Annotated in this window: 60 protein-coding genes (2 of these 60 only partly in view); 23 read left to right on the forward strand and 37 right to left on the reverse strand. The window is 51.6% G+C overall.

Features of this window, described 5'->3' with window-relative positions:
- Both BOC67_RS11860 and BOC67_RS11865 read left to right on the forward strand, forming a co-directional pair.
- Positions 1–68: the final stretch of a hypothetical protein gene (locus BOC67_RS11860; RefSeq protein WP_291910520.1), read on the forward strand. Its footprint begins 1,009 nt before the window's first position; 68 of the gene's 1,077 nt are visible here — the last part of the coding sequence; its start codon lies off the left edge, out of view; the stop codon is at positions 66–68.
- Between the two features lie 148 nt (positions 69–216).
- On the forward strand, positions 217–1,449 hold the full coding sequence (locus BOC67_RS11865; protein WP_291910522.1) for a gliding motility-associated C-terminal domain-containing protein: 1,233 nt from the start codon (positions 217–219) through the stop codon (positions 1,447–1,449).
- A gap of 84 nt (positions 1,450–1,533) precedes the next feature.
- Here the strand turns inward: BOC67_RS11865 and BOC67_RS11870 are convergent, their stop codons facing one another.
- Positions 1,534–1,977: a hypothetical protein gene (locus BOC67_RS11870; protein WP_291910524.1), complete on the reverse strand. Its 444-nt coding sequence runs from the start codon at positions 1,975–1,977 to the stop codon at positions 1,534–1,536.
- Between the two features lie 156 nt (positions 1,978–2,133).
- On the opposite strand from BOC67_RS11870, the gene BOC67_RS11875 reads away from it, so the two are divergent.
- Positions 2,134–2,892, forward strand: a complete 759-nt coding sequence (locus tag BOC67_RS11875; protein ID WP_291910526.1) for a ThuA domain-containing protein — start codon at positions 2,134–2,136, stop codon at positions 2,890–2,892.
- Between the two features lie 77 nt (positions 2,893–2,969).
- On the opposite strand, the gene BOC67_RS11880 is transcribed toward BOC67_RS11875, so the two are convergent.
- Positions 2,970–3,422 carry an SRPBCC domain-containing protein gene (locus BOC67_RS11880; RefSeq protein ID WP_291910527.1) on the reverse strand — a complete coding sequence of 151 codons (453 nt, stop codon included), beginning with the start codon at positions 3,420–3,422 and terminating at the stop codon, positions 2,970–2,972.
- 149 nt (positions 3,423–3,571) lie between these two features.
- Between BOC67_RS11880 and BOC67_RS11885 the strand changes: the two genes are divergently transcribed.
- Entirely contained in the window at positions 3,572–4,273 is a 702-nt protein-coding gene (locus BOC67_RS11885) for a DUF6348 family protein (protein WP_291910529.1), read from the forward strand.
- Positions 4,274–4,312: 39 nt separating this feature from the next.
- Positions 4,313–5,050 (forward strand): DUF72 domain-containing protein, encoded by a 738-nt coding sequence (locus BOC67_RS11890; protein WP_291910531.1) that lies wholly within the window; start codon positions 4,313–4,315, stop codon positions 5,048–5,050.
- 2 nt (positions 5,051–5,052) lie between these two features.
- On the opposite strand, the gene BOC67_RS11895 is transcribed toward BOC67_RS11890, so the two are convergent.
- From BOC67_RS11895 to BOC67_RS11915, 5 genes are all read right to left on the reverse strand, one after another.
- Entirely contained in the window at positions 5,053–5,634 is a 582-nt protein-coding gene (locus BOC67_RS11895; RefSeq protein ID WP_291910533.1) for a hypothetical protein, read from the reverse strand.
- Positions 5,635–5,802: 168 nt separating this feature from the next.
- Positions 5,803–6,093 carry a putative quinol monooxygenase gene (locus tag BOC67_RS11900; protein ID WP_291910535.1) on the reverse strand — a complete coding sequence of 97 codons (291 nt, stop codon included), beginning with the start codon at positions 6,091–6,093 and terminating at the stop codon, positions 5,803–5,805.
- 17 nt (positions 6,094–6,110) lie between these two features.
- The gene (locus BOC67_RS11905) at positions 6,111–6,731 is read right to left on the reverse strand and encodes an NAD(P)H-dependent oxidoreductase (RefSeq protein WP_291910537.1); all 621 of its coding nucleotides are present in this window, start codon (positions 6,729–6,731) and stop codon (positions 6,111–6,113) included.
- A 105-nt stretch (positions 6,732–6,836) separates the two neighbouring features.
- Positions 6,837–7,541 carry a hypothetical protein gene (locus BOC67_RS11910; protein ID WP_291910538.1) on the reverse strand — a complete coding sequence of 235 codons (705 nt, stop codon included), beginning with the start codon at positions 7,539–7,541 and terminating at the stop codon, positions 6,837–6,839.
- A gap of 185 nt (positions 7,542–7,726) precedes the next feature.
- Positions 7,727–8,833, reverse strand: a complete 1,107-nt coding sequence (locus tag BOC67_RS11915; protein ID WP_291910539.1) for an alkene reductase — start codon at positions 8,831–8,833, stop codon at positions 7,727–7,729.
- Between the two features lie 91 nt (positions 8,834–8,924).
- Between BOC67_RS11915 and BOC67_RS11920 the strand changes: the two genes are divergently transcribed.
- The 5 genes from BOC67_RS11920 to BOC67_RS11940 all read left to right on the forward strand — a co-directional run bounded on the left by BOC67_RS11920 (position 8,925) and on the right by BOC67_RS11940 (position 15,514).
- On the forward strand, positions 8,925–9,788 hold the full coding sequence (locus BOC67_RS11920) for an AraC family transcriptional regulator (RefSeq protein WP_291910541.1): 864 nt from the start codon (positions 8,925–8,927) through the stop codon (positions 9,786–9,788).
- A 343-nt stretch (positions 9,789–10,131) separates the two neighbouring features.
- Complete coding sequence (locus BOC67_RS11925) at positions 10,132–10,668, forward strand: hypothetical protein (RefSeq protein ID WP_291910542.1); 537 nt, start codon at positions 10,132–10,134, stop codon at positions 10,666–10,668.
- Between the two features lie 113 nt (positions 10,669–10,781).
- Positions 10,782–13,535 carry a hypothetical protein gene (locus tag BOC67_RS11930; protein WP_291910543.1) on the forward strand — a complete coding sequence of 918 codons (2,754 nt, stop codon included), beginning with the start codon at positions 10,782–10,784 and terminating at the stop codon, positions 13,533–13,535.
- 192 nt (positions 13,536–13,727) lie between these two features.
- Entirely contained in the window at positions 13,728–14,438 is a 711-nt protein-coding gene (locus BOC67_RS11935) for a Crp/Fnr family transcriptional regulator (RefSeq protein ID WP_291910545.1), read from the forward strand.
- Positions 14,439–14,449: 11 nt separating this feature from the next.
- Entirely contained in the window at positions 14,450–15,514 is a 1,065-nt protein-coding gene (locus BOC67_RS11940; RefSeq protein ID WP_291910547.1) for a hypothetical protein, read from the forward strand.
- 13 nt (positions 15,515–15,527) lie between these two features.
- Here the strand turns inward: BOC67_RS11940 and BOC67_RS11945 are convergent, their stop codons facing one another.
- The 3 genes from BOC67_RS11945 to BOC67_RS11955 all read right to left on the reverse strand — a co-directional run bounded on the left by BOC67_RS11945 (position 15,528) and on the right by BOC67_RS11955 (position 19,695).
- Complete coding sequence (locus BOC67_RS11945) at positions 15,528–16,313, reverse strand: alpha/beta hydrolase (protein WP_291910549.1); 786 nt, start codon at positions 16,311–16,313, stop codon at positions 15,528–15,530.
- Between the two features lie 98 nt (positions 16,314–16,411).
- Entirely contained in the window at positions 16,412–17,152 is a 741-nt protein-coding gene (locus BOC67_RS11950) for a hypothetical protein (protein ID WP_291910551.1), read from the reverse strand.
- Positions 17,153–17,325: 173 nt separating this feature from the next.
- Positions 17,326–19,695 (reverse strand): ABC transporter permease, encoded by a 2,370-nt coding sequence (locus BOC67_RS11955; RefSeq protein ID WP_291910553.1) that lies wholly within the window; start codon positions 19,693–19,695, stop codon positions 17,326–17,328.
- 326 nt (positions 19,696–20,021) lie between these two features.
- Here BOC67_RS11955 and BOC67_RS11960 point away from each other — a divergent pair, with 326 nt between their 5' ends.
- The gene (locus BOC67_RS11960) at positions 20,022–21,695 is read left to right on the forward strand and encodes a hybrid sensor histidine kinase/response regulator (protein ID WP_291910555.1); all 1,674 of its coding nucleotides are present in this window, start codon (positions 20,022–20,024) and stop codon (positions 21,693–21,695) included.
- A gap of 88 nt (positions 21,696–21,783) precedes the next feature.
- Positions 21,784–22,650 carry a UbiA family prenyltransferase gene (locus BOC67_RS11965; protein WP_291910557.1) on the forward strand — a complete coding sequence of 289 codons (867 nt, stop codon included), beginning with the start codon at positions 21,784–21,786 and terminating at the stop codon, positions 22,648–22,650.
- A gap of 116 nt (positions 22,651–22,766) precedes the next feature.
- Here the strand turns inward: BOC67_RS11965 and BOC67_RS11970 are convergent, their stop codons facing one another.
- From BOC67_RS11970 to BOC67_RS11980, 3 genes are read right to left on the reverse strand one after another with little or no spacing between them, the layout of a single operon-like run.
- Positions 22,767–23,492: an ATP-binding protein gene (locus tag BOC67_RS11970; protein ID WP_291910559.1), complete on the reverse strand. Its 726-nt coding sequence runs from the start codon at positions 23,490–23,492 to the stop codon at positions 22,767–22,769.
- A gap of 9 nt (positions 23,493–23,501) precedes the next feature.
- The gene (locus BOC67_RS11975; protein ID WP_291910561.1) at positions 23,502–24,029 is read right to left on the reverse strand and encodes a GNAT family N-acetyltransferase; all 528 of its coding nucleotides are present in this window, start codon (positions 24,027–24,029) and stop codon (positions 23,502–23,504) included.
- A gap of 49 nt (positions 24,030–24,078) precedes the next feature.
- A complete protein-coding gene (locus BOC67_RS11980; RefSeq protein ID WP_291910562.1) occupies positions 24,079–24,459 on the reverse strand; it encodes a PH domain-containing protein in 381 nt (126 codons plus the stop codon).
- 72 nt (positions 24,460–24,531) lie between these two features.
- Here BOC67_RS11980 and BOC67_RS11985 point away from each other — a divergent pair, with 72 nt between their 5' ends.
- The 5 genes from BOC67_RS11985 (at position 24,532) to BOC67_RS12005 (ending at position 29,550) form a co-directional block, all read left to right on the forward strand.
- A complete protein-coding gene (locus BOC67_RS11985) occupies positions 24,532–25,656 on the forward strand; it encodes an alpha/beta hydrolase (protein WP_291910563.1) in 1,125 nt (374 codons plus the stop codon).
- A gap of 76 nt (positions 25,657–25,732) precedes the next feature.
- Positions 25,733–27,037, forward strand: coding sequence for an O-acetylhomoserine aminocarboxypropyltransferase/cysteine synthase family protein (locus BOC67_RS11990; protein ID WP_291910564.1), 1,305 nt, complete (start codon positions 25,733–25,735; stop codon positions 27,035–27,037).
- Positions 27,038–27,164: 127 nt separating this feature from the next.
- On the forward strand, positions 27,165–27,932 hold the full coding sequence (locus BOC67_RS11995) for a nucleotidyltransferase (RefSeq protein ID WP_291910565.1): 768 nt from the start codon (positions 27,165–27,167) through the stop codon (positions 27,930–27,932).
- A 2-nt stretch (positions 27,933–27,934) separates the two neighbouring features.
- Positions 27,935–28,669, forward strand: coding sequence for a metallophosphoesterase (locus tag BOC67_RS12000; protein ID WP_291910566.1), 735 nt, complete (start codon positions 27,935–27,937; stop codon positions 28,667–28,669).
- Between the two features lie 56 nt (positions 28,670–28,725).
- Positions 28,726–29,550 (forward strand): mechanosensitive ion channel family protein, encoded by an 825-nt coding sequence (locus tag BOC67_RS12005; RefSeq protein ID WP_291910567.1) that lies wholly within the window; start codon positions 28,726–28,728, stop codon positions 29,548–29,550.
- Here the strand turns inward: BOC67_RS12005 and BOC67_RS12010 are convergent.
- A complete protein-coding gene (locus BOC67_RS12010; RefSeq protein ID WP_291910568.1) occupies positions 29,527–29,910 on the reverse strand; it encodes a DUF4260 domain-containing protein in 384 nt (127 codons plus the stop codon). The two genes, BOC67_RS12005 and BOC67_RS12010, sit on opposite strands and share 24 nt — an antisense overlap.
- A gap of 69 nt (positions 29,911–29,979) precedes the next feature.
- Complete coding sequence (locus tag BOC67_RS12015; protein WP_291910569.1) at positions 29,980–30,570, reverse strand: Crp/Fnr family transcriptional regulator; 591 nt, start codon at positions 30,568–30,570, stop codon at positions 29,980–29,982.
- 82 nt (positions 30,571–30,652) lie between these two features.
- Between BOC67_RS12015 and BOC67_RS12020 the strand changes: the two genes are divergently transcribed.
- Positions 30,653–31,069 carry a nuclear transport factor 2 family protein gene (locus BOC67_RS12020; RefSeq protein WP_291910570.1) on the forward strand — a complete coding sequence of 139 codons (417 nt, stop codon included), beginning with the start codon at positions 30,653–30,655 and terminating at the stop codon, positions 31,067–31,069.
- On the opposite strand, the gene BOC67_RS12025 is transcribed toward BOC67_RS12020, so the two are convergent.
- The 8 genes from BOC67_RS12025 to BOC67_RS12060 all read right to left on the reverse strand — a co-directional run bounded on the left by BOC67_RS12025 (position 31,070) and on the right by BOC67_RS12060 (position 36,051).
- Entirely contained in the window at positions 31,070–31,945 is an 876-nt protein-coding gene (locus BOC67_RS12025; protein WP_291910571.1) for a DUF72 domain-containing protein, read from the reverse strand. It lies immediately after the preceding gene.
- A 1-nt stretch (position 31,946) separates the two neighbouring features.
- Positions 31,947–32,537 (reverse strand): hypothetical protein, encoded by a 591-nt coding sequence (locus BOC67_RS12030; RefSeq protein WP_291910572.1) that lies wholly within the window; start codon positions 32,535–32,537, stop codon positions 31,947–31,949.
- A 77-nt stretch (positions 32,538–32,614) separates the two neighbouring features.
- Entirely contained in the window at positions 32,615–33,433 is an 819-nt protein-coding gene (locus tag BOC67_RS12035; protein ID WP_291910573.1) for an SUMF1/EgtB/PvdO family nonheme iron enzyme, read from the reverse strand.
- Positions 33,433–34,158 (reverse strand): hypothetical protein, encoded by a 726-nt coding sequence (locus BOC67_RS12040; RefSeq protein ID WP_291910574.1) that lies wholly within the window; start codon positions 34,156–34,158, stop codon positions 33,433–33,435. The genes BOC67_RS12035 and BOC67_RS12040 overlap by 1 nt, the downstream gene beginning before the upstream one ends.
- 70 nt (positions 34,159–34,228) lie before the next feature.
- Complete coding sequence (locus tag BOC67_RS12045) at positions 34,229–34,669, reverse strand: SRPBCC family protein (RefSeq protein ID WP_291910575.1); 441 nt, start codon at positions 34,667–34,669, stop codon at positions 34,229–34,231.
- A gap of 117 nt (positions 34,670–34,786) precedes the next feature.
- Entirely contained in the window at positions 34,787–35,167 is a 381-nt protein-coding gene (locus BOC67_RS12050; RefSeq protein WP_291910576.1) for a DoxX family membrane protein, read from the reverse strand.
- 64 nt (positions 35,168–35,231) lie between these two features.
- The gene (locus tag BOC67_RS12055) at positions 35,232–35,735 is read right to left on the reverse strand and encodes an SRPBCC domain-containing protein (RefSeq protein ID WP_291910577.1); all 504 of its coding nucleotides are present in this window, start codon (positions 35,733–35,735) and stop codon (positions 35,232–35,234) included.
- Positions 35,725–36,051: a helix-turn-helix transcriptional regulator gene (locus BOC67_RS12060; RefSeq protein WP_291910578.1), complete on the reverse strand. Its 327-nt coding sequence runs from the start codon at positions 36,049–36,051 to the stop codon at positions 35,725–35,727. The genes BOC67_RS12055 and BOC67_RS12060 overlap by 11 nt, the downstream gene beginning before the upstream one ends.
- A gap of 190 nt (positions 36,052–36,241) precedes the next feature.
- Here BOC67_RS12060 and BOC67_RS12065 point away from each other — a divergent pair, with 190 nt between their 5' ends.
- Positions 36,242–37,243: a glycoside hydrolase family 43 protein gene (locus BOC67_RS12065; RefSeq protein ID WP_291910579.1), complete on the forward strand. Its 1,002-nt coding sequence runs from the start codon at positions 36,242–36,244 to the stop codon at positions 37,241–37,243.
- A gap of 60 nt (positions 37,244–37,303) precedes the next feature.
- On the opposite strand, the gene BOC67_RS12070 is transcribed toward BOC67_RS12065, so the two are convergent.
- The 10 genes from BOC67_RS12070 to BOC67_RS12115 all read right to left on the reverse strand — a co-directional run bounded on the left by BOC67_RS12070 (position 37,304) and on the right by BOC67_RS12115 (position 49,267).
- Positions 37,304–37,780, reverse strand: a complete 477-nt coding sequence (locus BOC67_RS12070) for a DUF1572 domain-containing protein (RefSeq protein WP_291910580.1) — start codon at positions 37,778–37,780, stop codon at positions 37,304–37,306.
- Between the two features lie 77 nt (positions 37,781–37,857).
- Positions 37,858–40,461 carry a polynucleotide kinase-phosphatase gene (locus BOC67_RS12075; protein WP_291910581.1) on the reverse strand — a complete coding sequence of 868 codons (2,604 nt, stop codon included), beginning with the start codon at positions 40,459–40,461 and terminating at the stop codon, positions 37,858–37,860.
- A 14-nt stretch (positions 40,462–40,475) separates the two neighbouring features.
- A complete protein-coding gene (locus BOC67_RS12080; protein ID WP_291910582.1) occupies positions 40,476–41,855 on the reverse strand; it encodes a 3' terminal RNA ribose 2'-O-methyltransferase Hen1 in 1,380 nt (459 codons plus the stop codon).
- 159 nt (positions 41,856–42,014) lie between these two features.
- Positions 42,015–42,269: a hypothetical protein gene (locus BOC67_RS12085; RefSeq protein ID WP_291910583.1), complete on the reverse strand. Its 255-nt coding sequence runs from the start codon at positions 42,267–42,269 to the stop codon at positions 42,015–42,017.
- 45 nt (positions 42,270–42,314) lie between these two features.
- Entirely contained in the window at positions 42,315–43,868 is a 1,554-nt protein-coding gene (locus BOC67_RS12090) for a glycoside hydrolase family 28 protein (protein WP_291910584.1), read from the reverse strand.
- Between the two features lie 87 nt (positions 43,869–43,955).
- Positions 43,956–44,795 (reverse strand): SDR family oxidoreductase, encoded by an 840-nt coding sequence (locus BOC67_RS12095; protein ID WP_291910585.1) that lies wholly within the window; start codon positions 44,793–44,795, stop codon positions 43,956–43,958.
- Positions 44,796–44,862: 67 nt separating this feature from the next.
- Positions 44,863–45,066, reverse strand: a complete 204-nt coding sequence (locus BOC67_RS12100; protein WP_291910586.1) for a CsbD family protein — start codon at positions 45,064–45,066, stop codon at positions 44,863–44,865.
- Positions 45,067–45,252: 186 nt separating this feature from the next.
- Positions 45,253–46,845 (reverse strand): MFS transporter, encoded by a 1,593-nt coding sequence (locus BOC67_RS12105; protein WP_291910587.1) that lies wholly within the window; start codon positions 46,843–46,845, stop codon positions 45,253–45,255.
- A gap of 3 nt (positions 46,846–46,848) precedes the next feature.
- Complete coding sequence (locus BOC67_RS12110) at positions 46,849–47,925, reverse strand: HlyD family secretion protein (protein ID WP_291910588.1); 1,077 nt, start codon at positions 47,923–47,925, stop codon at positions 46,849–46,851.
- Positions 47,926–47,929: 4 nt separating this feature from the next.
- Positions 47,930–49,267, reverse strand: a complete 1,338-nt coding sequence (locus BOC67_RS12115; RefSeq protein ID WP_291910589.1) for a TolC family protein — start codon at positions 49,265–49,267, stop codon at positions 47,930–47,932.
- Positions 49,268–49,353: 86 nt separating this feature from the next.
- On the opposite strand from BOC67_RS12115, the gene BOC67_RS12120 reads away from it, so the two are divergent.
- Together BOC67_RS12120 and BOC67_RS12125 are read left to right on the forward strand one after the other, a co-directional pair.
- Positions 49,354–50,175 (forward strand): AraC family transcriptional regulator, encoded by an 822-nt coding sequence (locus BOC67_RS12120; protein WP_291910590.1) that lies wholly within the window; start codon positions 49,354–49,356, stop codon positions 50,173–50,175.
- Positions 50,176–50,297: 122 nt separating this feature from the next.
- Entirely contained in the window at positions 50,298–51,824 is a 1,527-nt protein-coding gene (locus BOC67_RS12125; RefSeq protein ID WP_291910591.1) for a carboxypeptidase, read from the forward strand.
- Positions 51,825–51,884: 60 nt separating this feature from the next.
- Here BOC67_RS12125 and BOC67_RS12130 read toward each other — a convergent pair whose 3' ends face one another.
- Together BOC67_RS12130 and BOC67_RS12135 are read right to left on the reverse strand one after the other, a co-directional pair.
- Complete coding sequence (locus BOC67_RS12130; RefSeq protein ID WP_291910592.1) at positions 51,885–52,649, reverse strand: outer membrane beta-barrel protein; 765 nt, start codon at positions 52,647–52,649, stop codon at positions 51,885–51,887.
- Between the two features lie 14 nt (positions 52,650–52,663).
- The gene (locus tag BOC67_RS12135; RefSeq protein ID WP_291910593.1) at positions 52,664–53,737 is read right to left on the reverse strand and encodes a PCMD domain-containing protein; all 1,074 of its coding nucleotides are present in this window, start codon (positions 53,735–53,737) and stop codon (positions 52,664–52,666) included.
- Positions 53,738–53,778: 41 nt separating this feature from the next.
- Here BOC67_RS12135 and BOC67_RS12140 point away from each other — a divergent pair, with 41 nt between their 5' ends.
- Together BOC67_RS12140 and BOC67_RS12145 are read left to right on the forward strand one after the other, a co-directional pair.
- Positions 53,779–54,285, forward strand: coding sequence for an FUSC family protein (locus tag BOC67_RS12140; protein ID WP_291910594.1), 507 nt, complete (start codon positions 53,779–53,781; stop codon positions 54,283–54,285).
- 53 nt (positions 54,286–54,338) lie between these two features.
- A complete protein-coding gene (locus tag BOC67_RS12145; RefSeq protein WP_291910595.1) occupies positions 54,339–55,196 on the forward strand; it encodes a phosphatase PAP2 family protein in 858 nt (285 codons plus the stop codon).
- A gap of 492 nt (positions 55,197–55,688) precedes the next feature.
- Here the strand turns inward: BOC67_RS12145 and BOC67_RS12150 are convergent, their stop codons facing one another.
- Both BOC67_RS12150 and BOC67_RS12155 read right to left on the reverse strand, forming a co-directional pair.
- Positions 55,689–56,081: a hypothetical protein gene (locus BOC67_RS12150; RefSeq protein ID WP_291910596.1), complete on the reverse strand. Its 393-nt coding sequence runs from the start codon at positions 56,079–56,081 to the stop codon at positions 55,689–55,691.
- A 28-nt stretch (positions 56,082–56,109) separates the two neighbouring features.
- A protein-coding gene (locus BOC67_RS12155) for a phosphatase PAP2 family protein (protein ID WP_291910597.1) crosses the window boundary here: on the reverse strand, positions 56,110–56,683 show its 3' portion. The gene runs 86 nt beyond the window's last position; 574 of the gene's 660 nt are visible here — the last part of the coding sequence; its start codon lies off the right edge, out of view; the stop codon is at positions 56,110–56,112.

Raw genomic sequence — 56,683 nt, forward strand, 5'->3', positions numbered from 1 at the left:
GCCACCAGGTAAACCATCCCCGCGCGCTGGAGGTGAAGGAGTGTTTGCGGGGATGGGAATCCAAATGAAACCACCCCTTTGCAGGGGATATTTCCTTCAAATTAAATGAAATTTCTTCATATATTATAAATTTTATTTCTATAACAGAAAAAGGTATTTATCTTTACAAATATGAATTATTACTTCAGTGATGAAGTAACCCTGTACCGAAAGCCTATGAAGAAAATCTACTTTCTAAAAGTAAGTTCCCTGCTGCTGTTAACGGCCGGCCTGTTAGCGGCTTCCCCGAAACTGACGGCAGGTAGCGCCAGCCATTTCGCTGCCAGGGCGGCGACTCCCCCCGTGGTGAATATGGAATCCTTCACCGTCCGCGACGATGCTGCCGCCGGCAGTTTCGTTGGCCAGCTGACCGCCTCGGGCAGCAACCTCCAATGGCAACTGGCAGACGATGAAACGAAAGGCGCCTTCCGCCTGGATGCCAGCGGCCGGATTTATGTGAACAATACCACCCTGCTGCAATCCAACCGGGGAAAGCTGATCAGTCTTTTTGTATCTGCCAGCGATGGTGTGGAAACGAGCAACCTTGCGGAAATTACCATTGCCATACAGGATACCTACATCAATATTCCTCCCACGCTGGACCCGATTGCCGACAGGGCTGTCTGCGCGGGCCGGGGGGCGGATACGATTCAACTCACGGGGATGTCCGCCGTGGAACCGGACCAAACATACAGCCTCGTGGCCATTGCGGACCTGCCCATGCTCGAAACCCTGCAGGTGACCAATGACGGGCAGCTGACCTTCCGGGTGAAAACAGGCATTAACGCAGGCGCCTGTATGGTGACCGTCATGATCAAGGATAACGGCGGGGTAAGGAACGGCGGGCAGGATACCCGTACCCGTAGTTTTAATATTACGGTGAACGGTATTCCGAATGTGGGCATCGTTTCCGATAAAGGCACGGTAGTACCTAAGGGGGAACTGCTGACGCTGACCGCCAGCGGCGCGGATCATTACAGCTGGACGCCTGCGCCGGGGCTGGAAGGCGAAACCGGCGCCGCCACGGTGACGGTGAAGCCGGTAAAAACTACCCGCTACGAAGTAGTAGCCACCAACAACAGCGGCTGCCAGGATACCGCGCATATCGATATCCGTGTGGTAGCGGATTTCATCATCCGCGCGAACAACGTGCTGACGCCGAATAACGACGGCCGTAATGACCGCTGGATCATTCAAAGCCTGGAGGACTACCCGGAAAACGAGGTGATCATCACCGACCGCGCCGGCAGGGTGATCTTCAAACAGCGGAACTACAGCAATACCTGGGATGGTAAGCTGAACGGGCAACGCCTGGCCGAAGGAACGTATTTTTATACCTTCAGCGTATTCAATACCGTTACGAAGACGACAGATGTGGCAAGAGGATATATCACGATCCTGGGCGACTAACGCCTACCCCTACACGCGCACAACACCTACAGCAAATACCGATGAAAACCGCGTGGTCGTCCATGCGGTTTTCTATTTGTAGCATTAACGCCCCCGCATCCGTGCGTGCAGGATAGAGAGGGCTTTCTGCATCTCCGCGTTCCAACCGGGTTCTATCGTACAACGCTGCGGCAGGTAGCGCATCATGGCCTGCGCATACTCCTGCACGAGCTGGTTGAACAAGGCCTGCTCTACCAGGATAGCCCCGGATTGTTCTTTGCTGATAAAAATTTCTGAGGGGCGCATTTCTCTTCCTTCAAAGCTGCGCACAGCGGCGCGTTGCTCAGGGTCCATAGCTTCATAAAAACGGAAATTGGCATCGGAAAAGCCCCAGTTTTCCGATTGACTGATTACCGTGATAAACTCAGGAAACAGCTCGTAGTCGATGGTGTAGATAGCGGCAACAAGCGGGTCAAACTCTGGCTTCATCTTCAGTTCCACTGCATGCGGGTTATCGGTACCGTTACTTTTTTTCAGCACCCATTTCATTTGTCAAAAACAATTTTGCACTCCGTTGAAAATATTATACCAAAATAATGTTACAACGGTTAATACGGGTAGTTATTGCCGGTTATTTTTGGGTTTCTTTTCTTGTGCGGGATATTTTTATTTTATTATTTTTCGGAAACGATCAACTGATACTGCATGAAAGCCTTTTCTATTACTATACTGGCATGCCTGCTGGGCAGCCTGCTGTTTGCACAATCCCCGGCGAAGAAAGTCCTGGTACTCTATGAAAACGGTGGCCATCATTTGGCCTTTTCCAAACGCGCCATGCCCTGGCTGGACAGCCTGGCCCGGCAGCGCCACTGGCAGCTGGACTACCGCACCACAGCCGCCGGCATCAACGACAGCAGCCTGCAACATTACCAGCTGGTCTTACAACTGGACTACCCGCCTTATGCCTGGCCGGATGCCGCGGTAAAAGCTTTTGAAAGCTATATACAGGAAGGGAAAGGCGGATGGGTAGGCCTGCACCATGCGACCCTGCTGGGCGAGTTTGACGGCTACCCGATGTGGAACTGGTTCTCGGCTTTCATGGGAGATATCCGTTTCAAGGACTACATCGCCAACTTTGCCACCGGCACGGTGGAAGTGGAAGATGCCCAACACCCGGTTATGAAGGGCATACCGGCTACTTTCCGTGTCAGCAACGAGGAATGGTACACCTACAATAAAAGCCCCCGGCCGAAGGTGCATGTACTTGCCACGGTAAACGAGCGTACCTATACGCCGGCATCAGATAAGCAAATGGGCGATCATCCGGTGGTGTGGACCAACCGGCAAATGAAAGCCCGGAATGTGTATATTTTTATGGGACACTCTCCTACCCATTTTGACAATCCTGTTTATAGGAAGTTGCTGGCGAATGCAATGGAGTGGGCGATTGGAGAAACGCGTTAAACAGGTTCCGGCCTGGTGGTCAGGGTCTGACGCGGGATACCCCGGAACAACGGAATATTCGTTTGCAACCACCCCTATCATGCAGGTTTCATATGGTCAAACGCACCTTTACGCAGGTGTACGCCATATTCCAGCCAGGCCTTCAGGCAGGCGAGGAAATTGGCCCATCCCTCGGAATTACCGCGCATCCAGTTTAAACCGGCCTCTGTGTTAGGCATACTGCCTTCCGTAATTTTTACGACGGTATTGGCTCCCCTTTCTTCCAGGCGCATTTCCACTGTCAGCTGGTTGCCGGGGGCGCCCTCCCATTGGAACACAATGTCAGTAGGCGCTTTAATGTCCAATACTTTTACGGGGAAGCGGTCGTCGAATTCAGGGAATTTCCAGGTTACCTCCGTGCCGGCTACCAGCGGACCGGTACTTTCGGAAATAAAATAGTTTTTCATTTGTTCAGGATCGACAATGGCGTTAAACACCTCCCGGATGGGCTTTAACACCTGGATGCCGGCCTTTGCCTGCAGTTCATTCATAACTAAGGATTTTGAGCCAGGTAAGTTAAACAATCTCCCGGACATGAAAAATTTCAAAACGGCAGCATGTAAACTGCGTGTACCCGTGATGGTTATTTGAAATCTGCTATTTATCCTTACCTTGCCTGCACAAATAACTAACCAGGCTTATGACAGCAGCGCAGCAATCATCACCGGTTTATCTTCAGATACTGGAAGCACTTAAAGTAAAATTACTGGAACAGCATTACCACGTTACCTGGCTGCAGGAGGAAGAAATGCTGCTTGTGGACGAGGTGCTGGAAATAGCGGCCGACTATGAACCCACCCCGGACGCGCACCCGCATGTGATGAAAATGATTTACGTGGTACGCCACCGGGATTACTTCCCGAAAGGAATAGTAGAGTTCCTCGCCGGCATCGGCAGCACGTTGGAGGAGCGGATCGACAGCGGCAATCAAAACTTCCTCCAGCTCATCCTCCCGCCTGTTATGGACAGCCTCAACCCTACCCATGATGAGGAGCTGGATCTCGTCGATAACCAGGATAATACCTGGCATGTAAAGCCGGGCGACATCGGGCTGCAAGGTACCTGGGAAGAGCAACCGGAGGACGATATCATCCTGCTGCAGTTGCATGAACTCCTGAAGGAAAAGCTGGCCGAACAGTCACAGCCTTTCTGCTGGCTGAAAGTATATGCGGTTCTCAACAACGAAGGAAATAAAATCCACGAATGCAACTTCAACAACTTGTACTGGGAAGCCGGCGACAGCCAGATCAGCCGTATGCCTGACAGCTGGGAGAAACCGGAAGTATTCAGGGGGATCAAGCAGTTCTTCGTTTTCCGCCGCTGCGGACCGGCCGGAGAGTAGGTTTCAGGAATGGCTTTTGTGTACTCCCACTAAAAAGCTATGGCAATTCATATTGGCACATCCGGATGGAGCTACAAACACTGGAAAGGTATTTATTACCCTGAGGACCTCGCTCCGGAAAACTACCTGAATTTTTATGCGGCGGATTTTTCCTGCGTGGAGATCAACACCAGCTTTTACCATCTGCCACAACCCGGCACTGTAGAGCACTGGATGATGGAAACACCGGAAAAATTCCGCTTCTGCCCCAAGCTGAGCAGGTACGTTACCCATATCAAACGCCTGCATGATCCGAAGGAGACGCTACCCCGCTTCTTCGAAATTTTCGATCCTTACCTGAAATACCTGGGACCGGTGTTGATACAGCTCCCGCCTAATCTCGACTTTAAACCGGAGGTCGTGGAGCCCTTCCTGGAAACGCTCACGTCTACCTACCAACAATATGATTTTGTGCTGGAAGCCCGCCATGATAGCTGGCTGAGCGAGGATGCGATGGAGATGCTCCACCAGTATAAAACCGGCTGGGTCATTGCCGACTCCGGCGGCCGCTGGCCTTCTGCCAAAACCATCACGAGCCGCATCGTGTACATCCGCTTCCATGGCAAAGAAGGGAAATACAACTCCCGCTACTCCCCCGAGGAACTGAAAATCTATGCGGACGATATCCGGCGCTGGCGCCAGGAACGGCTACAGGTCTGGGTCTTCTTCAACAACGACGTGGGCGGTTACGCCCTCGAAAATGCAAAGGAATTGATGGAAATGCTGCAGGGCGGTTGATGCTACATTTTGCGTTTTAATCGCGCCTGCATGGTAGTAATGATATTGACCGTTTCCTGTAAACGGTTGGTCAGCGTGCTGCCATCCAGTGCGAGGTCTTTTTTCGTTACCTCATAGCCGGCCAGGAAAGCTTCCAGGTTGGAGAGGTACACCTGGTTATCGCCATAGAGGGCATTGTAGAGCTTATCGTTGAGGCGATCCCCTTCCTTGCGGAGTTCCGCATTGGTCATATCTGTTACATCCCGCATGCGCTGCATGATGCCGGACATTTTTTCCTTCAGGAGCTGCAGGGCAGTTTCATTCTTTTTGCCGGGAGTGATGTTATTTCTGAAAAGGCTGTCGGATAAACGTTTGCGGAATTTCATGTAATCCGTCAGGTCCTGGTTGAGGTAACCAAATCGATCGTAAAGTTCCGCATTCTTTTCTGCACCGGAGAATTTGTCGAGGTTTTTGTCCAGCAGTTTCACCCATTCGAGTAAACTCACGGTAACATCGGATACCGGGGCTCTTCCGGCAGTTTGCGCAGTAGCAGCAAAGTGGCTAACGAAAACAATCAGCAGGGTAAATAACAAATTCCGTTTCATTATCACGATAAGGTTTTACGGTGATAATATTACGGAATAATTTTGTTTTTGGTATTGCGTGGACTAATTGAATAGGCGTGTATTCTTTTTCGCAGGCAGCAATACTGCTTCACGGCACGCATATACGAAGAAGGGCGGAATAGTGCCCGCCCTTCGTTCCTCATATGATTAAGCCAGCTTCTGACCTTTCAGAATTACCGGCGTTTCAGCCAGTTTTGTTGCCGCCACTGTACCGAAAGCCTTGATATAAGGCTGCTGGTTATGCTGATTCAGTCCTTCCGCACTGGTCCATATTTCATGGAAGAAGAAAGTGTTTGCATCGTCATTGTCCTGGTGAAGGTCGTACTGCACGCAGGCAGCTTCCTTCCTGCTTTCTTGCACCATATTGAGCAGGACGGCCTTCACCTCGCTGGTAAATTCCGGTTTGCTTTTGATAATAGCTGTCAGGTAAATATTCATGTCCGTTCGATTTTTGATTATAAAGTAGCTGCTTCCGTTACTTTCCTGGCAGCGAATACTTGTTCCAGGTGCTGGCGATAGCGCGCCATGTCGCGCGCCACGTCCGCGTTTTTCTCCACGTCGTGGAAGTGGAAGCTTTTCAGGGGCGTCATACCTGTGAAGGCGTTCATGCGGTGGAAGCCGAACAATACGCCTTCGTCCACGCTTTTCTGCTGGAAGAATTCGCCCGGCAGGGTGAATGCGGTGTCAGGCGCATTCCAGCTACTGGTAACCATGTATTTTCTTCCGTGCAGGGTACCGCCTGTTCCGTAGTTGATGGCAGGGTTCGCAGAGGAGCGGCCGTCAGAATTGTAAATTCCTTTTGCATGCCCAGCGGTGAACACCACATCCAGGTATTGTTTAAACCCGTGAGGCAGCTGGAACCACCAGATGGGGGTATGGTAGATGATAATGTCCGCCCAAACAAATTTCGCGACCTCTTCCTCCGGATCGTAGGCTTCCGCCACGTGGGTCGTTTTCACTTCATATCCCGGCTGGCTGCTAAAAAACGCTTCACTAACGCCGGTTACGGTCTGGTTAAATTGTCCTCCGGAATGCCCGAAAGATTGTCCGCCATTGATTATCAATACTTTAGTCATATTCGTGGTTTGTGTTTTTGTGTTTTGCTACACAAAGGTACCCCACGGCATTTTATCAGAAAAAGAATATAACTAATAGGTATCTATAAGAAAAATGATAGCTCATCAGGGCCGTTTTGCCTGTTTAAAGTGGTTCCTCCGCCACCAGTTCGCATAATCCTCGCCGGACTCCTTGATAAACCGGAGGTAATCGTATTCATTTTCGAAGCTCAGGAGCATTTCGTAGGTGGGCCGGTATTCGATCATATAACCGTCCAGCATTTCCCCTTCCAGCCCTGTGATTTTTTGTACGAGGGCTTTGGTGAAGCGGTTGTCTACGAACTTTTCCTGTTCTTCCCGCACGAGCAGTTTGCGGAAGTTCTCCATGCGTTTGATCTTTCCGAGGCTGAAGAGTGCATCCAGGTTGACGCCGGCGCCGCCATAGGTGGCCCCGCCGGGGTTGGTGGTCAGGTATTCAGGCGCATAGTCGAAATACCGGCCGTACTCCCGGCGCCGTTCCAGGGAATCGGATTGGTAGGTCCTGGATTTGGCGAATACTTCTACGGTAGGCAGCGTCTTCACGTCTACATAGAGTTTCATATCAAAAGGCCGGACCAGGCTGATTTCTTTTACGGGGAATAGCTGGGTGGACTTCCCCTGGTAGGAAAAGCGGAGCGAGTCGTTGACGCCTACTTTAATGGTATATCGGCCGAGGGAGTCCGTAATGGCGCCGCCGCCACCGGTAGAATGTACGCTCACGCCCGGCAGCCCCATACTTTGGGTACGCTCATACACGGTGCCTTTGATCTGCACCTGCTGCGCATTTGCCAACAACCCGCACAGTAACAGTAGTAATATTATCGAAGCCTTTCTTACCAATTGTGTCCAGAGATTTTGCTCAATCTAATACAGGTCTGACACATAGACAAACCGTTGCTGTAATATTAACAAATCATTGTATTTGAAAACACTACAGTTTACAAAGATAAGCAACGGATCCCTTCCGGAGAAGCGCTTCACCCTGCGGCATGGGCGCACTCACGGGGACGGCTGTACGAAGGGTAATCGATCAGTCCATGATCGCCTCCGTGGTAGAAGGTAGCCTCGTCGGCCGGCGCCAGCGGCCAGCCATGGCGGAACCTTTCCGGCAGGTCAGGGTTGGAGATGAAGGGCCTGCCAAACGCAATCAGGTCCGCCAGTCCCGCTTCCAGCATGGCTGTTGCCGTTGCCTGCGTATAGCCGCCGGCAAGGATAATGAGGTTGGGGAAGCGTTCCCGCAGTTCCTGTAAATACCAGTGGGGAATCGGGGGCTCGCCGTTGGTGGATTGGTCTGACAGGTGGATATACAGCAGGGATGTTTTACGCAGCTCCTCTACGATGTACCGGTAGGTAGCCAGTTCTTCAGGAAAAGGCGGCAGGTCGTTCAACCCGGAGAAGGGCGAAAGGCGCAGCCCTGTACGTTCCGGACCGATGGCGTCCATGATGCCCTTCAGGACGTCCAGCAGGAAGCGGCTGCGGTTTTCAATAGAGCCCCCGTATTTATCCGTTCTGTTGTTGGTAAGCGGGTGCAGAAATTGCATGGGAAGAAAGCCGTGTGCGCCATGCACTTCCACCCCGTCAAACCCGGCGGCGATGGCCCTTTCTGCTGCCTGCACATGCGCTGCTACCAGGCCATCCGCTTCCTGGGTCGTCAGCGCATGCGGCACGGGAAAGGGCGCCTGCGCGTCATAAGGGGTGCGGAGCACGCCGGCTGCAGGAAGCGCGGATGCGCCTACCACCGGCTGCTGCCATTGGTTGGCTGGGTGACCGATACGGCCTGTATGCACCAGCTGCAGGAATATTTTGCCTCCCCGGGCATGCACCTGGCCGGTAATCTTTTTCCAGGCGGCCTGCTGCGCATCGTTGAAGATGCCGGGAATATTCAGATAGCCCACCCCGTTGGGTGATACTGCGGTATTTTCTGCAATGATGAGGCCTGCCCCGGCGCGCTGGGCGTAATAGATGCCCATGTTTTCCTGTGGCATGGCGCCTTCCGCGCGGCGGCGGCTCATAGGGGCCATTACGATCCTGTTGTTAAATGTTTGCTGCTTATAAGTCAGAGGCGTCAGTAATAGGTGTTTCATCTGTTGATTCATTTTTTACGCATCAAAGGTAGGCGGGACTGTTACGCCGGAACAGGTACAAAAAAAGGTTTGTTTTGTAAATTTGCAGGTTATGGCAAACAGAGCATTACACCGGCCCTTTGAATTGTATGTTTCCGACCTGGAGCACTGGAATGAGCGCCCTCTCGTGCATCATTTTTTTGAATTGGTACAGGTGATGGAAGGCTCGGGCATGCGCACGCTCAACAGGAATAATTACCCTTACGCGAAAGGGCATATCTATTTATATACGCCGCTGGACTGCCGGGGTTTTGAGAGTGACGCCCCTACCCGGCTTTGCAGTATCCGTTTTTCGGAAGTCTTTTTGCATCAGAGCAAATCCCCGGCTGACAAGGAAAGGACGAGTCAATGGCTGCAACAGCTGGAACATATTTTCTTTCATCACAACCGTTTCCAGGAAGTACAGATCACCCATCGGGGTGATTGCGAAATGATCGCCACGCTTATCCGCCAGCTGATCACAGAGTATGAAGGTCAAAGGGATTATCATGAGGAGAATTTACAGCATCTGGTCACCCTGATGCTCAACATACTGATGCGTAACGTGGCGGGTAGCGCCAACGCCAAAGTCTGCCCCAATGGCGAAGAGCCTGTTATTAGCCGCATGCTGCTTTACATCCGGCAGCACATCGGGGAAGCAGATAAGCTGCGTGTGGATCACCTGGCGGAAACCTTTAACCTCTCACCAAATTATGTAGGCGAGTATTTCCGGAAATATACCGGCGAAAGTTTACAACATTACATCACGCAACACAAAATCCGCATGGTGCAGCACCGGTTGCTGCATAGTAATCTGACCATCGGGCAGATAGCGGCAGAATTGGGCTTTAACGATGAAAGCCACCTGGGGCGGCAGTTCCGTCGATATAGCGGCACCAGTCCAGCGGCCTTTCGGAAAAAGGCATTACCCTCCTGAACCCGCTTTCCGTTACTAACGGGTACGGACGTACGAAGCACTGGACAATCGCCCCGTATAAACACGTAAACCCTACCGTGTTTTCACCCATTTTTGTACTTTTTAAAAAATAATTACGCATTAACCGGTCCGTAGCGATAGCCTGAAACCCTTATCAGTATTGATGTTTAGCAATAACAATTCATTAACCCCGGAGATTTTTAACAAAAATTTAGAAATGGTGATGACGGTCATCAATCTGAAAATATAAACTCTCTAATATTGTGATCGTAAACCGCAATGAACATTACTAACTATTCAGTTGCTGGTTTGTTTTTTACCTCAGAACTTAAAACCCAAAAAAATGAAAGCGTTGTTCTTATCGGCTGCTATTGCGCTGGCCTCAATGAGCTGTTTTGCTCAAGCTTCAGACCACTCCACCGTTCACGTTGGTTTAGTACTGTCAAACATCATCCAGATCAATCCACCTGTGGATGGTATGGGTGCAATCTTTAATTCTGCTTCAGATTACACCAACGGGGAAGACCTGGTGGACATCTGGGGCAATCCTACCAGTGACTTTTCTGTTTACTCCAACCGTAACTTTAATGTTACTATCAAAGCTGCATCAGCAACATTCTCTTATTTTAACCCGCTGAGCCCTACCAATCCAAACATGCCATGCAGCATTCTGAAATATCGTTGCAGTGCAAACAGCACTGGCGGTACCAACAATGCCCCGTCATTTACTGCATTGAGCACTTCTAATGCGCCTTTGATCAGTGGCGGTACAGCAGGAGCAAACAAACAATTCAGCGTACGCTTCAAAGCAGACCCAGGATGGTCTTACGGCGGCGGTCTGTACGGACTTGACGTAGTTTTAACAGCAACACAGTTATAATTCCGTCTTAGGCGCAGGTAAGCCTTTTCCCCGGGAAAGGCTTGCCTGCTTTATAGTGAAGTGATATTCAATTGTAGATTCGATACCCACCCCCAACCCCGCGCTGATACTTTATGAAATGCTGGTTACCCCCGATCCTGCGTATTGCGCTGTTATTCGGCTGCAATATCACCTGCACAAAGCTGGTTGCGCAGAACGGGAGTGCCTTATCCATTCAGCATAAAGACTCCCTGGCGGCGGAAAAAGACATTCAGTTTTTGTACAATAACTTCAGGATTACCAATACGGAAAACCATAATGTGGATTTCACCGTATCTATTCTGGTACCCGATTGCTGGCGGCTCCTGGCCCCGGCGAAAGCGGTCAGAAAACAGCTTGGCCCCAAAGAATCGTGGGTGATACCGGTGATTGTCATGAAGCAACAAAATTCCCCTGCCAAATGGATGCCGGTATCCGTACGCATCCGCGAGCAGTCGGGCGTAGAGCAGCTGGTTACCTATCAGATTAAAGCAGATCCTGTCAGCGCGTTTGCAGTAACCCCGCTTACACAACTAGTACAGCTGAAAGGCGAGGAAAGAATCGTCAGCATCACCACCAAAATCAGGAATTACGGTACTGTAGACGGCATCTACACGACGGAGTTCAAAGACAATGCCCTGGACCTCAACCATCAACTGAAACTGAAATTACGACCAGGTATGGATACTGTATTTACTTACCAGATCCGGATTACCGAAAATCAGTGGAACCGCCTGCAGCGGGAGAAAATAGCCGTTACCGTGGAAGACACTTCCGGTACCAGCTACATGAACGTCGTGACCCTGGAACGCATCCAAAGTGAGTTAAAAGCCCACCCCTCTCCTTTCAATACCTTCCCCTTTACCGTGGAAGCAGGTTTTATCAAATGGGGGGATCAGTTCAATTATTACATGGGCGCACGGGGCGAAATCGCCATGGCCAATGACCGCAACCTGAACTTCTTTTACCGCACCAAACAGTACGGGATGGGCAATACGCTGGAGCGGAATGTTTTCGGGGTGGAATACAGCACGCCCCTGTGGACGTTCTACGGCGGATTAATGAATGAAATCAAGTACTTCTATACCTACGGCACGGGCGGGCGCGTTACCTACAAACCCAAACCGGGGACTTATATCAGCGCCGGAGCATCCATCCATAATAACATACCCGGGTTTACGAATGACAATGCTACCCTGAGCGCGCAGTATAATGTTGGTAAAGTGCTGCTGACGCAGGCCATTTCCGCGAACCATGACACCAGCACCCGCTACAACAGCATCCTGTTCAGTAACGAGGCATTAGTCCTGAAAAAGGAAAACCTCTCCCTCACCGTCAATGCCGGCGTAGGACAGGACTTCACCTTTGACAGGCGTCCATTTGACCCGCAGAATAAAATCGGCTTTGCAGCAGGTTATACCTTTACGGCCGGCAGCAAGAAGGTGGGCTTTGTGAGCCAGATGCAATACAACAGCGACGGGTATCCCGGCCTTACAAAAGGGCTCCGGATTCAATCCCACAACCTGACCTGGCGACTGGGCAAAAGCGGCATCGGGGCCTTTTACCAGTACAATCAATCCGGCGTAACCCTTCTCCGGGATACGATTTACAATACGGACGACCTGAAGTATAACTTCACCAAATACGGGCTCACCTACGGCTATTACATCAACGGCGGCAATACGGCCCTGAGCGTGGGAAAGCTGCGCCAGGAAGGCAGTATCAACAACACCCTGCCGGAATACGCGTTCGCGGAACTGGTGTACCAGCAAAAGTTTGGTAAGGCCGGCAGCATATTTCTGAATACCATCAACGGCTACGATCCCGCGTACGGTAAGGATAAGAAGCCGGTGTACCTGAATACCACCTCCCTGGTAGGTACCTACAAAATTGTAGGTTTAAAAGGGTACTTTGTACAAACGCCGATGTTTGACCGGTCAGTGGACAAGAACTTTGTCAACTACCAGCAAACCATACTGGCAGGGCCTTTCGTGAACTTCACGACATTGAAGCGCCTGCGGGTGAACCTGTTTTACAACCTCTCCAAATCCCTGTACGATAACCGCATTAATAACATGGTAGGCGGCAACATCACCTATCATAACTTCCATAATGGGCTGGACGTAAACCTGATGGCCAACATCCCGCTGGGCACGCCCGAAACGGACGCTCCCAATGGCATTAACCAGCAGTATGTAAGCCTGAACGTGCGGAAAAAATTCAATATCCCGATATTCTACCAACGCCGCTATTATACGTTAAACCTTTTGCCGTTCTATGATGTTAACGGTAATAGCATAAAAGACCCCGGAGAGCGCCCTATACGAAACCTGGAAGTCAGCATAAATGATATAGCATTTATCTCTGATGCCAATGGGCTGATCAGCTATAAACACATAGAACCGGATAACTACAAATTACAGTTTAGGGCAGTTAACGCTGAAAAAGGGATCATCCCGGCGGGTGGCCTGTCGCAGACGATTACAGTGACCAGGGATATGACCCTGCCCTTGCCTTTTAAAAAGAGTAGTGTGATTGCAGGCTTTTTGAATATTAAAACGGATTCCATTGCAGCTACCAACGTGCGGCTGGAAAATATAAAGGTGATTGCGACTGACAGCGCAGGCATAAGTTTCAGCACGCTCACCGATATGAAAGGAGCGTATTTTATCAATGTACCCGCAGGAAAATACATCGTATCGTTAAACCCGGAAGCTTTTACTGATAAGATCAAACCCAGGGTCATGGCCTACCAGGTGGACCTGACGGTAAAAACGGATGCTACGGTTAATTTCGAGATCATAGACAAGAGCCGGGAAATCAGATTCTTTAAACCAAAACAACCATAATATGCAACCGGAAACACAGCTTTATTTTTTGTCGTAACCATGTACAAGGCATTTACCCCAAAAGGTCGCTAAAAGAGCGGCTGTAACGAACCCCATTATTCCGTTCGAAAATTGCGACCATATCCCCACGTTGTTGAATAGCCATTTGACAGCAAATCATATGTACGCCGTAACTATTCTAATTATTCTAAGATGAAAAAGGTAATGATTTCAGACGAAGCAGACACTCCTATCAATCCGGCCTCCACCATCGATGAATTACTTCGGATGCAGATTGAAGAAGGAAACCTGATGCACCTTAAAAAGAAGCGGATCGTGTACCACGAGGGCAAATCGGCCACCTCTATTTTTTACGTCCTGAAAGGGAAGGTAAAAACCAGTAAGTGGAATGAGGATGGCAAAGAGCTGATCACGGGCTTGTACCATGAGGGCGACTTCATCGGCTTCCAGGCGTTGATGGAAGGCGGCCGGTACCGGGAAACGGCCGAGGTGATTGAAGAAGCGGAACTGGTGTTTATTTCCAGGGACGACCTCAGCTTCCTCTTTCAATACAACACCGCATTCCTGCTGGACATCGTGCGCATCCTCACCCGCAATATTGCCGACAAGCAGGAGCAGATGCTGCGCATGGCGTATAGCTCTCTCCGTAAGAAGGTGGGAGAAGCCTTACTGTTTACCTACCACAAGTATAACCCCAATGGCGAAGAGGAGTTCTCCCTGAACATCAGCAGGTGCAACCTCGCCGCTATTGCCGGTGTGGCCAAGGAGTCGCTGATACGCACGTTGAGCGACCTCCGGGATGAGCATATCATCCAGATACAGGACGGTAAGATCATCATTTATGACATCCAAAAATTGGAGCGGATTATTTATCATGATGACATCAGATCTGGTAACGAATAATATCCCAACGTATGAAAACAGGATTGTTGATTATGGTTATTAGTGTGAGGGTGCTGGCGGCGGAGGGTGATATGGCTGGCATTAATATTAATGGCAAGGAATGTATGCTGAAAGCTGGCGTTGCCTATGGCACTAAGGGCCGGAACCAGGCCGCAGAAGCGGGAATGCCGAAGGCTGATATGGCTGGCATTAATATTAAAGCAGTAAAAGCGAACCTCGCGCCTACAAAGACCGATACAGTTCCCCCTCCCGCAGGCGGCCAGGCCGTGAATGCCAACACGCCCCCCGCTAAAACTGACACCATTGCACCCAAGGCCAAAGGCCAGGCTACCGCGCCTGCCGGTGGCCTACTGATACGCCCCGCCACCATAGAGTTCAGGCTGGCCAACGGACAAACTTCCGTGGGCAAAGTGCTGATCACCAATCACCTCCCGGTGAAAAAGCAGTTCACCATTTACATCAATGACTTTGACCGGGATACCGTGGGCGCACATATTTACTCCCCTCCCGGCAGCACCCATCACAGCTGCGCCAAATGGGTGAGCATGGATAAATCCTTCCTGGAAGTGGAACCAGGGCAAACGGTGGAACTGCCGGTGAAAATCACCGCGCCGCCAGACAGCGCTGCCACGGCGGAAATGAAGTGGGCCATGCTGTTCCTCGAAACCACGCAGGAGCAGGTAGTGGAAGATGCCAAAGGCATGAAAACGAAGGTACATAACCGCATGCGCGTAGGGATACACCTCTACCAAACGCCGCCATCGTTTACAGAGCGGGATGTGCAGATACTGGATTTCAAGCTGCCTACGGACAGTGCCCGCACCTGCAACCTCGTGTGTGAAAATACCGGGAAAATGCAGATAGAGGTAAACAGCTACCTGGAGTTATCCAATGTATCTACCAATGAAAGAACAAAGGTGGACTTCCCCCAATTCCCCATGTTCCCGGGGCAGAAGCGGGTGCTGAGTTTTCATATTCCGCAGTCGCTGCCTAAAGGGAAGTATTCCATTATAGGCGTGGTGGATGCGGGTAGTGATATACCGCTGGCGGCGGTGCAGGAAAATATTGAGTTTTAGGGATGGATGGCAATTAACCAGCTGCCAGAAACTCTTTAATCATTGCAACGGTGAGCAACGGAACGCGGCTTTCCGGCGTGGGCGAACAAATTTCCCCAATGTAAGCGCCATGCAGTCCGGGTAGTATTACCACCTGCCCTCGTTGTAAGATCCGGGCCAGTTCCAGAGCATGCTCGTTCGTGATCACATCCTGGTTGCCGTTAATCACCATTGCCGGCGCCTGGATATTTCGTATATCCGTATCCGGTATATCTGTGTAAGCCTTCATTCTCGCAACATCCCGTTCAAACATGGCCTGCAGGCCGGCGGCGTCCGGGTTGGCTTTTAAAAAGCCTTCTACAAGCGGGGCTGGCATATCCTTCAAGGAAACCCCATCGAATCCGTCAAAGAAACCAGGGATATGACCATCTTTTTTATAACTGGCAGACATTAAAACCAGCTTCCGGACCAGTTGCGAGTGACGGATAGCAATCTGCAGGCAGGTAGTGCCGCCGTTACTGAATCCCATAAAATCGGCCTGGGCTACATTTAGTTGCCCGAGCAAGGCAGCCACATCGTCCGCATCCTGCTGAAAGGACAAAGGCCGGTCAATATCCCTGGTATGGCCGTGCGCCTGTAACTCCACCGCTATCACGAGGTGGTCCTTCGCCAGCTCGGCCAATACGCGCCCATAAGTCGTTTCGATGGTGCTACCGCCGCCATGCAGCAATACCAGCGGAAATCCGCTTCCATGAATTTCATAATAAAGCTGAAGTCCGTTTACATCGGCATAGCTGCCTGGCGTTGTTTGTACTTGCATATGGATTTATTGTATGGTTACTTTCCCAAAAATAGAAAAGCACCCCCTCATTCAGGCGGTGCTTTTGCGACAATATGCCGGAGTATTACGACAATGGATCAACCGGGTGTATTGATCTTACCCCAGTATGTTTCCACCTTCACGAGTTCAATGCCTTTATCAGGGTTGGCTGCCTTGAATTCTTCCGTTCTGTCCCGCACCATTTTGAAGGTAGTGAGGTTTTGCGGTACAAGGGTGTACAGTTCCTGCGTAGCGCCCGGGTTCAGGGTGAGCGTAAGGTTGCGGAAAGTATAGTTGCCTTCACGGATCATTTTGGATCCGCGGCCTTCCACAAACGTGCCGCTATCCGTGCCCGTGAAAATCAGTGCCGCCGGTCCGTCTGTTACCTTGCCCAGGATTTCGTCCGCCAGCTGCGTTTTCAGCTTTTCGGCGAATGCGGCATCGGCCGCCTGTACGGAAATGACGAGGGGAAATTTGTCATTCCTGTCTACCCGCCGCCAACCGGTACCGCCACCTATGCCAATGATGCGCACCGTAAGGGCGCCCTGCCGGTTGCCCGGCGCATTCAGCAAAACGGTGGTTACGCCTTCCTTGACCGCGTGGATCTGTATCTTGCGGCCTTCCAGCTTGATGGTCGCGACATCCGTGTTGGAAGAATTCAGGGTAATGGCAGAAACGGCCGTATCGTTGATGCTGATGCTGGTATCTTTTCCCGCCCAGATTTTTACGTCTGTACTGCCGAGGGGAATGGTGGGAGGTGTTACTTCCGGATCGTTTGAGCAGGCAAACAGGGTTACTACAGCGAATAAGCTAACTAAGCAATAATGGAGTCGGTTCATGAGCGATCAATTTATCTTGTGCTACGCTTTGGTGATAAAAATAGGTTATTGCAGCATAATATGCTGGTATGAAATGTTAAACGGGCGGAGGGATGGATAAGTTACAGGGAGGCGTTTTCTATTCCGCGCGCAGGGAGGTCCTTCCGTACTCCGCTTACAGGAAGGCCCTTCCCCTATTCTGCGCGCAAATGCTCCACCGCCCCCACCTTCCACGCCTGCAACGTTTGCAGCAACATCGCTCCTGCCACCAAAATAACCATCACCACTCCCGGCAAAATGATCCATACCCATCCAGGATGAATATGATAAGCGTACCCCGACAACCATCGGTGCATGCCCCACCATGCCACACGCATAGCAATGGCAAACGATAACAACAATGCAATTTTAAAATCACCCGAAAATAACCAGAGTATATCCGCCAGTGAAGCGCCCAAAACTTTTCGTATCCCTATCTCCTTCCGCCGGAGCTGCGCCGAGTAAGCCGTAAGCCCGAAAATACCCAGGCAGCAGAGGCTGAGCGCCACCGCGGCAAAGCTGGCGCTCAGGCGGGCTACCTGTTGCTCCGTCGCATACTGGGCCTGGTAAGTATCATTGAGGAAGCGGTATTCAAACGCAAATCCAGGGTTGTATTTTTCCGTGAAGGCTTTCAGCGCGGCCAGCGTTGCCTGCTCCTGCCCTGCGGTCAAACGCAGCAGGATGGTTTGCACCAGGTCGTCCACCTGGAAGACGACCGGCTGGATGGGTTCATGCAGGGATTGGCTGTGGAAGTTGGCAGTAACGCCGATGATACGGCGCTGCTGGTCCCCTATCCGGATCAGTTTCCCGACCGGGTCCCTCAGCCCGAGCGCCGCTACTGCGGCCTGGTTCAGCATTACCTTTCCACTGTCGACTGCCGCATTGCCGGCAAAGCAACTACCAGCCAGCAGCGGGATGCCCAGTGTTTCCACAAGGCCTTTCGTCGCGTTTACATTTTGCAGCATCAGCTGATACTCCCGGCCTGCTGCCGTAACTTTTACTTCCGCTGCATGCAGTGCCGTCATATTACCCACCATGGCAGCGCTTTGCGTGATGCCCGGCACCTGCTTTACGGCCTGCAGGTAGTCAGGCAGGTTGGTGGCGATGCGGCCTTCCGCTTCAAAAGTGATTACCTGGTCCTTATCAAAGCCCGGAGAAGTTTGCTGAAGATAGTTCAGCTGGCGGTACAACACCAGTACGGCGCAGAGCAATACCAGCGATATGGTGAACTGGAAAGTCAGCAATCCTTTTCTCGCAAACAGCTCCCGGATATTTACCGGCAGCTTGCCTTTCAGTACCGCGGCGGGTTTTAAGCCGGAGAGGTAAAAGGCAGGATAGCAGCCGGCCAGCAACCCGGCAATGAGCGGCAGCGCCGCCAGCAGGCCCCACATGTACGGCCCCTCCAGCAAACGCATAGCTTTACCGGTAACCTGGTTAAAATAAGGTAGCAGCAAACCCGCCAGCAGCACGGCAGCTATGGCAGAGAGCAGTGCAATGCCAATGGATTCCAGCAGGAATTGCCGGATCAGGGAGCTGCGCGCCGCGCCCATGGTCTTACGTACGCCTATCTCTTTCATACGCCTGGAAGCGCCGGCAGTCGTAAGGTTCATGAAGTTGATGCAGGCGATGATCAGGATAAGAATAGCAATCCCGGCAAATAATTTGATATAGGTGATGCGGCCGCCGGAAGGGCGACCATTTTCGTATAGGCTATACAGGTAGTTGTCCGCATAATCGGCCAGCAGCAGCTCTCTCGGCTGGTTATTGAAACTGCTGATCCAGCGGCTCAATTTCTTTTCAAAGACAGCGGCACTGGCGCCCCGGCGTAAGGCAAGGTAGGTATGGAAAGGTCCCGAGGCATTGCTGCCATCCAGGGTCCCTGGTATCTGCATAATATCCTTAAACACCTCAAACGGCAACACCATGTCAAACCGGATGCTGGAGGCAGCGGGGATATCATCGCTCACGCCGGCTATCACGGAAGTGCGTTTCAGGTTCAGGAGCTGCCAGGAAATTGTTTTCCCGATGGCGGCGGCGGGATGGCCGAATAAAGCGGTAGCCAGTTTTTGGGAGATGACAATGTCCTGCTTGTCCGCCAGCACCTGCGCAGGCTGCCCCAACAGCAACGGATAGTCGAACAGCCGGAAGTAATCCTTTCCGGCAAAAACGGCGGCCGCCCGTACAGGCTTATCCTCCGCGGTGACGGCTACTTTGGGGAACCAGTTTTCCGGCGTGGTGGTAACGGCCATCTCTACTTCCGGGAATTGCGCCGGAAGCGTTTCGCCCAACAACGGCGAGGTCTCCGCAGCGGTAACAATGCGGCCTTCCTGGGTCCTGTTTTCCATTACCTGGTATAATCGCCCTTGGGTACTATGAAACCGGTCCGTTTCATATTCGGCGATCACCCATCTGCTGATAAGCAGCACCGCAGCCAGCGCGATGGATAGTCCGGCTACATTGAGCCAGGTAAATCGCGGGTGCTTGCGCAGGTAACGGAAAGCAGTCAGCATCCAGGTTTTCAGCATGGCGGAAGAAGTTTAAAGGGCCGCAGAAAATTATATGCCGGGGCATCCATATCTTACTAAATAAACATTTACAAATTAACAATACAAAATATATGTTCGAAAACGATACACTACTGTCCGATAATGTTACAGTTGTTAAATTTAACAAGTTCCATAAGCGGGAGTTGCTAATGAGAAAATATCCGTAATTTACGCTCCCCCTAAACAGGTAGCACTGCTACCCGAACTACAACTGTAAATGTTACATGCTATGGATTACACGTTTGGCAAAGTAGCCAATATTCTATTGAAAACCAGAATACGTGCCGCCCTCAAAAAACACTGAGATGATTAAATTTATTCGGAAGATTATTTTTGCCGGAGTGCCTTCGGATGCGGGAAATCAGTATAACAGTGTGATTGTCATCAATGCCCTGGCTTTGCTGACATCCATATTCCTGGCGGTAATTGGCAGCTATTTCTATTATCTCACCAACAGTATTTACCTGATCATTGGCGTGGCGGTAGAATGCCTTTGTTTTGCAACCGTCATCTGGTTTAACTCCCGCAGGATATACGAATTTGGCACCCTGGGTACCGTGTTGACGCATACCGTTTTTGCCTGTTATTTCGGCGCCCTCCTGGGACCTGCCATGCCCGAAGCTTTAATCACAGCGTTTTTGCTGACATTTTTAATCGGTTCCTCCTTTTCAGTGTACAAGCGCTGGGGCGTACGCATCTTTTGCCTCATCGTCGCGATCCTCCTGTTTACCGCCATTGGCCTCAACAGCACCTATGTGCTGATTAAACCGCTGGAACTCAGTTACGACGCTTCCGCGGATATCAAGTTAATTTGTTGGATAGCCATGTTGGCGCTAATCGGTTTCAGTACCTGGTTGCTGATCAATCAGAACGACCGCTCGTTGAAAGAAGTATCGCGATTGAACAGAGAAAAGGCGTTGTACCATGCCGAGATCAATCATGAACTGAGAAATACCATTCATACCATCGTCACCTTTGCGCAGCTGATCGACAGCGCCAAACTGAGCGCCGCCGAACAGCAACACCTCATCACCTGCCTGAAAAGCTCCTCCGCGCAGGCGCTGGACATTATCAACAACGGATTGCTGCTTACGAAAATCGAAGCCGGCAAGGAAGAAGAGTCCGTCGAAAGCGTGATAGAGCTGCAACCCTTCCTGCAGGACAAGGTGAACATTTTCAACATCCTGGGCAACCTGCAGCAAAAGAACATCGTGCTGACCTGCGACGTGGCCGGCTCCATCAGTACGGACAGGCTCGCGCTGACGAAGATCGTCAACAACCTCCTGACCAACGCCATCAAACACAGCAGCACCGGGGCCACCATCCGGATCAACGCCCGCAAGGAAAACGGAACCCTTACCCTGGAAGTCTCCAACCCGGGCACGATTTCCAAAAACCGGATCGCCAGGCTGTTTGAGCCTTTTGAATCCGCTAACCAGTCAAAATTCGACAGTACAGGCCTGGGACTGTATATCACCCACTACCTCGTGTTAAGATTACAGGGAAAAATTACCGTGAATGCGGAAAATAATGTAGTATTGTTTACAGTTCAACTGCCGGTAAAGGATGCTGCCAATATTACTGCTGCGGAAGAAGAAAAAGTAGACTTCGACCTTACCGGTTTTAATATTCTCGTGATTGAAGATGACCTCATGAACCAGGTAGCGCTGAGTCGAACCCTCAAAGACAAAAACGCCACTGTTACGGTTACAGGCAGTGCTAACGAAGGGATTCAGCTGATGGACCAGAAGGTGCCCGACCTTATCATCACTGATCTGAACATGCCGGAAATGCTCGGCACCGACCTGATAGCCCTATTACGGAAAGACCTCCGGCTCCGTAACATCCCGGTCATATTGATCACCGGCCAGACAGCCGACATACCTGCCAATAGTTTAAGCAGTGGTACTATCCGACTGCATAAACCTTTCAAGGTCAAAGAGCTGTATAGCGCCGTCCAGGCTCAGCTTCGCTGCTGATCTTACATTCCTTTTACATTTCTCCCTACAGGCTTCCGCAGTAGCAGCAAGAATGATATATTTATCGTGGTACCAATTTTTGCTAACTGTGAATACTTTATTTTTCGAGTCCAAACTCATCTGGAGATTTGTCAGGAATGACTTCTGGGATACTATTGTCCCCTGCTACACCACCTTCATCACTGCATGGATCTATGAGAACAGGCACATCCAGGACTTTCCCCTGGCCTTCCTTATGTGCACGGTCTATACCATGCTGTACATTCTCACCTTTTGCGTGGCCAACCAGGTCAATTCGGTGGAAGAGGATGCAATTAACAAACCGGACAGGCCTTTGCCGGCCGGATTGGTCACGAGGCGTGGCGCCATTATCAGGCTGCTGATCTACAACGCCTGCTTCATTATCGTAGCTTACCTGTTTAAAGTGCTGCTGTTTGCCATTGCCTGGCAGGTCATTACCATCGTGCTGTGCGGCTGGGGAAGCCGGCACTGGGTGACCAAAAACCTGATCTGCATTTCCGCAGGTACGGTAGCCCTCATGGGGGCGGAATGGCAGCTGACGACGCCCACCATCAGCCACAACGTTTGGCAGTTCATCATCTTCCTGAGCATCTGGGCGGGCTTTGGGCTGCCCGTGCAGGACCTGCGGGACCAGGTCGGCGATGCCGTAATGCACCGCAAAACGTTGCCGTTGCAATTTGGGGACCTCCTGTCCCGGAAGATGCTGTTCGTGTACTTCCTAACGGTGTCGCCTATACTGTATTACTTCGCGATCGTAAGCCAGGAGAATTTCTCCACCTGGGTGATCGCGCTCATAGTGGCGCAGTATGTGTACCATGGGGTGGTCGCCTACCGGGTCATGCGGTTCAGGACCAGCAAGGCGGATGATAAGACCTATCACTACTTCGTGTACCTGTTCATTGCTACGATACCGGTGATTTGCTTTCTGAAGTAGCTGGTGGGAAGGATGTTTTGTTTGCCTTAAACCGGAATCGCAGGTTCCGGTTTAAGGAATTTTTTATGCTTTAACAGCGCAGCTTCCCTTGCCCACCTTCCGCCAATCAAGCCTTTTCACCCCTGCTCCATTACCAGCTCCCTTTGCTCCAACTCCGCAATAATCAAAGCTTTCATACTGGTATTAATATAATCTTCCGCTTCCGCGTAAGAAATATCGTAATGACGCGGAATATCCCGCAGGTGCGCAGGAAAGCGCTCCAGCTTCTTATCATAAAACGCGTCCAGCTCCGTGCTGCCCGGCAGCTCATATTTCAGTTTGAGCTGGAAACGGCGCAGCAGCGCAGGATCTATCAGGTCGTAAAAATTAGTAGCGCAAACGAGGATACAATCGTGCGGAAAATAGTCGATCAGCTGCAACAGCGTATTGACCAGGCGGCGCATTTCCCCGGAATCATGATCATCCGTAGCACGCATTTTCCCGATCTGGTCAAACTCGTCCAGGAACAATACGGCCTTGTCCCGTATAGCCTTGTCGAACACCATTTTCAGGTTATGCGATGTTTCCCCCAGCTTGGACGATACCAGGGTGCTGAGGTTGAGAATAACAAGGTTCTTCTGCAACGCGTTGGCAATCGCTTTGGCGGTGGTGGTTTTGCCGCAGCCCGATTGCCCGTGCAACAATATCTTGTTATCTACCGGCAGCCCGTATTGCTTCAACTCGCCGATGTAGCGGTGTTCTTTTACCACCTGTTCCAATGCCGCTTTATTAGCCTCGCTGAAGAAAACATCCTCCAGGACGATCCTGCTGGGATCAATAATGATCAGATCAAAAATACTCATCTTATAAAATTACCGCCAGTCTCCCTTTTGTATCTCATACACAAAATTATGGCGGGTTGGTTCTGCAAAATAAGCCACTTCCTTTTCCGCTACCTTCACGGCGCCGAGGCGTGTCATGGCCATTTGGGAACGGATGTTGTTCGCCCCCACGTGGAAGACCACCGTATCCACGAATTGAAAAATATAATCCAGCATCAGCTGCTTGACGGAAGGATTGATACCGGTCCCCCAAAACCTGGTGGCATAAAACGTATAGCCGATCAGGATGCTGTTGGCCGCCGCATCGTAATCATAAAAGCGCGTGCTGCCCGCCAGCTCGCCGCTGGCTTTATCTATGATCTTAAACGCTCCTCCGCTGGCAAGGGCGCCATCGAAGAAGGAACGGAATACCTCCCGTTTGTAACGGTCTTTATTCGGATGCTGCTCCCAGATGGCGGGATCGGAGGCAACGGCGTACAAGGCTTCGAAGTCCGCCTCTTCCAGGGGGATCAGCGTAGCCTTCTCATTTGACAAAGTGGGTTGTATGGAGAAATGCATATGCACGGCTGTTTAGCAATTGAATGAATGCGCGGCAAAGGTACGAAGGTTAGCCCAACACATGATGCGCCAGTACTTTCTGCACCTCATACACATCTACCGACTTGTTAAACTGCTTCACAATACTGGGATGCAGCTCGCTGGACACCCATATTTTCAGCTCCGCATCCAGGTCGAAGGTGCCCGCCGTCTCCACGCTGAAGCGGGAAATGCTCTTGTACGCAATACTGATATACTCCGTTTTACTGCCGGTAATCCCTTGTTTGTTCACCAGGATCAGGCGCTTGTTAGTAAAAAGAAATACATCCCGGATGAGTTTAAAGCCCATCTGTATCTGTTCTGTATCGGTCAGCAGCCTGGAATATTCTTTAACCAGTTGTTCCTGACTAACGGCGCCGGCATTGCCCAGCAGCCCGGAAAAAAGTCCCATGTGTAACGTTGATTTAAAGCAGAAAGATAGAGAATTTCGTACATTCGGTACGTACGTTTATGTTTCCAGTTTATGCCGACAACCAAAATCAAACCACAACAAGCCAGCCTGCTGGCCCTTTTGCTGCTTTCCCTTTTCGTTTTTCAAACCACCGCCACTGCCCAGCAGCTGCCGGCCTCCGTGCGCTATGCTTCCGGCAGGAAGGTGATGAAAGACCTTAGTGCCATCCTGAGCCCGGATGGCATCCAGGAATCCTTTGAAGCGCCCATCGGTGGCCTGAAACAGTGGGTGACCGTGCGCGGGCAGGACCGCCGCAATCCCATTATCCTCTTTATCCACGGAGGCCCGGCCTCTCCCCTGGCGCCTGTGAGCTGGATTTTTCAACGGCCCCTGGAAGAATATTTTACCGTCGTGCAGTACGACCAGCGCGCTTCCGGGAAAACCTACCGGCTCAATGATACCACCGGCCTGGGGCCTACGCTGACTATCCAAAATTACGTGAACGACGCCGTGGAGCTGGCACAGTATCTCTCCAAAAAATATAACCACAAAAAAGTGATACTGGCAGGCCACAGCTGGGGCACTATTATAGGCATGCGGGCAGCCCTGCAACGGCCGGACCTCTTCTACGCCTACGTAGGCATTGGCCAGGCCATTAACGTGATGGAAAATGAAAAGCTGAGTTTTGAATTTGGCATGAAAGAGGCCACCCGGCTGAAAAACGATACGGCCCTAAAAGAAATGGCGACCATCGCGCCCTATCCCGGCAATAAACCCGTAACGCGGGAGCGGATCATTATTGCCCGCAAATGGCCACAGTACTACGGCGGCCTCGCTGCCTACCGTGCGGAGCCCACCTACTTCTACAGCGCGCCATACCTCTCGCCGGAATACGCGCCGGAAGATGTGCCGGCAATCGACTCCGGCAGCCTTTTTACACTGGACCGGGTAATGTCCGAGTTCCTGGCTACTGATTTTAATCCAGTCAAGTCCTTCCCCATTCCTGTTTTTATGTTTATGGGAAGACATGATTACACGACGCCAGCCGAACCCGCCAACAGATGGATTCGCACGGTGAGCGCGCCAATGAAAAAAGGCATCTGGTTCGAACACTCCAGCCATTTAATTCCAATCGAAGAACCCGGGAAATTCCTCCTCTCCCTCGTGGAATATGTACGGCCGCTCGCCTTAAAATAATTGCGGATATATTTTGTTGTTACAAATAGTCTACTTATTTTGTAGACTATTTGTAACGCTTTATAAAAACCCGCGTATGTCCAAACACCAATTACATTTCGACACCCTGCAGGTGCATGCAGGCTACCAACCGGACCCCACCACCCATTCGGCCGCAGTGCCCATTTACCAAACTACTTCTTATACGTTCGACAGTGCGGAACATGCGGCAGACCTGTTTCAGCTGAAACAGTTTGGCAACATCTACACCCGCATCATGAACCCCACCACCGATGTATTTGAGAAACGCGTGGCGGCGCTGGAAGGCGGCGTAGGCGCGCTGGCAGTGGCCTCCGGTCAGGCGGCCCAGTTCATTGCCCTGCACAACATCCTCCTCCCTGGCGATAACTTCGTGACCTCTTCCTATTTATATGGCGGTACCTATAACCAGTTTAAAGTGAGCTTTAAGCGTATAGGCGTTGACGCGAGGTTTGCCGACCTGGATAAACCCGAGAGCTTTGAAGCGCTGATAGATGAAAATACAAAAGCCATTTATGTGGAAACCATCGGCAACCCGGGCTTTGCCATCCCCGACTTCGAAAAGATCAGCGCCATCGCGCGCAGGCATGATTTGCCGCTGATCGTGGACAATACCTTCGGGGCGGCCGGCTACCTGGCCCGCCCTATTGAATATGGCGCCAACGTTGTCGTGCAGGCAGCCACCAAATGGATCGGCGGCCATGGCACCAGCATCGGCGGCGTAATTGTAGACGGCGGTAATTACAACTGGGGCAACGGCAAATTCAAACAGTTCAGCGAACCGGATGATGCCTACCACGGTATGAAATTCTGGGAAGTTTTCGGCTCCCATAGCCCGTTTGGCAATATCGCCTATATCATCCGGGCAAGGGTGGCAGGCCTGCGCAGCTGGGGCCCGGCCCTGGCCCCGCAAAACGCCTTCCTCTTCATCCAGGGCCTTGAAACCTTGTCCCTCCGCGTACAGCGCACCGTGGATAACGCCCAGGCGCTGGCAGAATGGCTGGAAAAGCAACCGCTGGTTACCTCCGTGAACTACCCCGGCTTACCTGGCAATAAATATCACGAACTGGGTAAAAAATACCTCCGTAACGGCTTCGGCGGAGTGCTGAGCTTTAAAATAAAAGGCGGCCGCGAAGCGGCGGATAAATTCGTACAATCGTTACAGTTAATCTACCACCTCGCCAACGTGGGCGATGCAAAAACGCTCATCATCCACCCCGCCACTACCACGCACCAGCAGCTCAGCGAGGAAGAACAACGCAAAGCCGGCGTAGAACCAGGCCTGTTGCGCATTTCCCTGGGGATAGAACATATTGAAGATATCAAACAGGATATAGCGCAGGCCTTTGCCCAGGTGGGATAAATCCACTGCGCTTCTCCTTGCCCGGACAGGTTCATACGGTCTCCTGTCCGGGCATTTTATTTTACGCAAACAACACTGTGTCAACAACGGCATGCACTTTGGTTCTGCTTCTTTAGAATTAAAGTATATGGCAAATGTAAACGGACACATGGTTTTTGATGAGGCAGTACACCAGAGTCCTGCCCATAGCTTCTACAAGGAAGCCTTGACGCACCTGCAGGAAAGCGGCGCGTCGTTCATGCTGGGTGGCGCGTTTGCCATGTTTCATTATACCGGCATTTACCGCGACACCAAGGACCTCGACATCTTCTGCAAGTCCACCGAATACCCCAGGATACTGGAATACTTCTCCCGGCAGGAAGGCTATACCGTGGAGCTCACGGATGTGCGCTGGCTCGCGAAAGTCTTTAAGGGCGATCATTTCATCGACATCATTTTCGATACGGTCAACAACATCTGCCGGGTGGACGATACCTGGTACCAGCATGCCGTGCCGGCCGTCTTCGCCGATGTGCCCGTAAAACTCATTGCCCCGGAGGAACTGATCTGGTGCAAGCTGTACGTACAGAACCGGGAACGCTTCGACGGCGCGGACGTTAACCACGTCATGATGCGGTATGAGCCGCTGGACTGGAAACGCATCCTCTTCCGGATGGATCAGCACTGGCATTTACTGCTGGCGCAACTATTAACGTTTCAGTTTGTTTACCCTTCGGACTATCACCGGATTATTCCCCGTTGGCTGTTCGATGAACTGATGGAACGGGCCGCGATGCAATACCATCTCCCCCCGCCCACCGAAAAAGTATGCAGGGGACCCATTATTGACCAAACCCAATACGCAGTAGACATCCTGGAATGGCATTATAAGTGTACCACCATCAAAACCGTTTGAGTATGGCGCAGGAAAAGATAAGAATTGCCGCAGCAGGCGATTTACACGTTACTTCAGCAGATAAGGGAAAATGGACGGACTTTTTTAAACAGGTATCCGCCGGAGCAGATGTATTGCTGCTCGCGGGCGACCTTACCGATACCGGCGATGAATCCGAAGCGGAAATCCTCGCCGCAGAGCTGAAAGCCTGCACCATCCCCGTGGTAGCGGTGCTGGGCAACCACGACTACGAAAAAGGCCGGCAAAAACTCATCCGCCAGATCATTCAGGAACATAACGATATCCATATCCTGGACGGGGAATGCACTATCATCCGCAAAGTAGGATTTGCCGGCATCAAAGGCTTTGGAGGCGGCTTTAACGGCCATATGCTCTCCATGTTCGGGGAAGGGGAAATGAAAGCCTTTGTGCAAACAGGCGTAAACGAAGCCCTGTTGCTGGACCGGGCGCTGGCCCGGCTGGACCAGGAGCATCCGGACATCCCGAAGATCGCCCTGATGCATTACTCCCCCTCTATTGACACCGTAAAGGGCGAACCGGAGCAAATCTATCCCTTCCTGGGCTGCTCCCGGCTGGCGGAGCCGATCATGCGCCGCAAAGTGGCCGCAGTCATCCACGGGCATGCGCATATGGGAGCGTTCGAAGGCAACCTCGGCAAAGTGAAAGTATATAATGTGGCGCGGCATGTATTGAAAACCACGGGCAATATCTCCGGTTACCACCTGCTCAATATCTGAAACTGTAGATAATAATGCAGTGATTGGGCAATTAATTCTATACTTAATGATCTCTTATGGATACAAACCAGGCCACCGCTTACGGTACCCTTATTTACAACAAACTACACAACTGGCTGGTAGCGTTTATCAAAATGCTGCCGAATATGGCAGTAGCCATTATCGTTTTCATCATTTTCTACTTCCTCGCGAAGTTCGTCCGGAAGCTTACCTTCCGCTTCTCCACCCGCTTGTCCGAAGCGCCGGCTATCTCCAACCTGGTAGCCAGCATCATGTACCTGATCTTCCTGTTGATGGGATTGTTTATTGCGCTGAACGTGCTGCAGCTGGACAAAGCGGTTACCTCCCTGCTGGCGGGCGCCGGTATCATCGGCCTGGCCCTTGGCTTCGCCTTCCAGGACCTGACCGCCAATTTCATCAGCGGCATTTTCATCACCTTTAAAAAACCATTCGAAGTGGGCCACGTGATAGAAACTAATGGCTTTACAGGTACGGTGGAGGAAATTGAATTGCGCTCTACCACTATGGTAACCGATGACGGGCTGCGGGTCATCATCCCCAACAAGGACATTTTTCAAAAACCTATCATCAATCATTCCCTGACCCCGTTACGCCGCATCGTCCTCAATTTCATGATACCGCTTAGTGCGGGCCTCGCCGGGGCGGAAAAGCTCATGACGGATATCGTGCTTAAAATGAAAGACGTCCAGCCGGACCGTCCTAAAACCGTCTGGTTTACCGGCATCGATGGGGTGAACAATAAAGCGCAGGTGCGCTTATCCTGCTGGGTAGACAGTGCCAAACCGGAAGTCTATGAACGGGTCACGCACGACCTGATCGTGCAGGTTACAGGGGCGCTAAAGGGCGCGAGCCTCATGTAAGGCGGCCTTCCCGATCTTTCCCAGATGCGTATGCTGAAAATCGTCGTTGTACTTAAGGCCATACCCCAGCATGCGGTCAAAAGAGCTGTGCGCCAGCAGCAGTAACCCTGCCGTTAACAATACGGGAACACCTGCCAGGTATCCCGCGCCAGCAACGGCCACGGCTACCCCGCGATGATGGAATATATTATAACACCAGGCTCCCACCCGGGTATTAACCAGGTAACCCAGCATACTTAAATCAGGCGCAAGGAATAAAGGAATCCATACCCAAACGGACAAGCCCAGGTTGAATTTAGACAGTAAATAAATGGATACTGCGGTGAGTGCGATTTCTTCTGCCTGTAATAACTTTTTCATATCGTTTTGTTTGATGATGTAAAAGTAGGCAGCAGGGCCACGCCCTTTCTTGATATAAATCAAGAACTCCTATAGTTGTTTCTTCCGGATGCGGCTCAGGGTTTCAGGGGTCATGCCCATCATGGAAGCGAGGTATTGCAGGGGCACCTGGTTGAAAATGGCCGGATGCTGGTCAAACAGCCATTTGTAGCGCTGCTCCGCCGTCATAGACAACAGGCCGAACACACGGTCTTCCATATACGTAAAGCAACGGGCAATAAATCTCCTTTCCAGCTGCGGCCAGCGGGGCAGCAGCTCCCCCAGCCGGTCATAAGCCTTTTTATCAATGGAAAACAGCTCGCAGTCTTCCAGCGCCTGTACGTGGTAACGGGCGGGCTTGTCGAACACGAGGCCGCCCAGGTCCGTAATGAAATACCCCGGCGTAGAGATCCATTGCGTCACCTCCTTTTCCGGCGTATCTATGTAAAACCTCACCAGCCCTGAGCGCTGGAAACTCATGGTATGGCATACCTGCCCCGCTTTCAGGAAATATTCATTTTTCCGTAAGGTCTGCGGCAGGAAGCTTTCACGGATGATCTCAATCTCGCTATCCTCCATGCTGAAATAAGATTTTAAATAATCGGCCAGGTCCGTCATTGTTCCATGAGTGGTAAGTGTCAAAAATAGAAAAAGCTTATTTTAGGATCAAAAAATGAAGCGCCCCTTATTACTCCTTTGCCTTGCCCTTAGTTATTCATTTGCGATGGCCCAATCCCCGGAGGATGCCGTGAAAGCCGGGGTAAACAAGCTCTTTGTAGCCATGCGTACCGGCGATAGCGCCCTGCTGCTCTCCTGCTTTACTCCCACTGCCGTACTCCAGACCATCACAAAGCAAAACAGCGTACGTACGGAATCCGTCAGCGCCTTTGCCGGTAGTATTTCCAAAATCCCGGCAGGTGCGGCAGACGAGCGCATTACCTTCTCCCATATACATATAGATGGCCCGCTGGCCAGCGTTTGGACCCCTTATCGTTTTTATTTCAAAGGGCAGTTCAGCCATTGTGGCGTCAACTCATTTCAATTGGTGCGGGATGGCGACACGTGGAAAATACAATTTCTCATTGATACCCGTCGCAAGGACGATTGTGTGCCCGAAGAAAGTGTAACATCTCCCCAATAACTAAAAAAGCGACAGCTGTACATCTCCTTTGGCGGCGCCAAATACATGCTGCACCTCGCGGTAGAAGGCTGCCTCATGCTCGCCTTCGTGTACGTGGAGGAAGAAATAGATTTCTTCCAGTCCCTGCGCCGTCCACTCGTCCAGCTTATCCTTCCAGTTGAGGAGCCGCTGCATATCCAGCGGATGCCCCCCTTTGGTCACAAAGCGAAGGAAGAGTTTGGGAACCGTCAGCGCCATATGCAGGCAGTCCCGCCGGCCCGGCGTATCCGTTATCACCGCGCCCATACTCAGCTCCCGCAGGGTGTTCAGCAACTCGTTGAGTTCATACTGCTGCCGGAACCAATCCGGGTGCCGTACCTCCACGAAGAAGTCGATATCCTCCGGCAGGGATTCCAGGTATTTATAGAGATTCAGTTTGCGGGCAGGAGAAAAAGATTCGCTTAACTGCAGGAAGGCTGGCCCCAGCTGGTTGCCGAAAGCGCGGATCCCATCCAGGAAAGCCCTGGTTTCATCAGCCGCATTGAGCAGGGAGCTGTGGTGGCTGATCGCCTGGGGAAATTTTGGACAGAACATGAATTCCTTGTTCTTCACCTTTTCCATCCACCGGCCAATCTCTTCCGCGCTGTAGATCTTGTAGTGCGTAGCATTCAGCTCCACGCAGTCGAAGAGCCGGCTATACTCTGTCAGCAGGTTGTTCGCCCCGGTGCCTTTCGGGTAAAGGGTGCCGTTATATTCCTTGCGCGTCCACCCGGAAGAGCCGAAGCGCAGTTTGCCTTCGCCGGAACCGGTTTTCAACACTTTCCCCGTAATGGGATGGTCCGCAGGTATCTCCAGGTTTAGTTGTTCATATTTCGCCCAGTTAGCGCCAAAGTCCATATTACAATTTTGCGAAAGACCGGATGAACTCCTCCGCCACTCCCGGAGGATTAGCCCTGGTAGTCCATTCCAGCGGTTTATCATAATATTCCAGTTCGTGGATCAGCACCGGAATATGCTTTCCGAATTTCTCTGAGATCACGCCATCACTAAACAACCGGCTTACGCATTCGATGATAATCTCAATGAAGGCATCGTTGAAGGCGTTGGCTTTTTCCAGCAGCTGTTCAAACAATGCATCATCCTCTTCCGCATCGAGGTTCTGCTCCTCCGAATAGTAATACGGAGAGGCGGCAAACCAGGCGGCGAGGTGGTCGTCATCTTCCCCGCCTACGGCTACAATATCGTTCTGCAGCCAGAAGGCATAGTTCCATTTCGCTTCCGCTTCGCTGGATGCGGCCGGGATCTGGGACTGATAATGACTGTTGGTGTTGTAACTTAAGATCACCATCGGATAACGTGCTTCATCATCCTGGGCAAGATACCAGCACGACAGTGCGTAAATATCTGGTACTTCATTGTCCGGGATGCTGCGAATGCCCGCCTCCAGCATCTTGTAAGTTGCTTCCTTGAATCGCGTAATCTCGTTCATATGCATGCGTAAGCTGCAATAATAAGTTTTTATCGTAAAAAATCAACGGCTGACTTCTCCACAATAATACAATGCCGTCAGTTCGCTTTCACCACCCTAAACCCCAGGTTACTGAAAGATGCATGCCGGTGAATATTCCCGATATCCACCGAGTTAAAAAAACTGCAGGAGTTTTTACTGCACCACCAGGAACCGCCACGGGCGTGCGCCTGCGTGCTGTTCGGTTTGTCCAGCGCGGTGCGGCCTTCGCAAAATTCAAACACATTACCGTACACGTCGTATAGCCCCCATGGGTTAGGTTTGAAATGGGCCACAGGAGCAGTGTACATATATCCGTCGGCAGTATCTGCGCTGAGGTGATCATGCCCCAGCCATACGTTCGCATAGGCAGTAATCGCATCCCTGTCCCCGCCCCAGAAATAACGTGTATCAGAACCCGCTCTGGCAGCCACTTCCCACTCATCGAGCGTGGGCAGCCGGCAGCCGCTCCAATTGCAATATGCCTGCGCATCCGCAAAGCTGATGCAGGTTACCGGGTGATCCATTTTGGCGCTGATATCACCGCGACTAACACCATTGGGATATTCCCAGTACGCCGTGCTGTCTTCCAGCCAGCGGAACTCTTTCAGCCCGGGCTCAAACACCATGGCGTTGTGCCGGCGCTGCGCATCGGTAACATACCCCGTCGCCTGTACGAAGGCGGCAAATTGCGCGTTCGTCACCTCGGTGACGGCTATACGAAATGCTGCCAGCGGCACGGTACGTTTCGGATTCAGCGGAAAGTTTTTCGCGCCCACCACGTAGCTGCCGGCAGGAACGGCAATGAAGCGCAAGCTATCCTGCGCGGCCACCGTAGCCACTATCAGGAGCATTGCCATTCCCAGCAGGTACTTCATTATCGCTTATAGTTTTTGTAGAAATCAGTAACGCGTTGCAGTATCAGCGCTTCATTGGCGCTGTTATAATCCAGGTAAGCCTCATAGCTGGCGTTTTCGCTGTAAAGCTTTTTCCAGGAGGCAGATTTCATAAAAGGCTCGTACTTGTTCTGTTCCATCAGCTGCAGGAACACGGTAAGGAGGTCCAGGTCCTTTTTGTCCCTGTTGTAAAAGTCGACGAGGAAAGGGATCATTTCCACAGCGTTCATCTCCAGGATGGCCTCTTTGTAATTGCACCCTATCCGCTTGCTGCGCAGCGCAGACTCTTTGATCAGCGCGCAAACACTGTCCTTGTTTTCCACGAGGAAGTCCGCCTGGCGCTTGCTCCAGATGAAATCCCCGAAGGAGCTGGGAATACGGGAGAATATCTTTTTATTTTCATCCATCACCGGCGGTACCGCATCGCAGTTCTGCGCATAAGTTTCCGGATGGATCATATGATAGGTGAATTTTTCCCGGAGGGAAAGCGAGAGGTAATCCCGGGAGCTGAGCGCCTCCGCCTCATCAGCGTCCGGTTGGATCTTTGCGATCATTTCCTTCACTTTGGCAAGGCCGTAAGGCGGTATGGATTTCCGGAACCGGGCTTCATGATACGCCATGCTTTCTTTGCTCGGCATAGGGTATTCCTGGGCTAACAGCGTACGAAAGGGCAACAGCGACAATAATCCTAAAAATAAAAATTTCATGTAGAAATGGTATGGTGAACCGTAAAAATAAGGATTTAGGGGAAGACGCGGATGTTTTCCCCTAACCTGCCTACACTTCTTCCGAGAGCGACTTAATAACGCCAAGTGCCTGGGGCCATACTTTTTCAAAGAAGTCCTTGTATTCGGCAGCAATGTCCATGCTGACATTCAGCCGGGTGCCGCCATCTTCTTCCTTCAGCTCATAGTTCTCCATCGCCCCGATCCATTCTTTGGACTTATCATCCGGCAGCTCTTCCTTGCCGTTGAATATCATCCCCAGGTGGCGGATCGACATGAATTTTTCCGGTACGTTGTCTACGATTTCCGCTACCATGCCTTCATTGTTCTTGTTGAGGAACAGCACCCTGCTACCTTTTTTCCAGTCCGTTTCCGCGCGGGAACCTTCGCTGAAAGGGGCCGTCCACAAAGGGTAGGAATCTTCGTCCCAGAGTACGTCCCAAACAATATGCGGCGTGGCATTGATGTGTACGGTGTAGTGCATTCTTTCCATAAGCGGCTGTTTAAGTTTATACTTAGATAACAACCGGGATGGCAGGGAGTTCATTAAACGCAAACATCCGGAAGCGCGCAGCCCCCGGATGTTGTGCAAAGTCGCTTTACCAATGACTTATTTGGTCAGCATCAGCTGATACTTATGTCTGTTCTCGATGATCACCCAGATGTTGATCAGCATCATCACGCCGGCAATAGGCAGGCCGGATGGCGCGTTGAAAATATTGGTGAGCAATACGCCTACCATAACCGGCAGGATGACAATAGCGCCCAGGGCCCTTGTTCTGGCGGGGATAAAGAGTATTCCACCGATGATCTCAATAGCGCCCACGAGCGGCATCAGCCATTCCACCTGCATGAAGGCAGTCATCAGTTTCATGAGTTCCGGCGGCATATCCTTTGGCGCCGGCATGTAGTTGAAGAATTTGTTCAGACCCGCGTTGATGTACATCAGTCCGAAAAGAAGGCTGACAACGAACAGGATTTTGTTTTTCATAGACGTTAATTGTAGGTTGAAGACATTTATGCAGTCGACGATCGACTGCATAAATGTAAACATCTTATTTTTTTCCTGCGGCAAATTTTTCGTCCAGCTGTTCCATGGCCATAGACAATCCTTCTTTGAAGCCCATCTGGATGGTAGCTTCCAGGTCTTCCAGCTTTTCGTAGGTGATCACAAATTCCACGATCGTCCTTTCCCCCTGGGGCTGAAACGTTACTTTCCAGTTAGCCTGTGGCATGTTGGTGTTGATGGTACCTTCCGCGTCAGTAAAGGCGTCCTGCACGTCAAAGCCCTGTTGCGGCGTTACCGACCTGTACCGGGCAATAGCCCAGTGTTCTTCCCCTTCAGGGCCTACCATGGCGTAGCGCCACTCGCCGCCCGGGCGGAAGTCCATATGCTTGGTGCGGGCCTTCCAGGGGCGCGGCGCCCACCACTGGTCCAGGTATTCGCTTTTCGTATAGGCGTCCCATACCATGGATACCGGCGCATCGAATTCCCGCTTGATGAGGATCGATTTGTTTGCTTTATCGACGGTGAAGTCGAATGTGAGGTTACTTCTCATTTCTTTGCTTTTTTATAGTTAACAGAACTTTGTCCAATTCGGTAAAACGGTCTTCCCAGATCTTGCGGAACTGTTCCAGCCATTTGTCCACCTCTCCCATTTTCGCGCCATTAAGTTCATAAATGACCTCCCTGCCTGATTGGGCCTGCGTTACCAGCTCGCATTCCGCCAGGATCTGCAGGTGCTTGGATACCGCCTGCCGGGTGATGTCGAAATGCGCTGCAATGGCATTTGGCGTCATGGCCTGGGCCGCTATCAGCAGGATGATGGCGCGGCGGGTAGGGTCAGCTATTGCCTGAAAAACATCTCTTCTCATGTGGTGAAAAATTAAGCGAACGATGGCTTGTAAATGAAATCACTCCTTAAACCATTTAAGCAACCGTTCAGTTGCAAATATAAGCAACCGATCGGTTGCGCCAAATATTTTTTTTGGGGGGAAAAGAAAACCGAATCCGTTTATATCTTTGCACAATCGATTTAGCAAACTCACATTCTCAATCAGCCTTATGAAAAAATCGCTTTTGTTACTCATCCTGGCAGCGATAAACGTAGCCGGAACAGCCCAGCAGAAACAAGGGCCCGGAAAGTCCGCCGTACAGCCAGCCTACTCCGGCAACCCGCTCTTCCCCGGCTGGTATGCCGACCCGGAAGCCGTCATCTTCGGTAAATCCTACTGCATCTACCCTACCTACTCCGCCGCCTACGCAAAGCAGGTATTCTTTGACGCCTTCTCCTCTCCCAACCTCACCCGCTGGACCAAACACGAACGCATCCTCGACACCAGCGCCGTCAAATGGGCCAAATACGCCCTCTGGGCGCCGGCCATCGTGGAAAAGGACAAACGGTATTTCCTCTTCTTCGGCGCAAACGATATTCAAAGCGATTCCGCCAAAGGCGGTATAGGCGTAGCCGTAGCCAACAACCCCGCCGGCCCGTTTAAAGATTACCTCGGCCACCCGCTGGTAGACAAGTTCCACAACGGCGCGCAACCGATCGATCAATACGTATTCAAAGACAAGGACGGCCAGTACTACCTCATTTACGGCGGCTGGAAACACTGCAACATCGCCAAACTGAAAAATGATTTCACCGGCTTTATCCCTTTTGAAGATGGCAATACCTTCAGGGAAATTACACCGGATAAATACGTGGAAGGCCCCTGCATGTTCCTGAATAACGGCAAGTATTATTTCATGTGGTCCGAAGGCGGCTGGACCGGCCCCGACTACAGCGTGGCCTATGCCATTGCCGACAGTCCGACCGGCCCGTTCAAACGCATCGGCAAAATCCTGCAGCAGGATCCCGCCATCGCCAACGGCGCCGGCCATCATTCCATCATCCACAACACGAAAGCGAACAAATGGTACATCGTGTACCATCGCCGCCCGCTGACGGAGAAGGCCGCCAATTCAAGGGAAACCTGTATAGAAGAATTATTTTTTGATAAAGAGGGGTTGATCAAACCGGTAACAATCACTACAAAAGGCGTGCAGGCGCAAACGTTATAACTCAGTGACTATTCCAATTTAACAGAAGCTATATGCCCCTGCATTTGCGGGGCATTTTATTTATGCGGAATGCCGGGCCCGTATCACTTTCTTGATGATCACGATCTGCCCCAGATGATAATGCGTATGTTCCGACAGGCCTACCAAATTCCTGAAATAATTACCATACTTCTCCTCGCCAAAGTGCGCTTCCAGCACGCCCGCTTCCAACCGGCCAATAGCGGCATGTAATTGCTCCGCCTCATGTAACACCTTTTCCAGCAAAGCTTTCCACTCCGCCTCAGATTGTATGGCCGGCGTTTCCCAGCTTGCTTTATCACTTGCCACCAATGGCCCGCCCTGCAATACCTTGCGGATAGGCTCCATGTAATAGGTCATGTGATATACCAGTGCAGCAATCGTGTTGAGGTCGTACACTTTAGTCGTAGCCTCCTGCCAGGTGACATCCGCCAGGGTGTCCCGGAAGTTTACCGTCGTCCAGTTACCCCCGAAATATACGTCCCGGTTGTGTTTGGCGATTTGATGGATGATGGACATATGATTAAGGTTTGCCTGTATAAATTTAAGGAGAATTCAATGCCCGCTGGCATTAAATTCTCCCCTAAAAAATAATATTACAACCTGGGGTCCACAGGCTCCGACTCCAACGCCAGCAGGCCAAACACCTGCCGGTGTACCTGTTGTAACGGCGCCCCCTCTACGAAAAGATGCAGCGCTTCCAGGCCCAAAGAAAACTCTCTTAGCGCCAGCGCACGCTTGTGCCCAAGTCCACGCTTACGCAGCCGGGCAAGGTTATCCGGGCTGTCGTATTCCGGACCATAAATAATGCGGAGGTATTCACTGCCCCTGATCTTTATCGCCGGTTGAATAATCCCATTATTGCCGACCTCCAAAAACTGGTAAGGCTTAATGACCATGCCTTCTCCTCCGCCGGCAGTAAGCGTTTCCCACCATTGAATGGCGGCCGCTTCCTGGGCCGGGTCCGCCAGGTCGACCACCCGGTAAGGCGTTGGCAGCAGCAGCTGCGTATCCCCCGTACAGATATCGCGGATGGCCTGCATATGCCATTCGTGCGACTGATCGAACCAGGTTTTCCCTTCCGTAGCCAGTATATGAAATGGCGCCAGCTTATAATCATTCACATCCTTTACCGGCCAGCAGTATTCCCGGTAAGCCTGTACAAACTTTTCAGCCTGCACCTGCCTGGTGGCGTAGTCCTTAAGCAGCTCCGCTGCAGGAGCCCCATTGCCTGCCGCCTGTTGCAACGCCTCCACCACAGCGGATAATGCGGTCGTGGCGGCCGCTCCCGTGGAAGCATACTGGTTGCTCAGCAATGCCTGCGCTTTAGCGCTCCATGGCATTAACTCCGCATCCAGGCATACCCAGTCCGTCTCAAATTTATCATAGAAGCCCGTTTGGATCAGCGCAGCATTTATCCTGCCGATAAATTCCTGCTCCAGCTTTTTATCGTTAAAGAAGGGCCGTCCTGTTCGCGTATATACGATACCGTTACCCTCTCCGCTGATGCCGAATCTCCGCTGTACAACCTCCTCATCCCTGCATATGATCACTACCGCACGGGAACCCATATGCTTCTCTTCGCATACTACCTGCCTGATCCCCGCATTACGGTACCAGGCAAAGCCTTCCGCTGGATGCTCCAGGTAATCGCCCAACGTACTGGTTTCAGCCGGCGACATGGTAGGCGGTAAATAGATCATCCATTTCGGATTCACGCCGAAGCGACTCATCGCCTCCAATGCCACTACGGCATTTTCCTCCCGGATGGTTACGCTGTGTCCATAACGGGGCTGAAGGATTTGTTTGCCCAGCAGGTCCTTGATGTCCAGCATGTCGTCAAACTGCTGTTGCAGCGACAAAGGACTGCCGGCATTGTATCCTACAGGCCTGGCCGGCAAAGCATATTGCTCCAGCGCAGGCACCTCCACCAGCTCCCGCTCCGGATAGCGCAGTGCGGTAAGCGCTCCGCCAAATACACACCCGGTATCTATGTCGATCGTGTTATTCAACCATTGTGCGGCAGGCACAGGAGTATGGCCATATACAACCATCGCCCTGCCACTATATTCCAACGCCCAGTTATAACGTACCGGCAGCCCGAACTCGTCGATTTCCCCGGTGGTTTCCCCAAACAGGCAGAATTCTCTCACCTGGCCGGAGCCGCGGCCATGCATCTCTTCACGCAGCCCGGCATGAGCCACCACCAGCTTTCCGTCGTCCAACACATAATGGCTTACCAACCCATCAATAAACAGGCTGACATCTGTGAGGAATGCCGGATCAGCATCCTTTAATTGTTCCACCGTTTTTTCGAGCCCGTGGCGCAATTTCACATCCTTACCTTCCAGGTAACGCTTCAACTTCACATCATGGTTCCCCGGCACACAATAGCCATGGCCGTTTTTTACGATATCCATCGCCAGGCGCAGCACCTGCGGCGAGTCAGGGCCGCGGTCTACCAGGTCGCCCAGGAACACCGGCTTACGTTTTACCGTATAGCCGTCACCGTTGGTTACCAGCGGTGCATCCAACAGGCGGGCCTGCTCCCTGTCCACCCTGTAACCCAGCTTTTCCAGCAGCAGGCAAAGCTCCGTATAACAGCCGTGTACGTCCCCTATAATATCAAACGGACCATGGTCATGTTTGAAATCGGAATAGAGTTTTTCCCGATGGATAAAGCTGATGCGATCCATCTCTTCAACAGAAGATAGCTCCACCACCTGTCGAAATCCCTCTTTTCGCAGGTGGCGCAAACTGCGCCTGAGCAGCCCAATCTGCTGCGGGATCACATGCTGTCCCAACGCACGGTCAGTTCTTGTTTTATTCCTTGCCTGGCAAATACTTTCTGGGGTATTCAGCACAATAGCAACCGGCAATACATGGTATTCCCGGGCCAGGGCAATCCAGTCCTTACGCGCATCCGGTTGTACGTTGGTCGCGTCTATCACCGTGAGCATGCCACGTTTCAGGCGTTTGGCGGCAATAAACCTCGCCAGCTCAAACGCTTCTTTCGTAACGGACTGGTTATTTTCATCATCTGCAATCAATCCCCTGCACACGTCAGAGGAAATTATTTCAGTAGGTTTGAATATTCTTCGGGCAAAGGTTGATTTACCGGAACCGGATGCGCCGATTAGCAATACGAGCGATAGCTCCGGTATATGAAGGGTATCTTTTTCTTTGGGTATTCGTGTCATAATCCACTGCTTCATCAATTCGTCAATAAGTTGAAAAGCGCCAGCTGGCTGGGCCCTCCGTAAGTTTCATGCAGCTCGCCAAGGTCCCGGAAGGATACGGCATAACCGCACCTTTCCGCCACCGCCTCCGCCCATTCCCGGAACTGCGCACGGGTCCATTCAAAGCGGTGATCCGCATGGCGGAAACTGCCAGGCTGCATTTTTTCAAACAGCACGTTATAGGCTGCGTTCACCGTAGTAATGATCAAATGCTTCGGGCGCGCAGTGCCAAACACTGCTTTTTCAAGGGCCGGCAGCCGCTGCTCATCCAGGTGTTCTATTACCTCCACTAGCACTGCCGCGTCAAACCCGGCAATGCGATGATCCCTGTAGGTCAGCGCTCCCTGTATCAGTTGTATCCGGTCCTTTTGCGACGCTGGCAGCTTGTCCAGTTTCAGCTTCGACTGCGCAATCTCAAGGGAACGCAGGCTCACGTCCATCCCCAGTATCCGTGTGAAAGAAGGCTGGTCCTTCAACAACCGTAACAACTTTCCTTCGCCACAGCCTAAGTCCGCCACCGTTTTTACAGATAGCTCCAACAGCATATCCACCACCGTTTGTAAACGGACGTCATGCAGGCGCAGCTTATCTTTCAGCGGCTTTTCCGCTGGCGTTTCCGCTATCTCCTCTTTTAATACCACCTCCAGCGCCTGGCGCGTAAGTGGCCCAAGATGACGGAGATAACGGCGTGTAATCAATTCCGAAGCAGGATGCGTGTCAAGCCATCCTTTCCCCTTCTCTGCCAGTTTCTCAATTTCATGATCGCCTATGTAATAATGTTTATCATTATCACAAACGGGCAGCAGGATATAGAGGTGCGTAAGCGCCTGCTGTAATCGCAGCGTATGCCGTAACGTCACTGTAAAATAACGGCTGTTACCCCATTCCGGGAATTGGGGATCCAATGGTACCGCAGTAGCCAGCACTTCGTAACCAAGCGGCTCAAACAATTCCCGCAGCAGCGCTTCCCCTCCTCTTACAGGCAGTACGCTGATATTGATTTCCAGGGGCAGCGCTTCTTCAGCCAGCAAAGGCTTATCCCGGCATCTGCCATTCATGGCGGAGGAATATGCCTGCGCAATAGCGGCACTCATAAACGACGAAGCCACATACGGCCGGTCATTTACATACTGATCCAATGCAAATTCATTGCTGTCTGCTCCTTTCCTGACAAGTGCCACCGGGTCAATGTCCAGTAACAACGCTGCGGTGCAGGAGTGATCGGTAGCTTCAGGATAAAAAATGTGGACTTTGCCGGCTGAAAGTGGAAACTGTTGCACCTTTGCAGGGTGTTTGTGCAACAGGTAGCCAAGGTCGGTCGCGGGGTAACGGGTTGTTTTAATTGTCAATAACATCTGTCATCACGTGTTTCCTTTGAAACACCTAACTTTAAAAATTTGGCGCAAAATAACATTAAATATTTTTCAAATCAGGATTTTTTTGTAACTGAATAATTTTAGCCTGCCGCCGCCTGCAAGTCAAGCCCGCAAGCGGCGTGCATTTACACTTGATATTTAACAACTCCCCGGCACCGGTATATCATTCACCGCAATCAACCTATCCAGCCTGATCACATTCCCCGTACTCATCCGCATATACTCCACTTTTTCATACACATACAAATCTTCAATAACAGCCGTCAGCTCCTGCGGCTGCCCGTTGTCATCATAATAATCAATCTTGCAGTCAATATGCAAGGTGGCCCAGGCTTCCAGGCGGTCATAGTAATTGCAGTCAATAGGCCGGTACGGTTGAGGGGAAGCGCTCATAAGTATAATTTTTACGTGATTACAGGTTTCGTATAAGCTTCGGCGTTAGTCAGTCGCCACCTGCGAACTGTTCTTCGCATCCAGCAGCTTCGCCCCGGGAGCCGCAGTAAAACTGATCTTCCCGGCATGCAACCCTTTCACATCCTCCGCAGTAATCACCGCTTTTTCATTCGCCAGGTTAAATTGCAGTCCTTCCAGCCGGATGGCGGCAGCGTCTTTCAGCACTACGCCTTTTTTCGCCGTAAAGGTACTATTTTCTATGGCGATATTGGTGACCGCCATCTCCGGTAAACCCCTTACAAATATCGCGGTGTTGGCCCCTTCGCAGGTCAGGTTGCTGAAACGCATATTCCGGAACACCGGCGTGCCTTCATTGAATCCCGGCGCTACCTCGCGCTTGCCGTCCGTGGCAAACTTCACGAAATAGTACATATCAAAAAACACCGCCTCCTGGCGAATGTCCTTCATGCTTACATTCCGCACGAAAATATTTTCCACCACGCCGCCGCGGCCACGGGTGGATTTAAAACGCAATCCCTTGTCCGTGCCATTGAAAATGCAGTTCTCCACGAAAATATTCCTCGCGCCGCCGCTCATTTCACTACCGATCACAAAACCGCCATGCCCCTTGTAAATGATGTTATTGCGAATGATGCCGTTTTCCGTAGGCTTGCCCCGCCGGCGGCCCTCCTCGTCCTTGCCTGACTTGATGCAGATAGCGTCATCGCCCACATCCAGCGTACAGTCCTCCACGATGAAGTTGCGGCACGACTCAATGTCCATCCCGTCGCCATTCTGCGCGTATTCCGGGTTCTTCGTCTTCACTCCCCTCAGGATCAAATCCTCGCTCAGCAACAGATGTAAACACCAGGCGGGCGAGTTTTGAAACACCACTCCCTCCAGCAGTACCCGCTTGCAATTATTCAGTACCACCAGGTTAGGGCGGAGGAAGTCTTTCATCTCCCCAAAAGCCTCCAAAGGCTTACCAGGGGTAAGCAACATACTTTTATTTTGCGCTTTCGCCTCGCGGAATTGCACGCTGGGATACCATTCCGAGCTGTCCTGGTTATACACGCCCGGCACTTCCAGCTTGGCCTTCCATTCCGCCGGCGTCATCTGCCATTTGGCGACAGCCCGCCAGGCATCGCCGTTGCCGTCAATGATGCCCGCGCCGGTGATGGCAATGTTCTCCTGGCCGGTAGCCCATATGGGCGACTGATTCCTGGCCGCGGCACGGCCTTCATAAAACCCTTCCACAATCGGGTACTGGGATTTATCCGTCGTAAACACCAACATGGCCGCCTTCGCCAAATGCAGGTTCACATTGCTTTTCAGCTCCACCGGACCGGTCAGCCACAGGCCTGCCGGCACCAGCACTACGCCGCCTCCTTTGGCATGGCAGTCGCTGATGGCCTTGTTAATAGCCTGCGTATTCAAAAATACGCCGTCCGCCTTAGCGCCGTAGCGAAGGATGTTGATGGTATCGGCCTTAAATGAAGTGGTTTTTACTTTGGGCAGGTTGTCCCACGAATACTGTGCGGTCGCCGCCTGCGCCAGCTGAAGGGCGCAGGCCATCGTCAGAAGAGTTTGTTTGATCATTTCTGGAATTAGGTCTGTTCTTAATAACGTGTTATCTAAACTGCCTAAGATATTGCATACATTCCAGAAACTCAAACTTATTGGATATCAGGTATTGATCACTTCCCCGCCATTGGGGTGCAGCACCTGGCCGGTCATATAACTGGCATCGTCCGATGCCAGGAAAACGAAGCTGGGCGCAACTTCCGCCGGTTGCCCCGGCCGCTTGAAGGGCGTCTGCTTCCCAAATTCCTTAATTTCCTTATCGTCGAAAGTTGCGGTGATAAGCGGCGTCCAGATGGGGCCAGGCGCTACTGCATTCACCCGGATGCCTTTCTCCGCAAGGGATAGCGCCAGCGAGCGGGTAAAGGCCACAATCGCGCCTTTGGTGCTGGAATAGTCCAGCAGGTGATCGCTGCCGCGGTAAGCCGTTACTGACGCGGTGTTTACTATAGCCGCCCCGGGTTTGAAATGCGGCAAGCAGGCCTTCACCATGTAAAACATGGAGTAGATGTTGGTCCGGAAAGTCTTGTCCAGCTGGTCCTGCGAGATGTCTTCAATCGCGTCCTTCGGAAACTGAATACCGGCGTTATTCACCAATATATCAAGCTGCCCGAACTGCTTCAGGACCTTCGCGACCGACTGCACGCAGGATTTTTCACTGCTCACATCCATTTTCACCAGCATGGCCGCTTTGCCTTTTGCCGCCACCAGTTCCGCTGTTTTTTGCGCGTCTTCCTCTTCCTTGTGATAAAAGATGGCTACTTCCGCGCCTTCCCGCGCAAAATGCACGGCCACAGCGCGACCTATACCGCTGTCCCCACCCGTGATGATGGCCACTTTCCCCGTCAGCTTCTTCACCTGCGAGTCATAAGGCCGCTCGTACACCGGCTGCGGATTCATTTCTTCTTCCGTATTGGTATGCTTCACCGCTTTTTTCTTAGCCATGGTCAAAGGTTTTAAAGAAATGCTGTATCAAAAGAAATCAGCTTCCTTTTGATACAGCTTTCTGTTACTACAATTTATCAATCCAGGATTTCAGGGCTTCTTTCGTCTGCCCGGTTTTCTGCTGAATGCGTCCCAGCAATTCATCTTCCTTGCCTTCTTCATAAAGCAGATCATCGTCTGTCAGGTCCGCATACTGCTGCTTGATCTTACCTTTCAGCTCGTTCCAGTTACCCTTTAATTTCAGGTTAAAACTGCTTGTTTGATTTTCCATAGCTTTTGTTTTTTTTGGGTGAGAGATATAAGTACGCAAACAAAATCCGGTCCAGGCCGTACTACGCCGGTTCGGGGCGAAAATCGGGGAACAGCCTGGACACCTGAGGGAAAAAGGCCGCATAAAACCCGTGGGAATAATGCCGCAGATGGGGAAGATTTATCCGGCGCAATGGCCGGCAGCCGACTAAAAAGTAGCAGCCGCCGGTTGTTTGGCCTTAACGTTAATGATCGTACGATTTATAAACGGCGCCATAATAATCACCAGCATAATCACCAGTATCAGTATAGCTACCAGCGCATAATAATCCATCGCATATTTCAGGAACGCCTGTTTTTGCACGGCCCTGCTCAGCAATCCCGTGGCCGCTTTGGCCGCCTGATCCGCCGGAATGCCGCGGGATTGCAAGGCTGCCTGGTAGGTGTGTAAGCGCGACTGCAACCCCGGTTCTACCGAAGTAATGGTATCGCTCATACGCGTGCCATGTATCTTCGCATAATACAAACTAAAGAAGTTAATCAACGCCGTACTGGCGCTAAAAAAGGTAAAGCGTACAAACACGCCTATCGCCGCGGCGGACTGGCTCAGCTCAAACGGTACGGAGGATATGGTAAACAGCACGATCGGCGCCATCAGCAGCCCCGCTCCCGCTCCCTGCACGATCAGCGGAATGATGAACGTCACGGCATCCGCTTCCGTCGCAAAATGAAAATACATCCAGGTATGAAAGCCGAACATCAGCGAAAAGCCCGCCAGCCATATCAGCTGCGTTGGCCGCTTTTTCACTATCCACCGCGCAGCCATCAGGCTGCCGATGATCACGCCCACGATGTTATAAATAAACAGCTCATAAATATGAATAGGGTCCATGCCCAGCACGACGGAGAAATAACTGGTCGTAACGGAAAACGCGCCCCTTACCAGGTACAGCAAACCCACCAGCACAGCGCCGAAAATAAAATTCCGGTACCGGAACACCTGCATATTGATCAGTGGCCTTTTGCGGAATATTTGCCGCAGCACAAACACGATGCCCAAACCCAGCACGGCCAGCAGGCTCCGGAAAATCGCCGGATCGCTCATCCAATAATACTGCTGCCCGTAAATCAGCACATACGCCAAACAGATCAGCAACGGCGCATACAGCACAAAGCTGCCCCAGTCCAGCTGGTACAGCGGCATCCTCCTCACCAGGTGAATACGGTTCATCAGGAGCAGTAATAATACCGCTCCCGGAATGAACGTATAGATCATCACTTTATAAAGTACATTGTACTCATAATTGTCAATGATGGGGGCGGTTACTAGTGAGGTAAAAGAAGAAGCACATAAGATAAGGCCATAGAAAAACGTATAGCCTATCTCCCGGGAATGTTCGCTCTTCAGCTGAGCAAACAATAAAGTCAAACAAATACTGGTAACGCCGCAGTTAACGGTCCCCTGTAAAAATCGGCAGATGTATAGTATAGGCAGCTCCCGCGTATTGTACACGAAGTAGGTGATGATCACCTGCAAAACAATACAGAGCAGAAAATATTCCTTGGTGGAAATGCGGCTGAAGAAACGCCGTTCCAGCGGCGTAAACGCAGCGATCGCCGCATAATATACCAGCATGGAAAACTGGATATCCGCCGGCTCTACGCCGTAGAAACCCGTGGCAGCGCTAACGTTGGCAGTAGACAAGGCAAACAGCATCACTGTCGGCAACATCACCAGCACAATCGTCAACCGGCTTAACCATTGCGGCACCCAGCTTCTGAATATCGGTAATTTGGCCATAAATTAATTCCTCTCTTTTTTGACGGCAACGATGGCGCTCATGCCGGCAGACAAGTCTTTCAATTCTTCCGGTTTGCCTTCCAACCGGATGCGCACCGGTATGCGCTGGGCAATTTTCACGAAGTTGCCGGTAGCGTTGTCCGGCGGCAGGATGGAGAATTTGCTGCCCGTAGCGCCGGATAAGGACTCAATAATTCCTGTATAGGTCTTTCCCGGGAACGCATCTATAGTGATATGGGCGCGCTCCCCCACTTTCATATGGCGTATCTGCGTTTCTTTATAGTTAGCCACTACCCACTTGCCAGCCTCACGGTCTACAATAAACGCCAGCGTCTGGCCCGCCTGCACCAGCTGTTTTGGCTGTATGGTCCTGCGTCCCATCTTGCCGTCGTACGGCGCGAGGATAACCGTGTAGGACACGGTAAGGTCGTTGCGGGTCACCACTGCCTCTCTCCGCTTAATCTCCGCTTCCAGCGCCTGTAACTGCACTTTCGCATCGTCTATTCGGCCGAGGGAAGCCTGGTAAGCGTTTTGCGCCGCTTTATAGTCGGACCGGGCCACTTCCAGCGCGGCCTGCACCCTGTCCAGCTGCTGTTTCGTGGCGGATTCCACATCATACAGCTTTTTATACCGGTCGTATTCCTGCTCCTGGTTCACCAGTTTGGCTTTTGCAGCGGCAATCTGGGATTCGTACACTTTCGAACTCTGCGCCGTAGTACGCACATTGCTTTGTATCACGGCAATCTGTGCGCGGGCGTTCAGCAGCGCCGCTTCCGCTTCCTGTTGCGCCGCGGCATATTCGCTGTTATCGATGATGACCAGCGTATCCCCCTTCTTCACGTCCTGGTTTTCTTCGTAGCGTATCTCCTCCACATAACCGGTCACTTTCGCTACCACGGGGTTGATGTATTCATCTACCTGCGCATCGTTGGTTTCTTCAAACCTAGCCTGATGGATGAGGGTACGTATGCCCCAGATGGCCAGGCAAACCACTACAATTAACGCCACCACGGTGGTGACGCGGGAAATAATTTTGTCCGTTCTGTTAGTACCGGCGTTCGTGTTAGATGTCTTGTTCATATAATTATAGGTTGCCTGTTGCTTTCAATAATTGATAGTATTGCAATTGTGCGGTCGCTTCCGCAGTAGTGAGATCAAAGCGGGATTGCAGCAGCTGCGTTTCCGCATCCAGCAGGTCTGTCAGTAAGGACAGCTGGTTGAAGTAGGTATTATTGACGATCCTGAAATTTTCTTTCGCCTGCGCGATATTCTCCTTTGCCACCTGTATGCGCGTCAAAGCCTCAGTGTACCGCAGGTACGCGGCATTCACTTCTTCCCTCACCCGGTCCTTTGTGTCCGCATGTTCTATTTCCTGGCGCTCCAGGTTAATTTTCGCTTCCGCTTTCCGGTGCTTGTTCGTGTAGAGTTGCGAAATCGGCAGGGAAGCCTTGATGCCGGCCATTCCCAGCCCGTACAGGTTGAACGAATATGGATACATGAGTATCTGCGGATAGGAGTAACCGTACTCGGCAAACAGGCCTACCTTCGGCAGGATGTTCGCTTTGGCCTGTTCGAGCTTTAATTCGCTGAGCCTTGTTTCCTTTTCGGAAATTTTAAACTCATAGGAATGGGCGTAAGCATCGTTTAAATATTCTTCGTACGTGCGTTGCTGTGATACAGGATTCAGCGTGTCCATGGCGATATGAATGATTTGATCATCCGGCTCTCCCATCATGATGTTGAGGCGTTGCATCGCAATTTTGAGGTTGTTTCTTATTTCCAGCAGCGTCATTTTTTGTTTGGAAAGACGTAATTCCGCTCTGAGAACATCGCTCTTTAACACGACTCCGTTCTGCTGCAAATGCCGGATTTCTACAAGCTCCCGCTCACGCTCTGCGATATCCTGTAACATCACCTGTTCGTATTGGGTGTTGCGGTAAATATCCAGGTAGTACGCGGCAGCTTTGTACTTCAGTTCCTGCTCGGTAAGGTTTTTCTGTTCAGCAGCCAGTTCCGCCTCGGTTTCGGCCGCATGTATCTCACGGTTGATCTTTCCGCCGTTGTATAAATTCAGAAAAGCTTCCCCGGAAATTTTATAGGTTCCCTTCTTTTCAATAGGAATCTGCGTTGGTGCGTGCAGGATACCATCCTCATACAGCGCAAAGTTGGAGAAGCGGGCATACATACCGTCGCCCTTCACTTCCGGCAGGCGCTCGGTCCGGGCGTTCTTTACACGTTCCCGCGCGCTCTCCACGCTCAGCTGCTTCATTTGCAACTGCTTGTTGTATGCGGATGTTTTTTGCCAAACTGCAGTGAGGGTCAGGGTGTTCTTTTGTTCAGGGTCCTGGCTGAAGGCCTTTATGCTGACGGATAGCGAGATTAGCAACACTGCCGCCAGCATCTTATTACTGATTGTAAACATATTAATCACAATGAAGGTGCAAAGTTCCATCCAGTTTGTAAATTATTTTTGCTATAAATTGCCATATAATTGTTAGATCCGGTCAAATGGAAAAAATTGACTATAACCAGATATTATTGGATACCGACGAGGTCCCTCAGTCGGCCTATATATGGCATATGAAAACCGAACATCACTTCCCTTTTCATAAGCATAACAAAGGACAGTTAACGTATGTTGAAGGCGGAGCTGCATTTTTATACACCCGGGAAAAGACCTACTTCCTGCCCGCCAGGCATTACATGTGGGTGCCGGCCGGCGTAGAGCATTACTTTGCGCACCGCTATCCGGCCAACTATGTGCGGTCTATTTATTTCTTCACGGAAAAGGAGGACGCCGGTGAACCGTTCTACAGCACAACGGGTATCTATCCCGTTTCCAACCTCCTGCTGGAAATGCTGCTGTTCACTTCCCGCTGGGAAGGTAATATCCTGCCCGGCTCCAAACCGTTTACGTTCATCAAGGCCATGAAATACCTGCTGCCGGAGATCAGCACCAGCCCCCTGCCAATTACCCTTCCAACCAGCGATAACCCGCGTATGCGGCCGATTCTGCGGTTTATCAATGAGAACCTGGCAGAGCCCCTGACCATGGAAACGGTCTGCGCTAAATTCAACACCAGCGAACGTACCCTCACCAGGCTCTTCAGGGCTACGATGGATATCTCTTTCTTCCAGTACCTGAAAATCGCCCGTATGTCCCGCGCAATGGGCTACCTGATGGAAACGGATAAGACCATCAGCGAAATAGCCTGGGATACCGGCTACAACAGCGTGTCCGCCTTCAGCAACACCTTCTTCAAACTAACGGGCAAGCGCCCTTCGGATTACCAGCATCTCAACAAAACGCCGCCCCCGGAAGAAGATTAGCGGCGGCGCATCACAGCCGCCGGAAGTACTGCCGTATAACCATCCCCGTAAAAACTGTTGCATATCTGGGGTATTTAAACCATCTTACCGGCCAATCAAGATCTAAACACAATATGAACTCAATGAAAAAACAGCTGCTGCTACCGGCGCTGCTGGCCGGTCTTGTCCTGCCTGCTGCGGCGCAGCAGAAGGCGCCCTCCCAAACAACGCCCACCAGGCCCGAGGCCAAAACATCGTTTTCCCTCAGTCCGGACACGACCATCGCCAGCACCCACGAAGTAACTATCAAAGGCCAGCGTATTCCCTACAAAACGATCGCCGGCACGCAACCCGTGTGGGACGAGAGCGGCAAAGTACTGGCCGGCATATTCTACACCTACTATGAGCGTACGGACGTGAAGGATAAATCCACCCGGCCCCTCGTCATCTCCTTCAACGGCGGCCCAGGCACGCCCTCCGTCTGGATGCAGATCGCCTATACCGGCCCCCGCCTCCTCAACATCGATGACGAAGGCTACCCCGTACAACCCTATGGCATACACGAAAACAACCAGTCCATCCTCGATGTGGCAGATATCCTGTATATCGATCCGGCCAATACCGGGTTTAGCCGCCTCGCCTCCAAGGACGTACCCCGTGATAAATTCTTTGGCGTTAACGCGGATATCCGATATCTCGCCGAGTGGATCAATACCTTTGTGTCGCGCCACAACCGCTGGGCCTCTCCGAAATACCTGATCGGAGAAAGCTACGGTACTACCAGGGTATCAGGCCTGGCGCTGGAATTACAGAACTCCCAATGGATGTACCTCAACGGCGTCATTCTCGTCTCTCCTACAGAACTGGGCATAAACCGGAACGGACCGGTGGATGCCGCTTTGCGGCTCCCTTACTATGCAGCCACCGCCTGGTATCATAAGGCCCTCGCGGCGGACCTGCAGCAAAAGGACCTCACGGCATTCCTCCCGGAAGTGGAAGACTTCACGATTAAGGAACTACTGCCCGCTATCAGCCAGGGCGGCTTCCTGGACGACGCGCAGCGCCGGCAGATAGCCGCTAAAATGGCCCGTTACTCCGGCCTCTCCGAACAGGTGATCCTGCAGCATAACCTGGACGTGCCTACGAACTTCTTCTGGAAAGAGCTGCTGCGGGATAAAGGATTTACCGTAGGTAGACTGGATAGCAGGTACAAGGGGATAGACCGCGAGCTCGCTGGCGACAGCCCGGATTACAACGCTGAACTGACCAGCTGGTTGCACGCCTTCACCCCTGCCATCAACATCTATCTCCGCGAGGAATTGGGCGTAAAAACTGATTTGAAATACATGATGTTCGGCCCCGTGCATCCATGGGACCGCGGCAATGACAATACCGGGGAAAACCTGCGCCAGGCGATGGCACAGAACCCCTACCTCCATGTCATGATCCAATCCGGTTATTACGATGGCGCCTGCGATTACTTCAATGCCAAGTATAGCATGTGGCAGCTGGATCCCGGCGGCAGGCTGAAGGACAGGCTGTCCTGGAAGGGTTACCGCAGCGGCCATATGATGTACCTGAGGAAAGATGACCTGGCTACGGGAAATGAGGATATACGGAATTTTATAAAGGCATCCTTGCCAAAAGCCGGTCAACCGGCGAAATACTAAAAGCAAAAAGCGGGCATGTACAATGCCCGCTTTTTGTTGTATGCTATTGTAACGTTACAGCTAGATCTTATAACTCACGCCCAGCATCAGGAAAACGTTGTACAACGGAAAATCCAGCCCTTTGAAGCTATCCGGGAAGATTGGCCTTACGCCCCAGGCCAGGTTGCCCAGCACGCTGAGCTTTTTGCCTACGCGGCGCTCTGCCCCACCCTGGAAGCCTATGTCAAAGTTCCTCACTTCGTTGCCGAAATCAAAGGTAGCATGATCCACGATCACTTTTTCGCCGGTAGGCCCGCCGTTGCGGATGTAACCATCGGAAACATCGCCATGGAAGTTAGCGCTGAATTTCCAGGCCACATATCCGCCGAGGGAGAAGCGCCAGTTATCGTTGGGCGTAAATACCGCGCTCACCGGGAAGCTGAGATAGGCGTTACGCGCAATCGTTTTGTTCCTGCCCGTGAAAGTACCTTCAAAAGTGCCGGTGCTGGAACCATCCTGCACGGTAATGATGGTATGAAAATACTGCACTTTGTCCTTCGTGCCCATGCCTTTGAAATCCATTTTCACGCCGATGGCTGCGCCCCATATTTGCGAAGCGCGGAGGCTCAGCTCATAGCCCAGCGCCGGCGAAAATTCAGGCCAGTAGCCGTCAATGGAACGTATCGTATTCGGAAAGCCCATAGGCGTCGTAGCCCCAAAGTTAAAACCCGCTACTATGCGGTGTTCCAGGAAAGGCTTGAAAGAGCTGCTCTTCTCCTGCGCCATTACCTGCCCGGCGCTGCTGGCTATGATGATTGCTGTCAGTGCTGTTAAAATATTCCTCATCGTATGCAAAATCTTTATTCGTGAATAATCTGTAAACTATCTACCGTTAAGCGGCTGCCGATGGCGCCCTGGTATTGGTCTCCCAGGTAGCTGGACGACATGACGATCGCCAGCATCATCTGCGAAGTGGCCGGCCGGTAGTACACAAATGGCAGATTAAACCGGGTATAGTTTGCTTTGGCGCCGCCGTCAGGCAGTTTAGCAATGGCTACGATGCGGTCGGAAGTTTGAATGTTGGTGGCGTCCAGCCGGGTGGTACCGCTGTACAGCACCGCGTAGATGGAACAGCTGTCCGTTGCGCCTGCCACCGGTTTGCCGGATTTATCCTGGAATACGGCGCCGGGCGTGTATTTGTAGTATCCGGTGAAGCTTTTCGGCTTCCCGATATAAGGCTGTCCGAATTGAGTGGCCGCCAGCGGATTCGTAAGGCCGAAGCGACTGTCAAACACGCCCAGGAACAGGGAGCCGGCAAAGAGGCGTATGCCTACGAGGCTGGATAATGGCGTACCGCCGCGGGTTTCCAATACAGCGGCATGGCTGCCATGATAGGCGTCCGTAGTATCCCTCAGCGGATAAGAGCCCGGCACTTTTTGATTGGAAGGGAGCGCAATGGCGATGCCCGGGTTCCCGGACGACCAGATGCTGCTGGAATCCGCCTCAATCGGGTACATGTACCGGTTCGGGGATTGCTCAACCCAATGTTCAAAATCCCATGCCCATACGCCGATGTTCACTACCTGTACGGTATAGGTCTTATGATACCGGCCATCCTGCGAAGTAACAGTATAGGCGGTGAGCCCCAGGCCGGTTGACTGGTCAAACTTCAGCGTGTCGCCCGGATCAGGCGTTACCTTAGCGCCCGGCACGGGAACAATCCGCGGTACCACGCCGTTTTCATAGGCGCTCTGTTTGAGATACAACAAGATTTTGGAATTAACCTGGTCAATGAAGGGATCGCTGGTCAATTGAGATTTAGCTACAATAAAGGAGTCAATGTCTGCCTCCGGGTTCAATGGAGCGTCCTTGATGCAACTGCTGCTGAAGAGCGTTGCAAGGAGGGCGCCAAAACAAAGTGTTCGTCTGATCATTAGTATATCTGTTGGTTTCCTAAAAATTCTTAACATTGTATATGCCCGATAAAGTTCGAATCAAACGTGTAAGCATATACGCCGCAAAATGCGTCACCGGGGTACTGTTCGTAAGTCTCGTGTCCTGGTTAATCGGCTACAAAGATACAGTATGGGTACTGATTTCCGTGATGCTGGTGTTATCCCCCGACGGCTCGGACGCTGTAACCCTTGCGGTTACACGGATTAAAGCCAACCTGATCGGCGCGCTTTCCGGCTTTCTGCTTATCCTGATCCATCCCGAACTGGTGCTGATGATGAGCATTGCCGTCCTTATAACCGTTATCCTCTGCAATTTGTTACAGCTGGAAGCTGCCACCCGCACCGCGCTGGCGGCGGCCATTATCGTCATGACGCACGAGGCGGGCCAGCACCCCTGGGATACCGCCATTGGCAGGGTGCTATCCGTAATTGCCGGCTGTATCATTGGCCTGGGCATTACGTTCCTGTTTCACAACAAACTTACACAACGGCCTGTTTCTCAGTCCGATACAACAAATGAAGCCTGATACAGAATTGCTACAGAATTGTGTAATACTTTTATTTCCACAAGGAGCGATGCATGAAGAAAATGATTTTGATGGCTGCAATAGCCATGGTGCGTTGGAATAGCCTGGCTGCACAACAAACCGATTTACAAGTGGTACCTGATACAACGGCACGTAGTGGCATATCCCTGATCACCGCCGATACCATTCCCGACATTTCACCCATATCTCCCCTAAACCTAACTGGCACGAAGGAACAAAAACGCAGGTCCTTTGTATGCAGCGCCGCCGGCATTATTGTGCCCGCGGCCATGATCAGCTACGGCTTTGCAGCGTTGCATACCACGCCGCTGAGGGATTTGAACTATAGTACCAAAACGGAGATACAGGAGCATAACCCCAATTTCAGCACCGGGGTAGACAACTTCCTGCAGTATTCCCCGGCGGTAGCCGTGTACGTACTGAACGCAGCGGGTATAAAAGGAAAGCATAACCTGCGGGACCGTACGATCATTCTTGGGCTGACGGCCATTATCAATGCCGGAACGGTAGGATTTGTAAAGGCGCAAACGAGGGAAATGCGCCCCGATGGCAGTAACGACCTGAGCTTCCCCAGCGGGCATACCGCCAATGCCTTTGCTTCAGCGGAATTCCTGCGCCAGGAGTACCGGGATGTATCGCCCTGGATAGGCATCGCCGGCTATGCGGCAGCTACGGCCACGGGCGTGATGCGCATGTACAATAACCGCCACTGGCTGAGCGACGTGGTCGCAGGCGCCGGCTTCGGCATCCTCAGCACGAAAGCCGCCTACTGGATATACCCGGTGATACAGCGGAAACTGTTCCCGGAACATAAAAACCTGGTAATGCTGCCGTATTACAATACACAACTGAAAACTGCGGGGATTAGCTTATCGCTCACAAACTTCTGAAGTCTTACTCAAAGTGGCATAGTGGGGACTACTTCAAACGAAGCATAGCCTGCTGCTAGGATTGTGAGCAATCTCACATCTGGCCATGCTGTTAACCAAAAACTACTTTCATTCAGGTTTTCTCTTGCTGGGGTTTCTCCTGTCTACACCTATCTACTTAGAATACCCTAAAGATAACACCATGGTAATGAACACCATTTTTAAATTAGCATGGGCAAATTTCAATTTTATCTCCCGATAATTTTGTAAACTATTGGTTAATTAGAGAATTTCGAATCTCCCCGGGAATATTTTCTGTTTCGTTAACATCTGGTAAAGGAATGGCCCAAAAAATAGACATAATTTCATTTTGATCCTTATAAATCATTTTTTGATAACCTGATTATCAAGCGATTTTCAATCAAGATAACTATGTACGGACCGTTTATTTTCCTGTTGGCCTGCATCTCCATGTACCTGTTATACCGTATCCAGGTACTGCGGAAGTTTAAATTATCCCAGCAACACCTGATCCCCATCCCCGGCGAGGACGCAATGGCCGAAGCCCGGATAATCAGCGCCACTAATCACTTGTTCAACGTATCCCGCTATTTCCGCAGCATCCGGAATTATTCCGCCAACCGCTGGATGACCGTAGCTATTAAACAGGTCATCAAAACGGATATCGGCGTTTCGCAGGAGGTAAGACTGATCACCAACCTCGCTCCCGGCGAAGAGAGAAGGCTGGGCCATGCGGATGATGTGCAGGAAGGCCGGTATAAGATATTCATCGGGTATGAAATCCTCTGGGCCCGGTACACGGAAGTACCCAAATGGTACCTGCCCAAACAAAGGAAGTATCCCACCCCGGCGGAGATGTACGATGAAGCCATGAAAAAGTACCATGCCATCCACGAGCAAACAGCTCGGGCCCTTACCGCTCCGCTGCCGCAAACCCCTTCCCATCCGTCAGCACCAGCCATACAAACGTCAACGCAATCCCCACCAGGGAACCTACCGCTACATCTTCAAAAAAATGCTGGCTCATATACATGCGCGAATACCCTACCAGTACCGCCAGGGCAAGGTACGCCAGCGACCAGGCCTTATTTTTCGTAAAATAAGCGAGCACCGTAGCCGCTGTAAACGCGCAGACAGTATGCCCCGATGGAAAGCTCCGGAAATTATCCAGGACATCCACGCCCGGCACATAATAAATAGCCTGCAGACGCGGGTCGTTGATCGCCTGTGCTATCTTCTGGGAAAAATAACGGTGCGGCCGTGGAAAGGCCACCCAAAACTTCAAACCGAAGTTCACCAATGCCGTAAAACAATAAGCGCTGGCCAATATAAAGCTCTCCCGCTTACTGAAGAAAAATACCGCCACCGTCAGCACAACGGCCGCAGCTACGCTGCCCAGGTGGGTTATCAACGGGAAAAACCAGTCCCCGAACGGGGTGTGCAGCCGGTTGATAAAAAAGTAAATATCATCCCTGCTGAAAAAGAGC

Source organism: Chitinophaga sp. CB10 (genome assembly GCA_001870995.2).
Taxonomy (GTDB): Bacteria; Bacteroidota; Bacteroidia; order Chitinophagales; family Chitinophagaceae; genus Chitinophaga.

Bases quoted from the DNA above. Each gene is read 5' to 3' on its own strand.
- BOC67_RS12005 (WP_291910567.1), top strand. From the start codon at position 28,726: ATGGATACAAACCAGGCCACCGCTTACGGTACCCTTATTTACAACAAA.
- BOC67_RS12105 (WP_291910587.1), bottom strand. From the start codon at position 46,845: ATGGCCAAATTACCGATATTCAGAAGCTGGGTGCCGCAATGGTTAAGC.
- BOC67_RS11930 (WP_291910543.1), top strand. From the start codon at position 10,782: ATGAAATGCTGGTTACCCCCGATCCTGCGTATTGCGCTGTTATTCGGC.
- BOC67_RS12095 (WP_291910585.1), bottom strand. From the start codon at position 44,795: ATGGCTAAGAAAAAAGCGGTGAAGCATACCAATACGGAAGAAGAAATG.
- BOC67_RS11880 (WP_291910527.1), bottom strand. From the start codon at position 3,422: ATGAATGAACTGCAGGCAAAGGCCGGCATCCAGGTGTTAAAGCCCATC.
- BOC67_RS12110 (WP_291910588.1), bottom strand. From the start codon at position 47,925: ATGAACAAGACATCTAACACGAACGCCGGTACTAACAGAACGGACAAA.
- BOC67_RS12040 (WP_291910574.1), bottom strand. From the start codon at position 34,158: ATGAAATTTTTATTTTTAGGATTATTGTCGCTGTTGCCCTTTCGTACG.
- BOC67_RS11950 (WP_291910551.1), bottom strand. From the start codon at position 17,152: ATGAACCGACTCCATTATTGCTTAGTTAGCTTATTCGCTGTAGTAACC.
- BOC67_RS11955 (WP_291910553.1), bottom strand. From the start codon at position 19,695: ATGCTGAAAACCTGGATGCTGACTGCTTTCCGTTACCTGCGCAAGCAC.
- BOC67_RS11985 (WP_291910563.1), top strand. From the start codon at position 24,532: ATGCCGACAACCAAAATCAAACCACAACAAGCCAGCCTGCTGGCCCTT.
- BOC67_RS12080 (WP_291910582.1), bottom strand. From the start codon at position 41,855: ATGTTATTGACAATTAAAACAACCCGTTACCCCGCGACCGACCTTGGC.
- BOC67_RS12020 (WP_291910570.1), top strand. From the start codon at position 30,653: ATGGCCCAATCCCCGGAGGATGCCGTGAAAGCCGGGGTAAACAAGCTC.
- BOC67_RS12000 (WP_291910566.1), top strand. From the start codon at position 27,935: ATGGCGCAGGAAAAGATAAGAATTGCCGCAGCAGGCGATTTACACGTT.
- BOC67_RS12145 (WP_291910595.1), top strand. From the start codon at position 54,339: ATGAAGAAAATGATTTTGATGGCTGCAATAGCCATGGTGCGTTGGAAT.
- BOC67_RS12070 (WP_291910580.1), bottom strand. From the start codon at position 37,780: ATGTCCATCATCCATCAAATCGCCAAACACAACCGGGACGTATATTTC.
- BOC67_RS12100 (WP_291910586.1), bottom strand. From the start codon at position 45,066: ATGGAAAATCAAACAAGCAGTTTTAACCTGAAATTAAAGGGTAACTGG.
- BOC67_RS12125 (WP_291910591.1), top strand. From the start codon at position 50,298: ATGAAAAAACAGCTGCTGCTACCGGCGCTGCTGGCCGGTCTTGTCCTG.
- BOC67_RS11980 (WP_291910562.1), bottom strand. From the start codon at position 24,459: ATGGGACTTTTTTCCGGGCTGCTGGGCAATGCCGGCGCCGTTAGTCAG.
- BOC67_RS11975 (WP_291910561.1), bottom strand. From the start codon at position 24,029: ATGCATTTCTCCATACAACCCACTTTGTCAAATGAGAAGGCTACGCTG.
- BOC67_RS11935 (WP_291910545.1), top strand. From the start codon at position 13,728: ATGAAAAAGGTAATGATTTCAGACGAAGCAGACACTCCTATCAATCCG.
- BOC67_RS12060 (WP_291910578.1), bottom strand. From the start codon at position 36,051: ATGAGAAGAGATGTTTTTCAGGCAATAGCTGACCCTACCCGCCGCGCC.
- BOC67_RS12115 (WP_291910589.1), bottom strand. From the start codon at position 49,267: ATGTTTACAATCAGTAATAAGATGCTGGCGGCAGTGTTGCTAATCTCG.
- BOC67_RS12075 (WP_291910581.1), bottom strand. From the start codon at position 40,461: ATGACACGAATACCCAAAGAAAAAGATACCCTTCATATACCGGAGCTA.
- BOC67_RS12030 (WP_291910572.1), bottom strand. From the start codon at position 32,537: ATGAACGAGATTACGCGATTCAAGGAAGCAACTTACAAGATGCTGGAG.
- BOC67_RS11865 (WP_291910522.1), top strand. From the start codon at position 217: ATGAAGAAAATCTACTTTCTAAAAGTAAGTTCCCTGCTGCTGTTAACG.
- BOC67_RS12150 (WP_291910596.1), bottom strand. From the start codon at position 56,081: ATGGTACTTTTTCATGGCTTCATCGTACATCTCCGCCGGGGTGGGATA.
- BOC67_RS11895 (WP_291910533.1), bottom strand. From the start codon at position 5,634: ATGAAACGGAATTTGTTATTTACCCTGCTGATTGTTTTCGTTAGCCAC.
- BOC67_RS11945 (WP_291910549.1), bottom strand. From the start codon at position 16,313: ATGCAAGTACAAACAACGCCAGGCAGCTATGCCGATGTAAACGGACTT.
- BOC67_RS11920 (WP_291910541.1), top strand. From the start codon at position 8,925: ATGGCAAACAGAGCATTACACCGGCCCTTTGAATTGTATGTTTCCGAC.
- BOC67_RS12055 (WP_291910577.1), bottom strand. From the start codon at position 35,735: ATGAGAAGTAACCTCACATTCGACTTCACCGTCGATAAAGCAAACAAA.
- BOC67_RS11970 (WP_291910559.1), bottom strand. From the start codon at position 23,492: ATGAGTATTTTTGATCTGATCATTATTGATCCCAGCAGGATCGTCCTG.
- BOC67_RS12120 (WP_291910590.1), top strand. From the start codon at position 49,354: ATGGAAAAAATTGACTATAACCAGATATTATTGGATACCGACGAGGTC.
- BOC67_RS12090 (WP_291910584.1), bottom strand. From the start codon at position 43,868: ATGATCAAACAAACTCTTCTGACGATGGCCTGCGCCCTTCAGCTGGCG.
- BOC67_RS12085 (WP_291910583.1), bottom strand. From the start codon at position 42,269: ATGAGCGCTTCCCCTCAACCGTACCGGCCTATTGACTGCAATTACTAT.
- BOC67_RS11995 (WP_291910565.1), top strand. From the start codon at position 27,165: ATGGCAAATGTAAACGGACACATGGTTTTTGATGAGGCAGTACACCAG.
- BOC67_RS12010 (WP_291910568.1), bottom strand. From the start codon at position 29,910: ATGAAAAAGTTATTACAGGCAGAAGAAATCGCACTCACCGCAGTATCC.
- BOC67_RS11875 (WP_291910526.1), top strand. From the start codon at position 2,134: ATGAAAGCCTTTTCTATTACTATACTGGCATGCCTGCTGGGCAGCCTG.
- BOC67_RS12135 (WP_291910593.1), bottom strand. From the start codon at position 53,737: ATGATCAGACGAACACTTTGTTTTGGCGCCCTCCTTGCAACGCTCTTC.
- BOC67_RS12140 (WP_291910594.1), top strand. From the start codon at position 53,779: ATGCCCGATAAAGTTCGAATCAAACGTGTAAGCATATACGCCGCAAAA.
- BOC67_RS12035 (WP_291910573.1), bottom strand. From the start codon at position 33,433: ATGAAGTACCTGCTGGGAATGGCAATGCTCCTGATAGTGGCTACGGTG.
- BOC67_RS11885 (WP_291910529.1), top strand. From the start codon at position 3,572: ATGACAGCAGCGCAGCAATCATCACCGGTTTATCTTCAGATACTGGAA.
- BOC67_RS12050 (WP_291910576.1), bottom strand. From the start codon at position 35,167: ATGAAAAACAAAATCCTGTTCGTTGTCAGCCTTCTTTTCGGACTGATG.
- BOC67_RS11900 (WP_291910535.1), bottom strand. From the start codon at position 6,093: ATGAATATTTACCTGACAGCTATTATCAAAAGCAAACCGGAATTTACC.
- BOC67_RS12065 (WP_291910579.1), top strand. From the start codon at position 36,242: ATGAAAAAATCGCTTTTGTTACTCATCCTGGCAGCGATAAACGTAGCC.
- BOC67_RS11915 (WP_291910539.1), bottom strand. From the start codon at position 8,833: ATGAAACACCTATTACTGACGCCTCTGACTTATAAGCAGCAAACATTT.
- BOC67_RS11870 (WP_291910524.1), bottom strand. From the start codon at position 1,977: ATGAAATGGGTGCTGAAAAAAAGTAACGGTACCGATAACCCGCATGCA.
- BOC67_RS11990 (WP_291910564.1), top strand. From the start codon at position 25,733: ATGTCCAAACACCAATTACATTTCGACACCCTGCAGGTGCATGCAGGC.
- BOC67_RS11905 (WP_291910537.1), bottom strand. From the start codon at position 6,731: ATGACTAAAGTATTGATAATCAATGGCGGACAATCTTTCGGGCATTCC.
- BOC67_RS12045 (WP_291910575.1), bottom strand. From the start codon at position 34,669: ATGGAAAGAATGCACTACACCGTACACATCAATGCCACGCCGCATATT.
- BOC67_RS12025 (WP_291910571.1), bottom strand. From the start codon at position 31,945: ATGGACTTTGGCGCTAACTGGGCGAAATATGAACAACTAAACCTGGAG.
- BOC67_RS12130 (WP_291910592.1), bottom strand. From the start codon at position 52,649: ATGAGGAATATTTTAACAGCACTGACAGCAATCATCATAGCCAGCAGC.
- BOC67_RS11925 (WP_291910542.1), top strand. From the start codon at position 10,132: ATGAAAGCGTTGTTCTTATCGGCTGCTATTGCGCTGGCCTCAATGAGC.
- BOC67_RS11890 (WP_291910531.1), top strand. From the start codon at position 4,313: ATGGCAATTCATATTGGCACATCCGGATGGAGCTACAAACACTGGAAA.
- BOC67_RS11940 (WP_291910547.1), top strand. From the start codon at position 14,450: ATGAAAACAGGATTGTTGATTATGGTTATTAGTGTGAGGGTGCTGGCG.
- BOC67_RS11960 (WP_291910555.1), top strand. From the start codon at position 20,022: ATGATTAAATTTATTCGGAAGATTATTTTTGCCGGAGTGCCTTCGGAT.